General features: G+C 44.8%; 58 protein-coding genes, 1 tRNA gene, 1 pseudogene and 1 riboswitch (1 of these 61 cut by a window edge). Of the genes and pseudogenes, 29 read left to right on the top strand and 31 right to left on the bottom strand.

Annotation, left to right across the window (positions count from 1 at the left end):
• From rpsH to rpsL, 19 genes and pseudogenes are all read right to left on the bottom strand, one after another.
• Positions 1–99: the start of a 30S ribosomal protein S8 gene (gene rpsH / locus G8O23_RS06445; RefSeq protein WP_166362953.1), read on the bottom strand. The gene continues 300 nt to the left of window position 1, outside the view; only the first 99 of its 399 coding nucleotides appear in the window; its start codon is at positions 97–99; its stop codon lies beyond the left edge, outside the window.
• A 21-nt stretch (positions 100–120) separates the two neighbouring features.
• A complete protein-coding gene (gene rpsN / locus G8O23_RS06440; RefSeq protein WP_166362951.1) occupies positions 121–390 on the bottom strand; it encodes a 30S ribosomal protein S14 in 270 nt (89 codons plus the stop codon).
• A gap of 3 nt (positions 391–393) precedes the next feature.
• Positions 394–951, bottom strand: coding sequence for a 50S ribosomal protein L5 (rplE, locus tag G8O23_RS06435; RefSeq protein ID WP_166362949.1), 558 nt, complete (start codon positions 949–951; stop codon positions 394–396).
• Positions 951–1,274, bottom strand: a complete 324-nt coding sequence (gene rplX / locus G8O23_RS06430) for a 50S ribosomal protein L24 (RefSeq protein ID WP_166362947.1) — start codon at positions 1,272–1,274, stop codon at positions 951–953. Before rplX ends, rplE begins: the two co-directional genes overlap by 1 nt.
• Positions 1,275–1,295: 21 nt before the next feature.
• Positions 1,296–1,661 (bottom strand): 50S ribosomal protein L14, encoded by a 366-nt coding sequence (gene rplN, locus G8O23_RS06425; protein ID WP_166362945.1) that lies wholly within the window; start codon positions 1,659–1,661, stop codon positions 1,296–1,298.
• A gap of 2 nt (positions 1,662–1,663) precedes the next feature.
• Positions 1,664–1,924, bottom strand: a complete 261-nt coding sequence (rpsQ, locus tag G8O23_RS06420) for a 30S ribosomal protein S17 (protein WP_166362943.1) — start codon at positions 1,922–1,924, stop codon at positions 1,664–1,666.
• Positions 1,925–1,939: 15 nt separating this feature from the next.
• Positions 1,940–2,137 carry a 50S ribosomal protein L29 gene (gene rpmC / locus G8O23_RS06415; RefSeq protein ID WP_166362941.1) on the bottom strand — a complete coding sequence of 66 codons (198 nt, stop codon included), beginning with the start codon at positions 2,135–2,137 and terminating at the stop codon, positions 1,940–1,942.
• Between the two features lie 7 nt (positions 2,138–2,144).
• On the bottom strand, positions 2,145–2,573 hold the full coding sequence (gene rplP / locus G8O23_RS06410; protein WP_166362939.1) for a 50S ribosomal protein L16: 429 nt from the start codon (positions 2,571–2,573) through the stop codon (positions 2,145–2,147).
• Between the two features lie 101 nt (positions 2,574–2,674).
• Positions 2,675–3,326, bottom strand: a pseudogene (gene rpsC, locus G8O23_RS06405) (30S ribosomal protein S3); the annotation flags it as partial.
• On the bottom strand, positions 3,327–3,749 hold the full coding sequence (gene rplV, locus G8O23_RS06400; RefSeq protein ID WP_166362935.1) for a 50S ribosomal protein L22: 423 nt from the start codon (positions 3,747–3,749) through the stop codon (positions 3,327–3,329). It lies immediately after the preceding pseudogene.
• A gap of 25 nt (positions 3,750–3,774) precedes the next feature.
• The gene (rpsS, locus tag G8O23_RS06395; RefSeq protein ID WP_166362933.1) at positions 3,775–4,044 is read right to left on the bottom strand and encodes a 30S ribosomal protein S19; all 270 of its coding nucleotides are present in this window, start codon (positions 4,042–4,044) and stop codon (positions 3,775–3,777) included.
• A gap of 18 nt (positions 4,045–4,062) precedes the next feature.
• Positions 4,063–4,887 carry a 50S ribosomal protein L2 gene (rplB, locus tag G8O23_RS06390; protein WP_166362931.1) on the bottom strand — a complete coding sequence of 275 codons (825 nt, stop codon included), beginning with the start codon at positions 4,885–4,887 and terminating at the stop codon, positions 4,063–4,065.
• A 5-nt stretch (positions 4,888–4,892) separates the two neighbouring features.
• Entirely contained in the window at positions 4,893–5,183 is a 291-nt protein-coding gene (gene rplW, locus G8O23_RS06385; RefSeq protein ID WP_166362929.1) for a 50S ribosomal protein L23, read from the bottom strand.
• Between the two features lie 11 nt (positions 5,184–5,194).
• The gene (gene rplD / locus G8O23_RS06380) at positions 5,195–5,827 is read right to left on the bottom strand and encodes a 50S ribosomal protein L4 (protein ID WP_166362927.1); all 633 of its coding nucleotides are present in this window, start codon (positions 5,825–5,827) and stop codon (positions 5,195–5,197) included.
• Complete coding sequence (rplC, locus tag G8O23_RS06375) at positions 5,827–6,444, bottom strand: 50S ribosomal protein L3 (RefSeq protein ID WP_166362926.1); 618 nt, start codon at positions 6,442–6,444, stop codon at positions 5,827–5,829. The genes rplD and rplC overlap by 1 nt, the downstream gene beginning before the upstream one ends.
• A gap of 26 nt (positions 6,445–6,470) precedes the next feature.
• Complete coding sequence (gene rpsJ, locus G8O23_RS06370; protein ID WP_166362925.1) at positions 6,471–6,776, bottom strand: 30S ribosomal protein S10; 306 nt, start codon at positions 6,774–6,776, stop codon at positions 6,471–6,473.
• A 21-nt stretch (positions 6,777–6,797) separates the two neighbouring features.
• Positions 6,798–8,915, bottom strand: a complete 2,118-nt coding sequence (gene fusA, locus G8O23_RS06365) for an elongation factor G (protein ID WP_166362924.1) — start codon at positions 8,913–8,915, stop codon at positions 6,798–6,800.
• Between the two features lie 39 nt (positions 8,916–8,954).
• Positions 8,955–9,431 (bottom strand): 30S ribosomal protein S7, encoded by a 477-nt coding sequence (gene rpsG, locus G8O23_RS06360; protein ID WP_166362923.1) that lies wholly within the window; start codon positions 9,429–9,431, stop codon positions 8,955–8,957.
• 27 nt (positions 9,432–9,458) lie between these two features.
• Positions 9,459–9,839, bottom strand: a complete 381-nt coding sequence (gene rpsL, locus G8O23_RS06355) for a 30S ribosomal protein S12 (protein WP_166362922.1) — start codon at positions 9,837–9,839, stop codon at positions 9,459–9,461.
• Between the two features lie 517 nt (positions 9,840–10,356).
• Between rpsL and G8O23_RS06350 the strand changes: the two genes are divergently transcribed.
• The 3 genes from G8O23_RS06350 to G8O23_RS06340 all read left to right on the top strand — a co-directional run bounded on the left by G8O23_RS06350 (position 10,357) and on the right by G8O23_RS06340 (position 13,908).
• Positions 10,357–12,513 (top strand): elongation factor G, encoded by a 2,157-nt coding sequence (locus G8O23_RS06350; RefSeq protein ID WP_166362921.1) that lies wholly within the window; start codon positions 10,357–10,359, stop codon positions 12,511–12,513.
• A gap of 164 nt (positions 12,514–12,677) precedes the next feature.
• Positions 12,678–13,364 carry a cytidylate kinase-like family protein gene (locus tag G8O23_RS06345; RefSeq protein WP_166362920.1) on the top strand — a complete coding sequence of 229 codons (687 nt, stop codon included), beginning with the start codon at positions 12,678–12,680 and terminating at the stop codon, positions 13,362–13,364.
• Between the two features lie 85 nt (positions 13,365–13,449).
• On the top strand, positions 13,450–13,908 hold the full coding sequence (locus G8O23_RS06340) for a peptidylprolyl isomerase (protein ID WP_166362919.1): 459 nt from the start codon (positions 13,450–13,452) through the stop codon (positions 13,906–13,908).
• Positions 13,909–13,987: 79 nt separating this feature from the next.
• On the opposite strand, the gene G8O23_RS06335 is transcribed toward G8O23_RS06340, so the two are convergent.
• The gene (locus G8O23_RS06335; RefSeq protein WP_166362918.1) at positions 13,988–15,634 is read right to left on the bottom strand and encodes an AMP-binding protein; all 1,647 of its coding nucleotides are present in this window, start codon (positions 15,632–15,634) and stop codon (positions 13,988–13,990) included.
• 146 nt (positions 15,635–15,780) lie between these two features.
• Positions 15,781–17,187, bottom strand: coding sequence for a T9SS type B sorting domain-containing protein (locus G8O23_RS06330; RefSeq protein WP_166362917.1), 1,407 nt, complete (start codon positions 17,185–17,187; stop codon positions 15,781–15,783).
• 337 nt (positions 17,188–17,524) lie between these two features.
• Between G8O23_RS06330 and G8O23_RS06325 the strand changes: the two genes are divergently transcribed.
• From G8O23_RS06325 to G8O23_RS06300, 6 genes are all read left to right on the top strand, one after another.
• The gene (locus G8O23_RS06325; RefSeq protein ID WP_235942257.1) at positions 17,525–18,058 is read left to right on the top strand and encodes a peroxiredoxin family protein; all 534 of its coding nucleotides are present in this window, start codon (positions 17,525–17,527) and stop codon (positions 18,056–18,058) included.
• Positions 18,059–18,109: 51 nt separating this feature from the next.
• Entirely contained in the window at positions 18,110–21,271 is a 3,162-nt protein-coding gene (locus G8O23_RS06320; protein WP_166362914.1) for an AsmA family protein, read from the top strand.
• Positions 21,255–21,905: a DsbA family protein gene (locus G8O23_RS06315; RefSeq protein ID WP_166362913.1), complete on the top strand. Its 651-nt coding sequence runs from the start codon at positions 21,255–21,257 to the stop codon at positions 21,903–21,905. Before G8O23_RS06320 ends, G8O23_RS06315 begins: the two co-directional genes overlap by 17 nt.
• A 26-nt stretch (positions 21,906–21,931) precedes the next feature.
• Positions 21,932–22,321 (top strand): hypothetical protein, encoded by a 390-nt coding sequence (locus G8O23_RS06310; RefSeq protein WP_166362912.1) that lies wholly within the window; start codon positions 21,932–21,934, stop codon positions 22,319–22,321.
• Between the two features lie 157 nt (positions 22,322–22,478).
• Positions 22,479–24,815 (top strand): ATP-dependent helicase, encoded by a 2,337-nt coding sequence (locus G8O23_RS06305; RefSeq protein WP_166362911.1) that lies wholly within the window; start codon positions 22,479–22,481, stop codon positions 24,813–24,815.
• Positions 24,816–24,923: 108 nt separating this feature from the next.
• Complete coding sequence (locus tag G8O23_RS06300; RefSeq protein WP_166362910.1) at positions 24,924–26,090, top strand: sigma-54-dependent transcriptional regulator; 1,167 nt, start codon at positions 24,924–24,926, stop codon at positions 26,088–26,090.
• A 10-nt stretch (positions 26,091–26,100) separates the two neighbouring features.
• Here the strand turns inward: G8O23_RS06300 and G8O23_RS06295 are convergent, their stop codons facing one another.
• Together G8O23_RS06295 and G8O23_RS06290 are read right to left on the bottom strand one after the other, a co-directional pair.
• Positions 26,101–26,334 carry a hypothetical protein gene (locus G8O23_RS06295; protein WP_166362909.1) on the bottom strand — a complete coding sequence of 78 codons (234 nt, stop codon included), beginning with the start codon at positions 26,332–26,334 and terminating at the stop codon, positions 26,101–26,103.
• A 275-nt stretch (positions 26,335–26,609) separates the two neighbouring features.
• Positions 26,610–26,685: transfer RNA gene (locus tag G8O23_RS06290), tRNA-His, on the bottom strand.
• A gap of 175 nt (positions 26,686–26,860) precedes the next feature.
• Here G8O23_RS06290 and G8O23_RS06285 point away from each other — a divergent pair.
• Positions 26,861–27,523, top strand: a complete 663-nt coding sequence (locus tag G8O23_RS06285; protein WP_166362908.1) for a DNA alkylation repair protein — start codon at positions 26,861–26,863, stop codon at positions 27,521–27,523.
• A 3-nt stretch (positions 27,524–27,526) separates the two neighbouring features.
• Here the strand turns inward: G8O23_RS06285 and G8O23_RS06280 are convergent, their stop codons facing one another.
• A complete protein-coding gene (locus G8O23_RS06280) occupies positions 27,527–27,925 on the bottom strand; it encodes a hypothetical protein (protein WP_166362907.1) in 399 nt (132 codons plus the stop codon).
• Between the two features lie 118 nt (positions 27,926–28,043).
• On the opposite strand from G8O23_RS06280, the gene G8O23_RS06275 reads away from it, so the two are divergent.
• From G8O23_RS06275 to G8O23_RS06250, 6 genes are all read left to right on the top strand, one after another.
• Positions 28,044–28,787, top strand: coding sequence for a Bax inhibitor-1/YccA family protein (locus tag G8O23_RS06275; protein WP_166362906.1), 744 nt, complete (start codon positions 28,044–28,046; stop codon positions 28,785–28,787).
• Positions 28,788–28,929: 142 nt separating this feature from the next.
• Positions 28,930–29,193, top strand: coding sequence for a type B 50S ribosomal protein L31 (locus G8O23_RS06270; protein ID WP_166362905.1), 264 nt, complete (start codon positions 28,930–28,932; stop codon positions 29,191–29,193).
• 138 nt (positions 29,194–29,331) lie between these two features.
• Positions 29,332–30,525 carry a GlmU family protein gene (locus G8O23_RS06265; RefSeq protein WP_166362904.1) on the top strand — a complete coding sequence of 398 codons (1,194 nt, stop codon included), beginning with the start codon at positions 29,332–29,334 and terminating at the stop codon, positions 30,523–30,525.
• Positions 30,526–30,705: 180 nt separating this feature from the next.
• The gene (gene lon, locus G8O23_RS06260) at positions 30,706–33,177 is read left to right on the top strand and encodes an endopeptidase La (RefSeq protein WP_166362903.1); all 2,472 of its coding nucleotides are present in this window, start codon (positions 30,706–30,708) and stop codon (positions 33,175–33,177) included.
• Positions 33,178–33,257: 80 nt separating this feature from the next.
• Entirely contained in the window at positions 33,258–33,734 is a 477-nt protein-coding gene (coaD, locus tag G8O23_RS06255) for a pantetheine-phosphate adenylyltransferase (RefSeq protein ID WP_166362901.1), read from the top strand.
• A 26-nt stretch (positions 33,735–33,760) separates the two neighbouring features.
• Positions 33,761–35,176 (top strand): TlpA family protein disulfide reductase, encoded by a 1,416-nt coding sequence (locus G8O23_RS06250; protein ID WP_166362899.1) that lies wholly within the window; start codon positions 33,761–33,763, stop codon positions 35,174–35,176.
• Between the two features lie 2 nt (positions 35,177–35,178).
• On the opposite strand, the gene G8O23_RS06245 is transcribed toward G8O23_RS06250, so the two are convergent.
• The gene (locus G8O23_RS06245) at positions 35,179–35,745 is read right to left on the bottom strand and encodes an NUDIX hydrolase (protein WP_166362897.1); all 567 of its coding nucleotides are present in this window, start codon (positions 35,743–35,745) and stop codon (positions 35,179–35,181) included.
• 46 nt (positions 35,746–35,791) lie between these two features.
• On the opposite strand from G8O23_RS06245, the gene pyrE reads away from it, so the two are divergent.
• Positions 35,792–36,415, top strand: a complete 624-nt coding sequence (gene pyrE, locus G8O23_RS06240) for an orotate phosphoribosyltransferase (protein WP_166362895.1) — start codon at positions 35,792–35,794, stop codon at positions 36,413–36,415.
• A gap of 59 nt (positions 36,416–36,474) precedes the next feature.
• Positions 36,475–36,888 carry a polyketide cyclase gene (locus G8O23_RS06235; protein WP_166362893.1) on the top strand — a complete coding sequence of 138 codons (414 nt, stop codon included), beginning with the start codon at positions 36,475–36,477 and terminating at the stop codon, positions 36,886–36,888.
• On the opposite strand, the gene G8O23_RS06230 is transcribed toward G8O23_RS06235, so the two are convergent.
• The gene (locus G8O23_RS06230; RefSeq protein WP_166362891.1) at positions 36,889–37,635 is read right to left on the bottom strand and encodes a biotin--[acetyl-CoA-carboxylase] ligase; all 747 of its coding nucleotides are present in this window, start codon (positions 37,633–37,635) and stop codon (positions 36,889–36,891) included.
• Between the two features lie 221 nt (positions 37,636–37,856).
• Here G8O23_RS06230 and rsfS point away from each other — a divergent pair, with 221 nt between their 5' ends.
• The 5 genes from rsfS to G8O23_RS06205 all read left to right on the top strand — a co-directional run bounded on the left by rsfS (position 37,857) and on the right by G8O23_RS06205 (position 42,153).
• Positions 37,857–38,222: a ribosome silencing factor gene (gene rsfS / locus G8O23_RS06225; RefSeq protein ID WP_166362889.1), complete on the top strand. Its 366-nt coding sequence runs from the start codon at positions 37,857–37,859 to the stop codon at positions 38,220–38,222.
• An 85-nt stretch (positions 38,223–38,307) separates the two neighbouring features.
• Positions 38,308–40,383, top strand: a complete 2,076-nt coding sequence (gene ftsH / locus G8O23_RS06220; RefSeq protein WP_166362887.1) for an ATP-dependent zinc metalloprotease FtsH — start codon at positions 38,308–38,310, stop codon at positions 40,381–40,383.
• 26 nt (positions 40,384–40,409) lie between these two features.
• Complete coding sequence (locus G8O23_RS06215; RefSeq protein WP_166362885.1) at positions 40,410–40,619, top strand: putative signal transducing protein; 210 nt, start codon at positions 40,410–40,412, stop codon at positions 40,617–40,619.
• The gene (locus G8O23_RS06210; RefSeq protein WP_166362883.1) at positions 40,616–41,443 is read left to right on the top strand and encodes a phosphatidate cytidylyltransferase; all 828 of its coding nucleotides are present in this window, start codon (positions 40,616–40,618) and stop codon (positions 41,441–41,443) included. The genes G8O23_RS06215 and G8O23_RS06210 overlap by 4 nt, the downstream gene beginning before the upstream one ends.
• A 56-nt stretch (positions 41,444–41,499) precedes the next feature.
• Positions 41,500–42,153: a phosphatidylserine decarboxylase family protein gene (locus G8O23_RS06205; protein ID WP_166362881.1), complete on the top strand. Its 654-nt coding sequence runs from the start codon at positions 41,500–41,502 to the stop codon at positions 42,151–42,153.
• Between the two features lie 3 nt (positions 42,154–42,156).
• Here the strand turns inward: G8O23_RS06205 and G8O23_RS06200 are convergent, their stop codons facing one another.
• A complete protein-coding gene (locus tag G8O23_RS06200; protein ID WP_166362879.1) occupies positions 42,157–42,663 on the bottom strand; it encodes a hypothetical protein in 507 nt (168 codons plus the stop codon).
• 136 nt (positions 42,664–42,799) lie between these two features.
• On the opposite strand from G8O23_RS06200, the gene G8O23_RS06195 reads away from it, so the two are divergent.
• From G8O23_RS06195 to G8O23_RS06180, 4 genes are all read left to right on the top strand, one after another.
• Entirely contained in the window at positions 42,800–44,320 is a 1,521-nt protein-coding gene (locus G8O23_RS06195; RefSeq protein ID WP_166362877.1) for a hypothetical protein, read from the top strand.
• Positions 44,321–44,422: 102 nt separating this feature from the next.
• Positions 44,423–46,792, top strand: a complete 2,370-nt coding sequence (locus tag G8O23_RS06190; RefSeq protein WP_166362875.1) for a DMSO/selenate family reductase complex A subunit — start codon at positions 44,423–44,425, stop codon at positions 46,790–46,792.
• A 45-nt stretch (positions 46,793–46,837) separates the two neighbouring features.
• Entirely contained in the window at positions 46,838–47,461 is a 624-nt protein-coding gene (locus tag G8O23_RS06185) for a DMSO/selenate family reductase complex B subunit (protein ID WP_166362872.1), read from the top strand.
• Positions 47,454–48,305 carry a dimethyl sulfoxide reductase anchor subunit family protein gene (locus G8O23_RS06180; RefSeq protein ID WP_166362870.1) on the top strand — a complete coding sequence of 284 codons (852 nt, stop codon included), beginning with the start codon at positions 47,454–47,456 and terminating at the stop codon, positions 48,303–48,305. Before G8O23_RS06185 ends, G8O23_RS06180 begins: the two co-directional genes overlap by 8 nt.
• A gap of 672 nt (positions 48,306–48,977) precedes the next feature.
• Here the strand turns inward: G8O23_RS06180 and G8O23_RS06175 are convergent.
• From G8O23_RS06175 to G8O23_RS06160, 4 genes are all read right to left on the bottom strand, one after another.
• Positions 48,978–49,469: a DUF4625 domain-containing protein gene (locus G8O23_RS06175; RefSeq protein WP_166362868.1), complete on the bottom strand. Its 492-nt coding sequence runs from the start codon at positions 49,467–49,469 to the stop codon at positions 48,978–48,980.
• A 63-nt stretch (positions 49,470–49,532) separates the two neighbouring features.
• A complete protein-coding gene (locus G8O23_RS06170) occupies positions 49,533–50,381 on the bottom strand; it encodes a DUF4625 domain-containing protein (protein ID WP_166362866.1) in 849 nt (282 codons plus the stop codon).
• A gap of 26 nt (positions 50,382–50,407) precedes the next feature.
• On the bottom strand, positions 50,408–52,804 hold the full coding sequence (locus G8O23_RS06165) for a TonB-dependent receptor (RefSeq protein WP_166362865.1): 2,397 nt from the start codon (positions 52,802–52,804) through the stop codon (positions 50,408–50,410).
• A gap of 416 nt (positions 52,805–53,220) precedes the next feature.
• Positions 53,221–53,631, bottom strand: a complete 411-nt coding sequence (locus G8O23_RS06160) for a Fur family transcriptional regulator (RefSeq protein ID WP_166362863.1) — start codon at positions 53,629–53,631, stop codon at positions 53,221–53,223.
• A gap of 160 nt (positions 53,632–53,791) precedes the next feature.
• Positions 53,792–53,992: riboswitch (cobalamin riboswitch) on the top strand.
• Between the two features lie 99 nt (positions 53,993–54,091).
• Here G8O23_RS06160 and G8O23_RS06155 point away from each other — a divergent pair.
• Together G8O23_RS06155 and G8O23_RS06150 are read left to right on the top strand one after the other, a co-directional pair.
• On the top strand, positions 54,092–56,272 hold the full coding sequence (locus tag G8O23_RS06155; protein ID WP_166362861.1) for a ribonucleoside triphosphate reductase: 2,181 nt from the start codon (positions 54,092–54,094) through the stop codon (positions 56,270–56,272).
• A gap of 2 nt (positions 56,273–56,274) precedes the next feature.
• Positions 56,275–56,922 (top strand): anaerobic ribonucleoside-triphosphate reductase activating protein, encoded by a 648-nt coding sequence (locus G8O23_RS06150; RefSeq protein ID WP_166362859.1) that lies wholly within the window; start codon positions 56,275–56,277, stop codon positions 56,920–56,922.
• Positions 56,923–57,358: the final 436 nt, after the last annotated feature.

Raw genomic sequence — 57,358 nt, 5'->3', positions numbered from 1 at the left:
CAACTTAACCTTAGAGGCAGGTATTTCAACGATCCGATGATTTGCCATGGCGGCATTTCTAATTCGGGTCAAATAATCTGCAATGGGATCAGTAACCATTTCTGTGTTGTGTTTATGTAATTACCAACTAGCTTTCTTTACACCGGGGATTAGCCCTTTCGAAGCCAACTCTCTAAAGGTAATACGGCTAATGCCGAATTGACGCATATAGCCACGGGGGCGACCAGTAACCGAGCAGCGGTTACGCTGACGGATTGGATTTGCATTGCGGGGCAATTTCTGCAGCGCTTCCCAGTCGCCATCGGCTTTGAGCTTTGCACGCTTCTCAGCGTACTTAGCGGCCATTCTAGCACGCTTTACCTCTCTGGCTTTCATTGATTCTTTTGCCATACCCTAGTTCTTTTTAGCGTTTTTAAACGGAATACCGAACTCACGAAGTAGCGCGTAGGCCTCCTCATCGGTATTCGATGAAGTAACAAAGGTTATCTCTAACCCGAGGATCTTGTTGATCTTGTCAATATCGATCTCAGGGAAGATGATATGCTCCTGGATTCCAAGGCTATAGTTTCCACGGCCATCGAACTTATCGTTAACTCCTTTGAAGTCGCGGATACGAGGCAGTGAAACAGAGATTAGCCTTTCGAGAAATTCATACATCCTTTCACGGCGAAGGGTAACCTTGGTTCCGATGGGCATCATCTTACGTAGTTTAAAGTTACTGATGTCCTTGCGCGAAACGGTTTGCATTGCCTTCTGACCAGCTATTATGGTAAGCTCTTCTTGAGCTTGCTCGATAAGCTTTTTGTCGGCCACAGCCTGTCCTACACCCTGGTTGATTACAATCTTCTGCAGCTTTGGAACCTGCATTACGGTTTTGTAACCAAACTCTTTGGTTAGGTTAGGGATGATCTCCTCGTGGTATTTTTTCTTGAGGTTTGGTACGTATTCCATTACTTAATCTCCTCCCCTGATTTTTTAGAGTAACGAACTAGTTTACCACTCTCGTTCTCGCGGCGTCCTATCCTTGTGGGCTTGCCTGAGGCAGGATCAACCAGCATTAGGTTTGAGATGTGGACGGGAGCTTCCTTCTTAATGATTCCTCCCTGAGGATGCTTGGCGTTGGGTTTGGTGTGGCGAGAGATGATATTCACCCCCTCAACGATGGCACGCTCTTGCTTTACGAGCACCTCTAACACCTTACCTTGCTTGCCTTTGTATTCGCCAGCATTAACGAATACCATATCCCCTTTCTTTACGTGTAATTTCCTATTCATCGTGATAACGATTTAATCAGATTACAATACTTCGGGTGCCAAGGATACGATCTTCATGTACTTGTCACGAAGTTCTCTTGCCACGGGGCCAAATATACGGGTTCCGCGAATCTCACCCTGATTGTTCAAGAGTACGCAGGCGTTATCGTCGAAACGAATGTAACTTCCGTCGGCACGTCTAATCTCCTTCTTGGTTCTAACAATAACGGCTTTGGTTACGGTACCCTTCTTAACTTCTCCGCTAGGCAGCGCGCTTTTCACGGTAACAACAATCTTGTCGCCAATGCGAGCGTAGCGCTTGCCGGTTCCGCCGAGCACGCGGATGCAAAGAACCTCTTTGGCACCGCTATTATCGGCTACTAGTAGTCTACTTTCTTGCTGTATCATGGCTATTTAGCTCTTTCAATGATTTCTACTAACCTCCAGCACTTGGTTTTGCTCAAGGGCCGGGTCTCCATTATCCGAACGGTATCGCCAACGTTGCAAGTGTTTTGCTCATCGTGGGCATAGAACTTGGTGGTTCTATTCACAAACTTGCCATAGATTGGGTGCTTAACCTTGCGCTTTACGGCTACAACAATTGATTTCTCCATCTTGTTGCTAACCACTAGCCCAATCCTTTCTTTTCTTAAGTTTCGATTATTTTCCATTGTTGAAAGATGGCTTTACTGTTTCTGACTAGTACGCTCGGTGAGAATGGTTTTCATTCTAGCGATAGTTTTACGCATCTCGTTAATCTTCATAGGATTATCGAGGGGTGAAACCGCATGGTTCATTCTCAACTTCTGTAGTTGAGCTTCGAAGGTCTCAATGCGCTCTTCTATCTCCTTAACTGTAAGTTCTCTTATCTCAGTTGCTTTCATTTCTCAACTAGTTTTCAGTTTCGGTAAAATCACGGCGTACAATAAACTTGGTAGTAACAGGCAGTTTCTGCGCTGCAAGGCGTAGAGCCTCCTTGGCTACCTCGTAAGGAACTCCCTCGGCTTCAATGATGATGCGGCCGGGAGTTACAGGAGCTACAAATCCCTCTGGAGCACCTTTACCTTTACCCATACGCACTTCGGCGGGTTTTTTGGTAATGGGCTTATCGGGGAAAATGCGTATCCAAATCTGGCCTTCACGTTTCATGTAACGTGTCACGGCCTGACGGGCAGCTTCAATTTGCCTTCCAGTGATCCACATGGTTTCAAGTGACTTGATTCCAAAGGAACCGAATGCAAGCTGATTTCCGCGCTGAGCATTGCCCTTCATGCGGCCTTTCTGCTGCCTTCTAAATTTAGTTTTCTTTGGCTGTAACATTTTCTACAATCTATTAAATGCTATTAACTACTTCTTTTTCTTGCGAGTGTTGGCACCATGGGGTGGTCTGTTGCCACGGGGAGGTGCACTAGGTGCGCTTTTCCCTACGTTTGGCGACAGATCAGGCTTCCCGTAAACCTCACCATTGCAAATCCAAACCTTAATGCCAATCAAACCTACCTTGGTTAATGCCTCGCCTAGTGCATAGTCAATGTCAGCACGGAACGTGTGTAGAGGGATTCTGCCCTCCTTATAGGTCTCGGAGCGTGCCATTTCAGCGCCGCCCAAACGGCCGGAGATTTGCACTTTAATGCCCTCTGCTCCCATACGAATGGTAGACGCAATTGCCATCTTAATAGCTCGGCGATACGAGATGCGTCCTTCAACCTGGCGGGCAATGTTGCCAGCCACGATGTTAGCATCAAGCTCTGGGCGCTTAATCTCAAAGATATTGATCTGTATCTCCTTATTGGTGATATTCTTAAGCTCTTCCTTAAGCTTGTCTACCTCTTGTCCGCCTTTTCCGATAATAATACCGGGACGAGCTGTATGTACGGTAACGGTAATCAGCTTGAGCGTACGCTCAATTACGATCTTAGATACACTTGCCTTGGCTAAACGAGCATTAAGGTACTCGCGTATCTTGCTGTCCTCCATTAGCTTTTGAGCATAATGGTTTCCGCCGTACCAGTTAGAATCCCATCCCTTGATGATTCCTAACCTGTTGCCTATTGGATTAACTTTCTGTCCCATTTAGCTCTGTGTGTTTTGAGTATCGTTAGTAACTGCGCTGTCTAGTACAACGGTAACATGGTTTGAACGCTTCCTGATTCTGTGGGCACGCCCTTGGGGAGCGGTTCTGATTCGCTTCAGCATCTTACCTTCGTCAACAAAAATTTCCTTAACGAATAGGTTGGCGTCTTCGATACGAACGCCCTCGTTCTTTGCCTGCCAGTTAGCCACAGCCGAGAGGATTAACTTCTCAACTTTGTGTGCAGACTCCTTGGGGGTAAACCGAAGGATATCGAGAGCATTGTTAACCTGCTTTCCCCTAACCAAATCAACAACTAAGCGCATCTTGCGAGGAGATGTAGGGTTGTTACGCAGGATGGCGTAAGCTTTATTCCTTTTCTCCTCCTTGATTTTTTCTGCTCTTATACGTTTTCTTGCACCCATTATTTCTTGGTTTAAGATCTAATTACTATTTCTTCTTATTGCCGGCATGGCCACGGAATGTGCGGGTGGGGGCAAACTCACCTAGCTTGTGCCCAACCATATTCTCGGTAACATATACAGGGATAAACTTATTCCCGTTGTGTACGGCTACTGTGTGGCCTACAAAGTCCGGCGATATCATAGATGCTCTAGACCAGGTTTTAACAACCTGCTTCTTGCTGGATGCGTTCAAATCTGTGATACGCTTTTCCAACTTGTACTCTATGTATGGACCTTTTTTTAATGAACGACTCATAGTTTAACGCTTTTCAAGTTACTTTTTCCTACGTTCAACGATAAACTTGCTCGACTGATTTTTCTTGGAGCGAGTTTTATAACCCTTCGCTGGGATACCTTTGCGTGAGCGTGGATGTCCTCCTGATGAACGTCCTTCACCACCACCCATTGGGTGATCGACAGGGTTCATAACAACACCACGAACGCGAGGACGACGGCCTAACCAGCGCGAACGACCAGCTTTACCCGAGCGGGTAAGGGCATGATCCGAGTTGGATACCGTACCTACAGTCGCCTTGCAAGAGGTTAGCACCATTCTAATTTCACTGCTGGGCAGCTTTAGAACGGCATACTTACCTTCGCGTGCTAGGAGCTGAGCATAGGAGCCTGCACTACGAGCCATAATACCTCCTTGCCCTGGCTTTAGTTCAATGTTATGAACTAGGGTACCAAGGGGTATATCCGACAAGTACAATGTGTTGCCTAATTCAGGGGCAACGTCTTTACCCGACATAATGGTCTGGCCTACCTGGAGGCCAGCGGGTGCAATGATGTAGCGTTTTTCGCCATCGGCATATACAACCAATGCAATGCGAGCAGAACGATTGGGATCGTACTCAATGGTCTTCACAACAGCAGCCACACCGTCGCGATCGCGCGCAAAGTCAATTATCCTGTAACGACGCTTGTGCCCACCTCCCATATAACGCATTGTCATACGGCCGGAGTTGTTCCGTCCGCCTGACTTTTTAAGGGGGGCCAACAAGGATTTCTCAGGTGTAGAGGTTGTAATGTCGTCAAATACACCTATAATTTTATGTCTCTGACCTGGGGTAACAGGTTTTAGTTTTCTTACAGCCATTTTAATTAAATGTTGCTAAAAAAGTCAATCTGTTCACCTTCATTCAACGTTACAATAGCTTTCTTGAAGCTAGCGGTTTTCCCGGCAATTACACCAGTACGTGTGTAGCGCGACTTGCGCTTGCCGCCGTAACGCATTGTATTCACATCCTTTACAGTTACTCCATAAAGTTCTTCAACAGCCTTCTTCACCTCCAAGCGGTTGGCGGTCTTCTCTACGATAAAACCGTAGCGATTTAGCTTCTCACCAAGCCGCTCCATCTTTTCGGTTACCACAGGCCTTATAATAATATTCATGGCTACAGGGATTATGCTATTTTAAACATCTTGTTCAAAACATCAATTGAACTCTCAACCAGAACCAAAGTGCCTGCATTCATTATTTCGTATGTATTTATACTTGAGGCAGATACCACTTTTTGTTTCTGTAAATTTCTGGACGACAAATATATATTATTATTTGATTCGCCCATCACAAATACAGACTTTTTGTCGGTTAAGTTGAGATTCTTGCAGATGTTTATAAATTCCTTGGTCTTGGGTTGTTCGAAATTGAAATCTTCCAACACCATAATAGAGTTCTGTTGCATCTTGTAAGATAGTGCGCTCTTACGTGCTAGCTGCTTAAGCTTCTTGTTTAGCTTAAAGCTGTAATCGCGTGGGGTTGGCCCAAATACACGACCTCCTCCACGGAAAAGGGGCGACTTAATGGATCCTGCTCTAGCAGTTCCTGTGCCCTTTTGGCGCTTAATCTTCTTAGTGCTACCAGCCACCTCATTACGTTCCTTCGACTTGTGCGTACCTTGCCTTTGGTTTGCTAAGTACTGCTTTACATCGAGGTAGATGGCGTGATCGTTAGGCTGGATACCAAAAATTTGATCATTGAGTTCAACTTTTCGTCCGGTATCCTGTCCTGTTGTGTTAAGTACGTTGATTTCCATTACTTCTCAATGATTAAATATGAACCTTTGGGGCCGGGGATTGAGCCTTTTACTATTAGCAGGTTGTTCTCAGGAATAACCTTTAGCACCACTAGGTTTATTACCTTAACGGTCTCGCCTCCAGTTCTTCCAGCCATCCTAAGGCCTTTAAATACTCGGCTTGGGTAAGAACTGGCACCAAGCGATCCGGGGGCGCGTAAACGGTTGTGCTGACCGTGAGTCTGGTCGCCAACTCCTCTGAATCCGTGGCGCTTAACAACGCCTTGGAATCCTTTACCCTTAGATATACCTGTTACGTCTACCCATTTCTCCTCAAGGAAAATCTCTGAGGTAATCACATCGCCTAGCTGGTACTCTTTATCCCATTCCTGAAGTTCTGCCACCTTGCGCTTAGGCGCGGTTTTAGCCTTCTGGAAGTGACCAAGCATAGGCTTGCTGGTATGCTTCTCCTTTTTATCGTCAAAGGCGATCTGTAGCGCTGAATATCCATCTTGCTCTACAGTTTTCACCTGTGTAACAACGCAGGGACCAGCTTCAATAACAGTGCATGGTATGTTTTTACCCTCGGCACTGAATACGGAAGTCATTCCGATTTTTCTTCCAATTAATCCTGACATTGTAATAACTGGTTAATTAATCACACTCATACTTTAATTTCTACTTCGACTCCACTAGGCAACTCGAGCTTCATTAGGGCATCGATTGTTTTTGGCGTGGAGCTGTAGATGTCGAGTAGTCTCTTGAAAGAGCTGAGTTGAAACTGCTCTCTCGATTTCTTATTCACAAACGTGGAACGGTTCACAGTGAAGATACGCTTATGAGTAGGAAGGGGTATTGGCCCATTCACTACGGCACCGGTTGATTTTACGGTTTTAACGATCTTCTCGGCCGATTTATCCACTAGATTGTGGTCATAAGATTTCAGCTTAATTCTGATCTTCTGGCTCATTTTACAACAAATGGTAAATGATTAATCGACTTCTTTACTTATTTTACCACTGGACTTTTCAATCACTTCCTTCGCAATGTTAGCAGGAACCTCAGCATAGTGAGAAAACTCCATTGATGAGGTAGCTCTTCCGGAAGAGAGTGTCCGTAGTACGGTAACATATCCGAATTGTTCGGACAATGGAACCTTGGCTTTAATTACACGGGCTCCGCCTTTTGTGTCCATGCTTATTACTTGCCCCCTGCGCTTATTAAAATCGCCAATTACATCACCCATATACTCCTCGGGGGTTACTACCTCCACAGTCATAATGGGCTCAAGCAATACGGGCTTGGCTTTGGGTGCAGCATGGCGAAACGCTTGGCGTGCCGCAATTTCAAATGAGAGCGAATCGGAGTCAACTGCGTGGAACGATCCATCTTTTAGGGTTACCTTAAGGTTAGGTAAGGCAAAACCTGCTAGAACACCGTTCTTCATAGCTAACTCGAAGCCCTTCTGTACAGATGGGATGTATTCCTTGGGAATATTTCCGCCCTTAACCTCATCTTTGAACTGCAGACCTGTAACGCCTTCGTCGGCTGGTCCAATCTCAACGATGATATCGGCGAATTTACCCCGACCACCTGACTGCTTTTTGAACACTTCGCGGTGCTCAGCAAGCTGGGTGATAGCCTCTCTGTAGGCTACCTGAGGAGCTCCCTGGTTGATGTCAACCTTAAACTCTCTCTTCAATCTATCTACAATAATTTCAAGGTGTAGCTCGCCCATACCGCTAATCACGGTTTGGCCACTCTCCTCGTCACTACGAACCTGGAACGTTGGATCCTCCTCAGCAAGCTTGCCTAGCGCAACCCCAAGCTTGTCAAGGTCTGCCTGAGTTTTGGGTTCAACTGCTAGCCCAATCACAGGTTCGGGGAAGGTCATTGATTCAAGGGCAATCTGGTGCTTCTCGTCACAAACAGTGTCGCCGGTTCTAAGATCTTTAAACCCAACTGCTGCGCAGATATCTCCTGCATCACAAAGATCGATAGGATTTTGCTTGTTGGAGTGCATTTGGTAAAGGCGGCTGATACGCTCCTTTTTACCGCTACGGGTGTTAAAAATATAGCTTCCGCTGTTTAGCTGTCCGGAGTAAACCCTGATGAACGCCAACCTACCCACGTAGGGATCGGTGGCAATCTTGAAGGCCAATCCGCAGAAAGGCTCTTTCGAGTCGGGGTTACGTACTAGCTCCTTGCCTGAATCGGGGTGTGTGCCGTGCACAGCCCCAATATCGAGGGGGCTGGGCATAAAGCCCACTACGGCATCCAACAAGCGCTGAATACCTTTGTTTTTGAATGATGCGCCACAAAGCACGGGTACAATCGACAAATCGATGGTGGCTTTGCGGATAGTTTCAAGGATTTCCTCCTTGGTTATGGAGTCGGGATCATCGAAAAAGCGTTCGAGTAGATCATCGTTGTACTCAGCCACAGCCTCGATGAGCTTTTCACGCCATTCGTTAACCTCTTCAACCATATCCGCGGGTACATCCTCAAGGCGGTACTCGGTTGATTTCGTTTTGGGATCGTCATACCAAACGATCGCCCTATTTTCAATTAGATCAACTACACCCGTGAAGTTTTCTTCGGCTCCAATGGGTAGCTGCATAGGAATTGCTTTTGCACCGAGCATCTCCTTAATCTGGGTAACCACAGAAAGGAAATCGGCACCAGTCCTATCCATTTTGTTAACGAAAGCCAAGCGGGGAACACGGTACTTATCGGCCTGACGCCACACTGTTTCGCTTTGGGGCTCAACACCACCAACGGCACAGAATACGGCTACGGCACCATCGAGTACGCGAAGCGAACGCTCCACCTCAACGGTAAAGTCAACGTGACCCGGAGTATCAATGATATTGATTTGATACTGCTTCTCGTTGTAGTTCCAAAAGGTTGTTGTTGCTGCAGAGGTGATTGTAATCCCCCTCTCTTGCTCCTGAACCATCCAGTCCATGGTAGAAGCACCGTCATGTGTCTCGCCTATCTTATGGGTTTTACCCGTATAGTACAAGATACGCTCGGTAGTTGTTGTTTTACCGGCGTCGATATGGGCCATAATCCCAATGTTACGGGTAAAATTTAAATCTCTGCTCATCTAATTCTCTGCCTCTATATTATTAAGGTATACTATAAATTAAAACCTGAAATGTGCAAAGGCCTTGTTTGCTTCTGCCATGCGGTGCATATCCTCCTTACGCTTGTAAGCTGCACCTTCCTCGTTGAAAGCCGCCATGATTTCAGCAGCTAGTTTTTCGCTCATTCCCTTTCCAGAACGCTTACGCGAGAAAAGAATCATATTCTTCATGGAAATGGAAACTTTACGATCGGGGCGAACCTCCATAGGAACTTGGAAAGTTGCTCCACCTACGCGACGACTTTTTACCTCAACCTGAGGGGTGATGTTCTCAAGGGCCTTCTTCCATATCTCTAGAGGGCTCTTCTCTGCATCCTTCATCTTCTTCTCAACGATATCTAGCGCATCGTAAAAGATGTTGAACGCGATACTCTTCTTCCCGCTGTACATCATATTGTTTACAAAACGTGTTACTTCAACGTCTTGAAACTTAGGATCGGGTAAAAGTATCCTCTTCTTTGGTTTTGATTTTCTCATTTCTTAAACAACCTGTTTAATTGTTAATTAACTTTTTTTCTTAGGCCTCTTGGTTCCATACTTGGAGCGGCGCTGATTGCGACCTTCAACTCCAGATGCATCAAGGGTGCCCCTGATTAGGTGATAACGAACACCGGGTAGGTCTTTTACCCTACCGCCTCGGATAAGCACGATTGAGTGCTCCTGAAGGTTGTGCCCTTCGCCAGGAATGTAAGCGTTTACCTCCTTACCGTTGGTAAGCCTTACCCTGGCAACCTTTCTCATCGCTGAGTTAGGCTTCTTGGGAGTAGTGGTGTACACGCGTACACATACCCCACGACGCTGAGGACATGCATCGAGCGCTGGAGACTTGCTCTTCTCTACGATGGTTGTCCTTCCTTTTCTTACTAGTTGCTGAATAGTAGGCATATATACATCTTGATTAAATTAAAAAGTTCTCTGTAAAAATGGGTTGCAAAGGTATTCTTTTTTATTGAAAACCAAAACTTTTTGACCCAATTTATTTACTCCGAGAGCTTTCACTCTCCTGAAATTGCGGGCGCAAAGGTAGAAGCTTATTTCCAAAACACCAAGGCTTTAAACCAATTATTTACAAATTAATTATTATGAAAACCTTTTGATTCAAAGATAGTTTACACTGCCCTAACTACATTGCACAACTTTCAACAAACACAACCAACTGAAATTCGAGAGGTACGCTTAAATGCTGATTATCAAAAAGGAGTTTCTAGGAAATGTTTCAGCATTCACACCTTCAACTTCTGCTTGTCTTATCAAAACTTAACGATATAGGGGTTATATATTTGTTTATACCAAATTTTTACTATTTTTGGGAGCTTTAATTTATTTAAGGCGCCTTAAAGTCTTTAAACTTTCAGGAAAAGTTAATTCACCATATTGTCAAACAGCAGAAAAGCAAGTTTACATGAAAACCTATCAATCAGAACACATTAGAAACATCGCCCTCTTGGGTAACACTGGCGTAGGTAAAACGATCCTAGCTGAGAGCATGATGTTTGAAGGGAAAGTAATTGATCGCAGAGGAACAATTGAGGGAAAGAGCACCGTATCGGACTACTCCGAAATTGAACAACAGAATCAGCGCTCAATTTTCTCAACGGTTTTATACACCGAGTTTAAAGACCACAAGCTTAATATTATTGACACCCCAGGCTCCGACGATTTTGTTGGTGCCGTAATATCATCGTTGCGACCAGCCGATGTTGGCGTAATGGTTATTAACTCGCAGTACGGCGTTGAGGTGGGGACCGAAATTTTTGGTCGTCATACCGAAAGGCTTGAAAAACCAATGCTTTTTGCTGTTAATCAGCTAGACCATGACAAGGCTAACTTCGAACAAACCATAGAGTCGCTTAGGGTGAGCTTTGGAAGCAAAATTGCCATTGTACAGTACCCTGTGAATGCAGGTAGCGATTTCGACTCATTTATAGATGTGCTCATGATGAAGATGTACCGTTTTAAGGGCGATACAGGTGAGCGTGAGGAGTTAGACATTCCCGCTGAGGAAATGGACAAGGCCTCTGAGTTACAAAACGCGCTAATTGAGGCTGCAGCGGAGAACGACGAGAGCCTTATGGAGAAATTTTTCGACCAAGGTACTCTTTCGGAAGATGAGATGCGTGCTGGAATTCGTGCCGGACTTTTATCCCGCGGATTGTTCCCAGTATTCTGTGTTTCGGGTAAACGAAACATTGGTGTTAAGCGCTTAATGGAATTCGTCATAAATGTTTGCCCAAGTCCAGCCCATTTACCTGGCTCAAAAACTAAGGATGGCAAAGAGGTGAAATGCCAAGCTACTGACCCCACTTCGGTTTTTGTATTCAAAACAGCTGTTGAATCGCATATTGGAGAGATTAACTACTTCAAGGTGATGTCGGGGAAGATTACCGAAGGGATGGATCTAGTAAACAGCACCAACGATGGCAAGGAAAGGCTATCGCAACTATTTGCTGTAGCTGGAAAGAAAAGGGAGAAGGTTACAGAGCTCGTGGCAGGCGACATAGGTGCAGCCGTTAAGCTTAAGAACACCAAAACGAACCACACGCTTTGTGCCCCTGGTAAGAATATCGAGTTTGAACCACTCACATTCCCAAATTCAAAGTTTAGAACAGCTATTAAAGCCAAGAACGAATCGGATACTGAGAAGATGGGCGAATACCTTACTCGCGCTCATCAGGAAGATCCAACAATAGTAATTGAGTACTCGAAGGAGCTAAAACAAATCATTCTTTACGGACAGGGTGAGCACCACCTGAACATCTTAAAATGGCAGCTGCTTAACCTCTATAAGATTGATGTTGATTTCCTACCCACTCGAATCCCATACCGCGAAACCATAACTAAGATTGCTCAGGCCGATTATCGCCACAAGAAGCAAAGCGGTGGAGCAGGACAATTTGGCGAGGTACACATGGTTATAGAGCCCCACGTAGAAGGGGCGCCAGATCCCGTGAAGTACAAGGTGAACGGCAAGGAGATTAACGTTAGCGTTCGTGGCAAGGAAGAAGTGAAACTTGATTGGGGCGGAAAATTGGTGTTCTACAACTGTATTGTTGGTGGTGCTATCGATGCACGCTTCCTACCCGCCATTCTTAAAGGAATTATGGAAAAGATGGAGGAAGGCCCACTTACCGGTTCATACGCCCGAGATATTCGCGTTGCCGTTTACGACGGAAAGATGCACCCCGTTGATTCAAACGAAATTTCGTTTAAACTCGCTGGAAGAAACGCCTTTAGGACTGCCTTTAAAAATGCTGGGCCAAAAATTATGGAGCCAATTTACGAGGTGGAGGTACTTGTACCTAGTGATAAAATGGGCGATGTGATGAGTGACCTTCAGAACCGCCGTGCAATAATACTTGGTATGGACAGCGTTAAAGGATTCGAAAAGCTAAACGCCCGAGTACCCCTTGCGGAGCTAGGAAAATACTCAACTGCACTATCATCGCTAACCAGCGGACGTGCCACCTACGACATGAAGTTCTCGAACTACGAGCAGGTGCCAGCTGATGTTCAGGATAAACTTCTGAAAGCTTACGAAGAGGAGTCGGAAGAGGAATAGATTAACAACCATAATACACTAAAAAGGACCTGCAACTTTTTTTGCGGGTCTTTTTTTAGCCTCATATCCAACCACCTAAGGGTATGTCTCCGGGGAAAATCAACAAAAAAATGGTCACAAAGAACCAACACCAATGATTTTTGTTGTAAATTTAAAAGAAAAATATGGAGAATCTATTCCTACACTACATGCATGAACGGGTTCGAAGAGAAGAGGAGCACTCGCAACCTGAACCTGGACCAGTTATCACCATATCGAGAGAATACGGATGCTATGGTAGCGAAATAGGTGAAAAACTTGCTGAGAGAATTAATGCAGGTCATACGCCAAATGACGAATGGGTATTTGTCAGCCATCAGGTGCTGCATGATGCCTCCGAAGCGCTAGAGACAAAGCCTAACGAAATATCACACATTTTTGGAGCAGAGCAAAAAACTATGCTGGGCGACCTAGTATCGCTTTTCTCCAAGGATAAGTACATTAGCGATATACAAATCAAAAGAACCATTGCCCAAATTGTGCGCTCATACTCGGAGCAAGGTAACGCCATTATTGTTGGACGGGCAGGATGCGTCATCGCCAGGCACATTAAAAAATCGATTCATATTCGCCTAATAGCCCCTCATAGCTGGAGAGTTAACGTAATAAAAAAGCGGTTTAATCTAACTACCACTGAGGCAACTTCACTTGTTAACGAAACCGATAAGCGTCGTGATACGTTCATGGAGTTTTTCCGCGGGAACAAACCCGACAACGAGCTGTTTGATCTGATGCTTAATCGATCACGATTATCTACCGAAGAGATTGTTGAGCAAATTTACAGCCTAGCCAAAGAGCGTTCGCTTTTTTAGCGCCAATTTTGCTACCTTCGCATGGTCTTAGAGTTGGAGCCTAGCGGCTCTGGCTGTGAAATTATAATCATTAAAATTAAAAAGCATGAAAAAGGCAGAGATACACACCCCCAAAGGTGTGATGAAAGTAGACTTTTACACAGAGGATGCCCCCAACACCGTTGCAAACTTCATAAAGCTTGCCGAGTCGGGCTATTACGATGGATTAGCCTTCCACCGGGTTATCCCAAACTTTGTAATTCAGGGTGGTTGCCCATTTTCAAAGGATATGAGCGACAGGCGAGTAGGGACAGGTGGCCCAGGCTACTCCATTGACTGCGAGCTAAAAGGCAACAACCAATACCACGACAAAGGTGTACTATCGATGGCACATGCTGGCAGGAACACTGGTGGCTCTCAGTTTTTCATTTGCCATAGCCGCGACAACACCAGCCATTTAGATGGAAACCACACCTGCTTTGGTAAGGTATACGAGGGCGTTGAGGTTATTGACAATATAAGGCAAGGTGATAAAATTGAAAAGATTGTGGTGATTGAGGAGTAAATCCATAACCTTATAGTATCCAAACTAAAAAGAGCCCCGAAATTCGAGGCTCTTTTGGGTTTGGACGTTATCCTATCACCTAACTGTACAAAAACCTTTTTATGCTACGCTTAGGCGTTTTGGCAAACTCTTCAGACTGAATTATAACCTGCGATACATTCATGTACCCAGGGAGCTGCTCGTTGATCTCCTTCTTATACTCATCGAAAAGCAATTTTAGGTTCTCTTCGGTTATCTTCTCCTTCTGTACATACTCCTGATCGGGGTAAATTAGTGCAACCAGCTTGTCGTTACGCTGAACAACTACTGTTTCGCCAACGCCAAACTTATTATTAAACAACGATTCAATTTCTTCTGGATATATGTTCTTACCACTAGCTCCAAGAAGCATGCTTTTTATTCGCCCCTTGATAAAGATGTTACCCTTCTTGTCAACTAGCCCAAGATCGCCAGTATGTAACCATCCATCGTCATCAAGAACCTCATCGGTAGCCTGCTTATTCTTGTAGTAACCATACATCACATTCTCACCTTTCACCATTATCTCACCAGCTACCTTTATGGGATCGGGCGAATCGATTTTCAGCTCCAGGGTATCCACAATCTGACCTGAGGCTCCCTTGGGATTCTCGCGCCAGTTAATATAGCTTATTAGAGGGCCACATTCGGTCATCCCATATCCAACCGTAAATGGGAACTTCATCTTTTTAAAGAAATTCTCAGTTTCCTGATTAAAGGGTGCTCCGCCCAAAACCAACTCCCTGAAATTCCCACCAAAGGCAGCCTCGAGTTTTACCCTAATTTTCTTAAGAATCAGTTTGTTGATTCCGGGGATTCGAAGAATAACCTTCATGGCTGGTTTAGATATAGCTGGCAACACCTGCTTTTTGTATATCTTCTCAATAACCAGCGGTACAGAGAGTATGAGCGATGGCTTAACCTCGCCAAATGCCTGAAGAATAATTTGAGGTGATGGGGTTTTAGTTAGAATGGTGATATGGCAACCCAGGGTAAATGGGAATAAAAACTCGAAAGCACAGCCAAACGTATGAGCCAGCGGTAGGAAAGAAACGATTCTATCGCCTGGGTTTAGGGGCATATTGCGCTGGGCATATCGAATATTGGCAGCCAAGCTGTTGTGGGGAATCATTACACCTTTTGCAAACCCTGTTGTTCCTGAAGTGTAACTAATAACAGCGAGCTTATCGTTCTCTATTTTGGGTAGGCTAAAACTGTCGGATTTTGAGCAATCTTGTCCAATGGCCCTATCAATCTCGGAGTTTTCCCACGCTTTTAATAACTTTTCCGACCGTTGTGCCTGAATGGTAAAGCCCGTTATACGGAGCGAACCCAACAGGTTAGGCATCTTATCAAAATCCAATGTATCAAACAGACTCTGCTCTGTAAACAGGAGAATGGAGTCGGAATGGTTTACAATTTCATGTATATCGCCAGGCTTGAAATCGGGAAGAATGGGAACTATAACCGCTCCATACGATACAACCGACAGGTAAATGACACCCCAACGAGCCGAGTTTTTCCCAACTAGGGCTATCTTATCGCCAGGTTGTATCCCTAGCGCATCGAAAAACTTATGAAGCCTCTGCATTGTGCATGCAACATCTTTAAATGCAAAGCTATCACCTTTATAATCGGAAAGTGCTTGGTTGTCCCAATTGCTCTTGATACTATCTTCAAGATACTGACTTACTGTTTCTTTTAGCATAATTGTATGATTTAGTCCCATTCAAATTTATGAAACTTTTACATATAACATCATCTGATCGATGTTGTTTCTCGATTATTAGAGGGTATTCGCCTGTTTATCTTAATGTTACGAGGCAGTGTATTTCTATAATGATTTTGCAAGAATCATCGGTAAAGGTGCAGAAACCCCTTGTACTGCCCGTTACGATACCTAACACCATCCCAACCAACAGCATCAATCACATAGTAGTACACCCCGGTGGGTGCATCTCCTTTGGTACCATCAATTTTACCATTCCATCCCTCCCACTCCTTTGGGTCGCCAACATAGCGATACACCTGCCTCCCGCTACGGCTTAGGATAACAATTTTAAAGGACTTTAGCGAACGTAAATCGTCTTCGGAAATTTTAAAATGAGAGTACATACCGCCTGGAGTGAACACGTTGGGAATGTTCTGGATGAAGGATGTGTCTACCTCAACGGTTTTAGTCAACGTATCTCTACAAATTAAGTTACTAGTTTTTTTAACCGAGGTGTGCTCAATATTGTAAAACCCTGGAATTAACCTTTTCTTTTCGGGGTACGACTCAACCCTTTGGTCGAACAGGGAGCTATCGCGCCAAATGAGGCTGTCGCCACCCTTTGCTATTCGTAGCTTATCGTTATGAATTCGCCAGTACAACGAATCGGAGTTAAGCGAAAGGCTCTTGAGCTCCATCTCAAGCAATGCCTCACCCGAAGGTACGTCACCACTTTCTGCACCACCAAAGCTCTGCGTGTCGTTATCCCAAAACCTAATTTCAAAATCTGCCTTGGTCGATACCGCTTCAACGTCATCGGTTGCCACTTCTACTGCTCCTCTACCAAAAGGGTTTTGCAGTGTAAAGCGATATGCCGAAGAGAAAAGCGGACCATGAAACCTCCCGCTTATTTGGTTCTCATACTCAATGTATATAAATGGGAGAGAATAAATCTTGTCGTTTACAGCCACATCGGAAGAGGTAGACTCGAATTGATGATTAGCAAAGTATCCTTGGGTGCCCAACGCATTACGCTCCTGGTGGGTTTCCAGAGATAGATCGTTGTAAGCAAACAGGGAGTTAACATCAAAAAAATTGGGCATCGTGTTAAGGACTAACTCTAAACCTGTGCACGTATTACGCACAACGTTTAAGCCCAATACCTCCACATCATCTATCATTACCCAGGCGGTATACACTTCTGTACTATCGTCCTCAATACGAACAACCTCTACCCTATACCCACCTCTACCTAAATTGGTGGTAACAGAATCGGAAAGGCCTTCCATTAACCTAAATCTATCTTGATATGAGTACTGCTGATCGTACTTATACCAAGTGTAAGTTGCTGCAGAAGAATCGGAAAATTGAGCCCTTAAAGCAGGGCTATTCTGGCTAAAGAATACAAAAATGGAATCCTGATCAACAGGCCCAACATAGTTAGTTGCTGAAGCCCAATCTCTATCAGGAGCAAACATTTGTGCATTAACATCAACAACTGTAACAACAAGGAATAGTGTTAAAAATATGGAGGATAAATTCCTAGGCATGGGCTATAAGTTAGGTAAATATATCGACTACAATATTAGTATTTTTTGAGGAAACCATATTTCACTCATCATAAAAAGAAACGAAAACCCCTCCATGCTATTGCCTAGCTAACTAGTTTAGCCATACAAGCATCTAGGAGTTTTGTATTAATCATCAGCTAAGTACATCGGAATAAAAAAATTGTTTTCAAAAAACTATATCAACAGCAACAATACTTATTGAAAATGGCCAAGTTTTTGATTGAACACGGTGGAGATTATCATTTTTTTGTCTATGTTTAACATCCCTAATACGTTGGGAGATAAAAGCCAACAAAAACAAAGCAACTATTTAGTTATGAAAACCATACGACACGCACTTCCTTTTGCAATTCTTTTAGTTGCCAGTGTAACGATGGCTCAAAACTTTACAATTGGTGAGGTTGCTAAGGACATTGTACTAAGCACCCCCGAAGGCAAAGAGGTTAAACTATCTGACCTAAGAGGGCAAATGGTTCTTGTCGATTTTTGGGCATCATGGTGTGCTCCCTGCCGTAGGGAAAATCCTCATATTGTAGCCGCTTACCATGAATACAAGGATACAGAGTTTGAAAACGGGAATGGGTTCACTGTGCTGAGCGTTTCACTCGACACCAATCGCGATTCATGGCTTAAAGCCATTGCCGACGATAAACTTGAGTGGCCAACCAACGTGAGCGACTTAAAAGGGTGGCGCAGCACACCCGCCAAAGACTATGGTGTGCGGATGATTCCGGCCAGCTTCCTTGTTGACGGAGACGGCGTAATTATTGAAGTTAACCTCCGAGGCGATAAGCTTGATGCTACGCTTAAAAAATTAAAATCGAGCTGGTTCAGGAGTTTATGGAGATAAACTGGCATCGATAAGTAAGATTAAAATAGAAACGCTAACATCTTTTACCCAATGAAGATCTCAAAAGTTTTGAAGAAAACAGGGAAAGTACTACTTATCTCAATCATCTCAATACTACTACTGGTTATTACACTAGTGGTTATTGCCCTACACTCCGAGAACACCATTACTCGGCTGGCGCTTAAAGAGGTTAGCAAGATGATTGACGCTCCTGTAAAGGTAGACAACGTATCGTTACTACTCTTCCGAAAGTTCCCTTATGCTACCGTTGAGTTTGATGGGTTCAGGCTGGGAACACACCGTGCATCCCCTGCCGACACAACCAACCTAGAGTTTGGCGACACGTTGGTAAGCCTGAACAAGCTATTTGTTTCGCTAAAAACCAAACCCTTGCTAAAGAGCAAGGTGGAAATTGAGAGCATTGAAATTGAAGGATTTTCATTCAAATATTTTGTCGATTCTACAGGGGTTTCCAATATCGATTTTTTGATGGCAACCGAATCGGACACCACAATTGTTGAAGAGCCAATCAGCGATACCACAGCAACAGCGCTCGATGTATTGCTTAGCAATCTCACCATTCGCAATGTCAACATACAGTACACCGATTTGCAGATGAAAGCAGCGGCAACAATTCAAATTCCAGATCTTGAAATCTCGGGCCGCATACTTAACGATCACTACGCAGGTAAGGTTAAGGGGATGGTTTACGTAACCGACACCAAGTTCGACGGTTATAACCTGCACCTGATGGAGAAAACTTCGCTGGGATTCAACCTCGATTACGACGACGGCCGCCTAAACCTCGAATCGCTTTCGCTGATAACCGATGGTGCCCGCTTTAATGCTAGCGGACTGGCCACCCTTGGCGATTCAATTTTTGTTGATATGACCCTTGCGCTCAACGATGTTAACCTTAAGGAGCTGAGCAAGTACGCCACAGCAGAGATGCTTCAGGAATTTGGGGTTGTTGAAGTAGATGGACAAATACAACTCGATGCCAAGCTGAATGGATACGTTTACGACACGTTACTCCTCCCCCAGGTTATAGCCAACATGTCGATGAAGAGAGGATTTGTAAAAACCACTGACTACCCCGAAATTAAACATATCTCGTTCGACGGGTCGGTAACAGCTATCGATCCTAACGATTTTTCAACCATAAGCGCACAGTTTAAAGATATGCGTGTAGCCACTCAAAGCAGCTATATCGACATGGCGTTTAGTGCATCGAACCTCGACAAACCTAGCTACAACGTAAAAACTAGCGGTCACGTTAATTTCGATGAGTTTAGTAGCTTTATCCCCGATAGCACTGTTGAGTACCTAACAGGAACACTGGCTTTCAATTTTGCCACCAGAGGTGTACTACCTGACGATCTTGGGATGGAGAGCGCCGACTACTTCCTGGAGCGCACCAGCCTAGACATTAAGGTGAAAAACCTTTCCACAGCCCTCGATTCCATTGATGAGGTGAAGAATCTTAATGTTAGCTTTGCCTACAGGCCCAACAAGCACATCAGCATTAAAGACCTTTCGCTTGAAGCGCCAGGCTACGGAGTTGCTTTGCAAAACTCATCGCTTTCGGGAACAATACTAGGGTATGTGCGCGATATGGATAATATGGGGATGGATCTTGACGCCTACTATATTCAAATGGGTAACAATATTATCGAAGGGAAGACTTACGTTAAGGGGCTCGAGAACGTAACCTTTAAAACCGATACCCGCGCTAGTATCGATTTAGATGAGCTACGCCCGTTTATCCCCGACTCGTTAGTTGAAGATATATCGGGTAAAATCAAAATGAGCCTTATATCGTATGGCACGGTCCATCTCGACTCAATAGAGGAGCAAATAATGCCCATTGCCTTTGAGCAGAGCAAGCTATCGGCACAGGTGCGCGATTTCAACTTCGAGATGTTCGACGACACCCTGGTTCGTATCAATAATTTTATGCTCGACTTTGCCATGGCCGACGACACCATTCGGGTTGACAATCTTTACGGCGAAGCCCATGGCATAGAGTTCTGGATGGACTCTACCGAGGTTTGGAATGCCTACAAAGCCTTCCTGCTTGAGCAAAAAGACCAAACCCTAATTGTGCAAACACACATAAAGCTGGGCGATTTGGATTACGCTCCGTTTGCCTACCTTGTTGAAACCGACTCCACTCAAACTGAGGTTCCCGAGGCATCGGCGCAGCAAAGCATAGGTAATGCTCAGGTGGCAAGGGCCGATGGAGAAAGAGTAAGACGAGAAGAAAACGCGGAACCTACTACCGAAGAGGAGCCAATGTTTATTCCACCATACATAGTTAGAGGAAGCATTGCGGTTAATAGCGTGAAGTACGAGAATATTGAGATGAAAAACCTGTCTACCCTATTTAGGGTTGATGAGTACCTCTACGTAATCGACAAGTTTAAGTTCGACGCCTTTGGGGGCAGCATGGTAACCTCGGCAGTTTACGATACCCGAATCGATAGCCTAACCAGCATCTTCTTTAAGAACGAAATATTTGGTATGGATATCCACCAGCTGCTGGTTGATGGCGAAAACTTTGGACAGGAAGATTTTACCCACGAGAACATCAGCGGTAAGCTAACCAGCTCGGTGGATGGCCGCATACAGATGCAGGATACCACCATACTTTACGACAAGATTAACCTGAGGGGTAACTTTAAACTTGAGGATGGTGGCATATATAACTTTGAGCCCGCCATGGAGCTAGCCAAATTCACCAACCTACGCGAGCTCGACAACATAGTTTTCCGAACCCTCGAAAGCAGCATCTTTATCTACAACAACAATGTGTACTTTCCAAAAACAGACATTGTTAGCACTGCTGTAGATATCTCTGCAATGGGAATGCAAAGCTTTGGAGAGGACTACCAGTATCACCTCACCCTGTTCTTAAGCGATGTGCTCCTAGGTAAATCGGACAGGCTGCTTAAGCAGCAGGGAATGGAGCAGGATGGCTTTAGTAGCGAAGATGACTCAAACCGTAGAGGGCTTCACCTGGTTTCGCTCAAGCGCGATGGCAACACTAAACACGGATTCGACAACAAGAGGCTGCAGCGAACCATGAGTACAACCATTAGGGTTAACGAAAGAGGTTTGAGCCTAATATTTAACCCAAGGTTGGTAAGCTACAATACCAATATTGATAGAGGTGAAAGAAACAGGGAAAGTGCAGATGAGCAGGACAAGTAGCAAATGGAATTACATAATTGCCATTAGCATTTCGGCTATATTACTGGTTCTTATTGGACATAGAATTTACAGCTATCGTTCTTACAAAGAAATGGTTTCAATAGGAAGTAGCGTTCTCGAAAGCCGACCTTTGGATATCGTTTTTGGCGATCACAACGCAAACCTTGCAATTTATATGTACTCAAGCTACAGCTGCACCTACTGTACCCTATTCTTCACCGAAGTATTTCCCCTCATAAAAAAGAAATATATTGATGGTGGGAAAGTGAAACTTATAATGCGATTAACAGTAAAATCTAGCAACACTGATGTTCAAGATGCTATGAAGACAGCCGTTTGTGTTAACAGATATGGAAACTACGAATATCTTCACCAGCTTTTACTCGCCGACAGCAAGGTAGTTGCAACGCACGAGTTCAGAGATATGGTAAACGAGTTCATCGATCGAGATATATTTGTAGCCGAATGCATACTTGGCGGAGAGGCCGAGGAATACCTTAACCAGAATTTGACTGACTATAGCGCTTTAAACCTAAAGGGAACACCAACATTCATAGTTGGAAACAGAATATACACTGGTTTTCAGGATTTCGAAAAATTCGATAAGATTATCGCAACAAATCTAAATAAGTAATATTCACCTAACTAAACTTTTACATTATGAAAAAGAAAATCTTCTTTCTACCGTTAATCCTGGCCGGAATTTTTGGCATCGTTCTTTGGAGCTGTGACCCAATCGGCGAGGAAGAGGATCTCTGTCTGGCCTTCGAACTACCCGACGAGTTCCTTACTTGCGAAGAACCTACCATCTGCTGCCCAATGGATGATGGCGACTGCTACATCATTAATCCCGACGGCGACAATTACTACTGTGACAAAGACCTAGCAACTGATAACGACAAGGATGGTTGTAGTGATGCTGAGGATCGCTACATAAACGAAAAGTGCACAACCAAGATGTCGCCAGAGCAAACTAAGGAGATGAAAAAGCTCCTTGGCTCCTACATTAAAGAAGTAATGGCCAAAGCTAGAATTAATTCCGTTTGCTAAGCAACCCTAAGAATCATCAATGCCCTACCGAAGCCATCCACAAGGATGGCTTCGCTGCTTACAAAAAGTTATCCACAATCACCCTATCCCCTTTCCTAATTAACCATATGAGAGTAACTTTGCATCCAAATATCACCAAAAAAGAGATTTACAAGCTGTGCAATACTTAAACGAACTTAGCGAAGTACAACGCGAAGCCGTGACCACATACAACGGCCCTGCGCTCATAATTGCTGGGGCAGGATCGGGAAAAACCCGCGTGCTAACCTACCGAATTGCTCACCTGCTAAAGCAGGGAGTTGCTCCATGGAGCATTTTGGCTCTTACATTTACCAACAAGGCTGCCCGCGAGATGAAGGATAGGATTGCCCATGTTGTTGGCGAGAGCACCGCCAAGCAGCTGTGGATGGGCACTTTCCACTCCATGTTTATGCGTATCCTCAGGGCCGAGGCCGACAAGCTGGGGTATGCAAAATCATTCACCATATACGACACGGCCGACTCCAAAAGCCTAATATCATCAATAATAAAGGAGTTGAAACTCGACACCCAAACATATAAGGTGAATGAGGTCCTCGGGCGCATATCTTCGGCAAAAAATAACCTAATCACCCCACAAGCCTACGCTGCCAATACGCAGCTGGTTGCTTACGACAGGCAAGCCCGAAAGCCCGAAATAGCAAAGATTTATGCTATTTACGCCCAGCGATGCTTCAAGGCTTCGGCTATGGACTTCGACGATCTTCTGCTGAACACCAATGTGCTTTTCCGCGATTTCCCTGATATACTGGCAAAGTATCAAGGAAAGTTCAAGTACATTCTGGTTGATGAGTACCAAGACACCAACTACAGCCAGTATCTGATTGTGAAAAAGTTAGCCGCAAGCCACAAGAATGTTTGCGTGGTGGGCGACGACGCCCAGAGCATTTACTCGTTCCGGGGAGCAAAAATTGAGAACATCCTCAACTTCCGTAACGATTACCCCGAGTATAAGCTTTTTAAGCTGGAGCAGAACTACCGCTCAACCCAAACCATAGTAAACGCTGCCAACAGCGTTATCGCAAAGAACAAGCGACAGCTCCAAAAGGCCTCGTTCTCGGCCAACGATGAGGGCGATAAGATTAAAATCATAAAAGCTTATACCGATCAGGAGGAGAGCTTCATGGTTGCCTCTTCCATATCGGAGCTAATCCAACGCGATCATATCGATTTCAAAGATATTGCCATTCTATACAGAACCAATGCCCAGTCGAGGCTTTTTGAGGAGTCGCTTCGAAAAAGGAATATTCCATACAGGGTGTATGGCAGCTTATCGTTTTACCAACGTAAGGAGATAAAGGACACCATTGCTTACTTTAGGCTAACAGTAAACCCCAACGATGACGAAGCGCTGAAGCGTGTTATAAACTTTCCCACACGGGGCATTGGAGCAACCACAATGGAGCGCCTTGAGGGTGCTGCCAACGAGAACAACCAGAGCATTTGGGTAACCATCGAGAAGCTAAACGAGCACAATCCTGGGCTTAAGCCTGCCGCGGCAAGTAAGGTTATGCAATTCTACAACCTAATTAAGCAAATGGGAACCATTGCCTACACCGCCGAAGCCTACGAGGCCGCTCAAACCATTGTGATGAATGCTGGGCTTATGAAGGAGTTTAAGGCCGATGGTTCCATCGAAGGCATTACCCGCCTTCAAAACATAGAGGAGCTGCTCAACAGTATCAAAGAGTTTAGCGATGCTCAAAAGGAAGAGGGTGTAGCAGAGGTAACCACCCTGGCCGATTACCTCGAAAACGTTTCGCTTCTAACCGATGCCGACACCGATAAGCCTGAAGACAGGAACAGGGTCTCAATAATGACCATTCACTCAGCCAAAGGATTGGAATTCGATTACGTATTCCTGGCAGGAATTGAGGAAGAGCTATTCCCTTCGAAGATGTCAACCGGTTCGATGGAGGAGCTGGAGGAAGAGCGTAGGCTATTCTACGTAGCACTCACACGGGCAGCTAAGCTGGCAACCATATCGCATGCTCAGGTACGCTACAAGTGGGGCAACCTAACCTCGAGCATTCCAAGTCGGTTTATTGCCGAGATCGATCCTAATTTTGTTGACTCGCCCGACGACACTAATGAGCAGGGGTTCAAGGATTCAACGTTTGGGTACGGGAATAATTCCAGCCCAACCATCCGGAATAACCCATCAACATTCTCAAGGGGAACCCACGGGCAGGCTGCACAATCCCCAAAGCGGAGATTAACAAGCATAAACGAGTCAACCTCAAAACCAGCCTCAGCCACGTCTAGTAACGGTAGCACGCCCTACATTAACCCTGATGATATTGAAATTGGCATGGGCGTACTGCATGACAGGTTTGGGCCAGGCAAGGTGACTAACATTGAGGGCGAGGGACAAAATCGCAAGGCAACCGTTGAATTTAGAGCTGCCGGAGTTAAGAACCTACTGCTTAAATTTGCAAAGCTAAGAAAGCCCTAAGGCTAGCTCTGGCTTAATACCAAAAGTTTGATGACAGCCAAACTTTACAATACAATGCAGATTGCTATATTTGCAGTCTATAAATAAGAAAATTAAGAACAGAATAATATGTCGAAAATTTTGGTTATTGATGATGAGCGTGCCATACGCAACTCGCTGAAAGAAATTCTGGAGTTCGAAAAACACGAAGTAGAAGTTGCCGAAGATGGCGAAACCGGCCTAGAAATATTCCAAAAGGGAGGTTTCGACGTGGTGCTTTGCGATATCAAAATGCCACAGATGGACGGCATAGAAGTACTTGACAAGATGCAGGAACTTGCAACCGAAACACCAGTGATAATGATTTCGGGGCACGGAAATATCGACACTGCTGTTGAGGCCATAAAAAAGGGAGCTTTCGATTTTATAGAGAAACCACTTGACCTCAACCGCATACTAATAACCATTAGAAACGCCACCGATAAAACCACTCTGATAAAAGAGACCAAGGTACTAAAGAAGAAAGTATCAAAAACATACGATATAGTTGGCAATTCGGCTTCAATTGAAAAGGTAAAAGAGATTATTGACCGCGTTGCACCCACCGATGCTCGCGTTCTAATCACTGGCTCCAACGGGACAGGGAAAGAGCTTGTAGCCCGATGGCTTCATGAAAAGAGCAGCAGAGCCGACATGCCCTTTGTTGAGGTTAACTGCGCAGCTATTCCTAGCGAGCTAATTGAGAGCGAGCTATTTGGCCATGAGAAAGGTGCCTTCACATCGGCAATTAAACAACGGAAAGGAAAATTTGAGCAGGCCGATGGTGGCACGCTGTTCCTAGATGAGATTGGAGACATGAGCCTTAGCGCCCAGGCAAAGGTGCTACGGGCACTCCAGGAGAACAAAATAACCCGCGTGGGTAGCGATAAGGATATTAACGTAAACGTTAGAATAATTGCCGCTACCAACAAAAACTTACAGAAAGAGATTGATGCAGGAAACTTTCGCGAAGACCTTTTCCATAGGCTTAGCGTAATCATTATTCAAGTCCCTTCTCTTAGCGAGCGACTGGATGATATCCCGATGCTGGCAGAGCACTTCATCGACCTTATATGCGAGGAGTATGGAATGCCACCTAAGAAGATAACCAAGGATGCGGTTTCGACACTCCAAAACTTCACATGGACCGGGAATGTGCGTGAGTTCAGGAATGTTATTGAGCGGCTAATAATACTGTGCGAAAAGGAGATCACTGCTAACGATGTTGAATCGTTCGCACAACCGATCATCAAATAGAAGCAAGGGGTTAGTTCTTAAAAAAGAAGCATGCCTTTGATTTCACAGGCTTTTCATTCGATTGCTCCTCAACTAGCTTTATGTCTATCTGATCAACAAATATATCGGACAGACTAAGGAACGGCGAAACCCGCTGAGCATATATCCTACCAGAGAAGTACACCACCTGCTTATAAAAGTAGTTTGGATGATCAGTCATATACTTATCACCAATAAAGCTTAGTATGGTTTTGGCATCTCTCATTTTCAGATGAACTTCACTCCTAAATTAACCACAAGATAGTTAAAAAAACACTTTTTTCAACATCCAAGGCAACTTTTTTTCTTATTAATCTATCCGAAACCGACCATCACCCTATACTGCTGCGCCATACAGTCAAGCATCAGCCTATGCACATCAAGCTATTAAAGCGATGGCGATTAAAAGGAATTCATCTATGTGCAGTGGTTAACTATCGACGCCTAGGGATGGTGGCGAAGCAAAAAAGGGAACATCAATTTTACATGATGTTCCCTTTTGGGTGGAAGACCGGGCTCGAACCGGCGACCTTCGGAACCACAATCCGACGCTCTAACCTACTGAGCTACATCCACCGTTTTGCGGATGCAAATTTAGAAATAAAAAGTTTACACAACAATACCCACGGTAAAGTTTTTTCAAGTAAATTGTTTCAACAAAAAATACTATCAACTTTTAGCCTTATATCCACATAAAATAATGAGTAAACCCACTAACTTTGCATTATCAATAACCAACTCAACCTTTACCTATGGAACTACAAGGACAAGTGTGGGAAATTATATCCAAAGTTAAGGTGTATGCCAATGGCCCTAGCTCAACCAGCCTTGGGGCATGGGGAATTGACTACAAGGTGAACTACGGAGTCTCGATTGCTGAACTCAAAGAAATATCCGAAGACTACAAGGGCAAACATGAGCTGGCACTTAAGCTATACGAGCAGGATGTAAGGGAATGTATGATTATAGCCTCACTAATTGACGACCCTACTCAGGTAAACGGGGAACAAATTGATGCTTGGGCCCAAAAATTCACCAACGCCGAAATTGTTGAGCAGGTATGTTCGAACCTTCTTTGGAAAACCGACTGCGCCCTATCGCGAAGCATAGAGTGGTGCTTGAGCAACGATGAGCTGCTGCAAAAGGCTGGGCTAATAATTGCTGCACGAAGCGCCAGTAATACTCACATAAAGGATGTTGTATTTGAACCCTACCTTGATATAATTGATGGCCTAGACGACAGGTCTATTGCAAACAACAAGAGCAATATCGAATTTGCATTACGCCAAATAGCCCTGAGAAACGACAACTTCAAGAACAGGGTTGTTGAATATGCCAAGGAGTTGGCAAGCGCCGATGATGAGCATAGAGCGTGGATAGGCAATCAGCTATTATTCGACTTTGACGAAGCATAGCGACTACAACATCGTCTCCATCTGTGAAATTCTTGACAAGCGCTCAAAGGAATAGGTATTGCTATGCTCGTTGATAAAGTTTAGCAGGGTGAGTACCTTTTTGGCCAAACGAGCCTTCCCCTGATCATTATCCAAACTTACAACCCTATGGTATAGCAACTCCGATAGCATTGTGGCTCGGGCTTGCAATTCGCGCGGGGACCCCTGCCCCAGCGCAGTCAAAATATCGTGATCTTCAATATTGCTGTAAAACTCGATACTATTACCTAGGAATTTTTCGCACAAACCACTCAACTCCAACTCAAAAACTTCATCCTTTGATGTATCGATGTTGTTGATCAACTTTTGAAGCATATCGAAGAACTGCTTCAAAATCCGCATTATGTAATCCCGTTCAATCATACACGTTTTTTTAATCGGCTCAATTTAACCATATTTAACCCCGCAAACTGTCATACACAATAGCAATGGTATAGGAATTGATAATTTTGGAACGAATTTAACAAATAATCTTCTAGAAATGATAAGATCATCAAACCCCGCTCTTAGCGAGCAAATATTTGCAAAAGAAAGAGCCTCCACCACATCGGAGGTAATGACATTTGAAGGAACCAAGTACAAAACCCTAGCCATGCTTGCGCTTGTTGTGCTTGGAGCCGTTTACACCTGGCGATTAGCAGCCATAGGCTCAACCTCTGTTATGACATGGATGATGGTTGGTGGGATTGGAGGCTTTATTACGGCAATTGTTACCGCGTTCTCGCCTCGTAGTGCTCACATTACCGCCCCCATCTATTCTGTTTTGCAGGGATTGCTACTGGGTGGACTGTCTGCGTTCATGGCTGCCCAGTACGGATTAGGAATTATTACACAAGCCGTTGGGCTAACCTTCGCCACGTTCTTCCTAATGCTATTGCTTTACCGTAGCGGGACCATTGAGGTTACAGCCAAGTTCAGGATGGGTGTATTTGCAGCAACCGGTGCAGTTGCCCTGATGTACTTCATCTCATTCATTATGGGTATGTTTGGAGTAAGCATGGGGTATATTCATGATGGTGGAACCTTTAGCATTATCATTAGCCTTGTGGTAATTGGAATTGCTGCGCTAAACCTAACCCTCGACTTCGATTTTATAGACAAGGGAGTTGCTCAAGGAGCCCCGAAGCATATGGAGTGGTATGGTGCCTTTGGACTAATGGTAACCCTAATATGGCTTTACGTTGAGTTCCTCCGATTGCTATCAAAATTTGCACGCAGGAATTAGTAAACACAAAGGTTTTGCTTGGCACTAAAAATTCTTTTCAAAAAACACGATGGTTATTTTGTTATTATCGTTTGAGTTAATAACTTTGCAGGCCTAAATTTTAGCTGGTAAAGAGTTTTTTAAAAGATAAATCTACTTTAAAATGAAAAAGGACATTCATCCAAAGAATTATCGACTGGTGGCGTTCAAGGACATGTCGAACGAGCATGTTTTCATCACCAAATCGACTGTGAACACAAGAGAGACCATCGAGGTGGATGGCGTAGAGTACCCACTAGTAAAGGTTGAGATCTCGAACACTTCTCACCCATTCTACACCGGTAAGATGAAGCTGGTTGACACCGCTGGTCGCGTTGACAAGTTCATGACTAAGTACAAGAAGCATCTTGACAAGAAAAGCAACTAGCTATTGTACTTCAGCTAAGTAGTTACAACATTATTAAGTGCCAATAGAAGGAGCAACCAAAGGTTGTTCCTTTTTTATTTGTATTTTTGGAGTACAATCAAGCCATCTCGCTTGACATAATCTACAAATTGAACTACAATGAACAAACCAGTTATCCTTTTTGATGATGATCGCAGGGAGAATCTGCTACCCCTTACATTTACCAGGCCTGTTGCAATGCTCAGGGTGGGTATACTAACCATTGCCGAGAAATGGGAAAAGCTGCTTGGTGCTCAATGCCACTTCCACACCCCCGAGTATCTAAGTAAAAAATTTCCACTACCCCAATCAAATGGTGAGTATCTTTTCATCAACGGAGGCATTTTGCCAACCAAATCATTGTTAAGCGAGATATTGTCCCTAAAATCGGGCGAAGCAATTTTTGACAAAACCAGCTTAATTGCTGCCATTTTGCCAGCATCGCCCCAAGGCAAATCATATCTGGATAAAAAAAACTATTCGACTATAAAAAATACAGATTGCACTTACCTTGAGGTGAGAAATCCTTGGGATATCTTTAGGCTTAACGGAGAGGCAATTGAGGCCGACTACGAATTGATAACGGCTGGGCGCAAATCCTTACCAATCTCTAACAGTAACAAGGCAATAAATCCAGAGAGGATATTTATTGAAGAGGGTGCAGTTGTGGAGTGCAGCGTGTTAAACGCCAGCAGCGGCCCTATTTACATTGGCAAAGGAGCCGAGGTTATGGAGGGCTCATTGGTTAGAGGCCCCTTTGCTCTTTGCGAGCACTCCGCATTAAAACTTGGTGCGAAAATTTACGGGCCAACCACCATTGGACCACACTCAAAGGTGGGAGGCGAGGTTAACAACTGCGTTATCTTCGGATTCTCAAACAAAGCTCACGACGGGTTTATCGGGAACTCGGTGATAGGCGAATGGTGCAACCTGGGAGCCGACACCAACACATCGAACCTAAAGAACAACTACGCCAGCGTAAAGCTTTGGAACTATCCTAAGGGGGGGTTTGTAGACACAGGGCTTCAGTTCTGCGGTCTAATTATGGGCGATCACAGCAAGTGTGGAATCAACACCATGTTCAACACGGGCACGGTGGTTGGCGTTAGCGCCAATATTTTTGGCGACGGGTTCCCTCGCAACTTCATCCCCAGCTACTCATGGGGTGGAGCCCAAGGATTCTCAACTTACAAAACAACGAAGGCGTTCGAGACTGCCAGGATTGTCATGGGCAGAAGAGGGCTAGAGCTATCGCAGGTTGATGCGGATATACTTACGCATATATTCGAGGAAACAGCTCGTTACAGGCACTAGCCAAACTTAACCAGCATTTGTATCATCAGCAACGATTTGGCAAGTGGCTTCAACCACAAGCGACAATAGAAGTCGACCATAAAAATGGCACACCGATTGCGTACCTATAATCCCACATGATGGGCAGGGAGTATTGCGCCATTATGTCACGTAAACTGAATCAATATCATAACAAATAGTATGAGCAAAAATTTTGAAATTAAAATAGGAACGCCCCTACTTTCCGACTCCTTTGATCAAGACTCTGAGTTCATTCCATTATTCACGGAGGACAATGGTGATTTTGATGTGAAAGATATGCCCAAAACCCTTCCTGTACTTGCGCTACGCAACACAGTGCTTTTCCCGGGAGTGGTTCTGCCCATTACCGTTGGCAGAGAGAAATCGGTGAAGCTGGTTAAAAATCTAACTCAGAAAACAAAGTTTTTGGGAGCCGTGTCGCAAATGGATGCCAAGATTGAGGATCCCGAGGTGAAGGATCTTTTTGATATGGGAACCATTGCGCGTGTTCTTAAAGTGCTTGAAATGCCCGATGGTAGCACCTCCGTTATCTTGCAGGGACTACATCGCTTTCAGGTGTTGGAGTATATCTCTACCGATCCGTACTTCATTGCTTCAATACAAACGCTAACCGACGAGCCAACCAACGAGAAGGATAAGGAGTTTGAAGCGCTAATAAGCTCCATCAAAGATTTTGCAATTAAGATAATAAACCTGTCGCCCAACATGCCACAGGAGGCATCCTTTGCCATTAAGAATATCGACAACTACTACTTTCTTATCAACTTCATCTGCTCTAACATTGAGCTGCCAGCTCCCGATAAGCAGAAATTGCTAGAGCAAAACGACTTAAAAAGCCGCAGCACCCTGCTGCTTGAGCTAATGGGCAGGGAACTTCAACTGCTTGAGATAAAGAACGATATACAATCGAAGGTTAAGCTCGACATGAGCCAGCAGCAGCGCGAGTATTTTCTTCATCAGCAGATGAAAACCATACAGGATGAGCTGGGAGGAAGCCCCAACGAGAAGGAAATTGAAGCCATGCAAAAGCAGGCCGAAACCAAGAAGTGGAGCAAAGAGGTGGCCGAGGTATTCACACGTGAGCTAAGCAAGCTAAGCAACATGAACCCCATGGCGCCCGACTACTCGATGCAGCTTAACTACGTTCAACTCATGCTCGATTTGCCTTGGAACGAATACACAGTGGATAACTTCGACCTAAAAAGGGCAAAGAAGGTGCTGGATGAGGATCACTTCGGATTGGAGCAGGTAAAGGAACGAATTCTTGAGCACCTTGCCGTGCTTAAGCTCAAAGGCGATATGAAGGCACCTATTATATGCCTTTATGGCCCTCCGGGCGTTGGTAAAACCTCCCTGGGTAAGTCGGTTGCCCGCGCACTCGACCGTAAGTACGCACGCATATCGCTTGGTGGATTGCACGATGAGGCAGAGATTAGAGGCCACCGGAAAACCTATATCGGAGCCATGCCGGGCCGGATAATCCACAACCTGAAAAAGGTAAAATCATCAAATCCCGTATTTATCCTCGATGAGATTGATAAGATTGGGAAGGATTTCCATGGCGATCCAGCATCGGCACTACTTGAGGTGCTCGACCCAGAGCAAAACAACGCATTCCACGACAACTACCTAGATGTTGACTTTGACCTTTCGAAGGTGCTCTTTATAACCACGGCCAACAACATTGGCAGCATAAACCCTGCCCTACGTGACCGTATGGAGATGATTGAAATGAGCGGCTACATCATGGAGGAGAAGGTTGAGATTGCCAAACAACATCTTATACCCGATCAGCTAGAGAACCATGGAATTACCAAGAAGCAGCTCACCATACCCAGCAAAACACTGCAAGAGGTTATTCAGGGGTATACCCGCGAAAGCGGGGTGCGTTCGCTTAACCAGCGCATAGCCAAAATTGTACGTAACGCAGCCAAAAGCATTGCGTTTGGAGAGGAGTACAGCAAATCTGTTACCCTAGCTGACCTGAAGAAAGTTCTTGGGGCACCAAAGTATTTAAAAGATTTGTATCAAGGTAACGACCTAGCCGGTGTAGCCACAGGGTTAGCATGGACAAGCGTTGGAGGTGAAATCCTGTTTATTGAGACCAGCCTTAGCAAGGGCAAAGGCAAGCTAACCATAACGGGGAACCTAGGCGACGTGATGAAGGAATCGGCGGTAATTGCGCTGCAGTACATCAAATCAAACTCGCAACGTTTTGGTCTAACCCCTGATGTTTTCGACAGCTGGGATGTGCACCTGCACGTACCAGAGGGAGCCATTCCAAAGGACGGCCCTTCGGCAGGTATTACCATGATCACCTCCTTGGCATCGGCATTTACCCAGCGGAAAATTCGGAAAAGCATTGCCATGACCGGCGAGATAACCCTTCGGGGCAAGCTGCTACCCGTGGGAGGAATTAAAGAAAAGATACTGGCCGCCAAAAGGGCAAGCATTACCGAGATAATCCTCTCGAAGGAGAACGAGAAGGACGTTGCTGAGATTAAAGACATCTACATTAAAGGGCTTAGTTTTAAATATTTCGACAACATTGGCGATGTGCTGGAATACGTTTTACTGCAGCAAAAGGTGAAGAACGCACTGCAAATAATACCAGAAAAGCAAAATACTTAGCTGACGGCCAAAGCTCCTCAAACCAACAATTGCAAAAAGATACTACCTTTGCCTTTACTCAACATTTAAATTTTAATGCTATGGATAAAGTAGCTGTATTTCCTGGCACGTTCGATCCATTTACAGTAGGCCATGAGGCGCTGGTTAAAAGAGCCTTGAAACTATTCGACAGGGTGGTAATTGCCGTTGGCAAAAACCTGTCGAAAAAAACTTTGTTTGATATCGACCAGCGATTGGCTATGGTGAATGACGTTTTTGCTGGCGAGCCAAGGGTTGAGATTGTTAGCTACGAGGGCCTTACCGTTGACTTCTGCCATAGCATTGGTGCACACTATTTGCTTAGAGGCCTTAGAACCGCGGCTGACTTTGAGTACGAGAGAGCCATTGGACAAGTAAACAAGGCCATGCGACCCGACATTGAAACCATTTTCTTGCTCACCGCCCCAGAGCATACACCAGTAAACTCAACCATAGTTAGAGATATTTTGGTGAACAAGGGTGATGCCTCAAAATTTTTACCTAGTGCCATTAACATAAACAAGTACCTTTCTCGTTAACCATATGTAACAATAATTGAATACGCATGGTGTTTCTCAAAAAGACCCTTCAGCTTATCACAATCTTCTTGCTGGCTCCATTAGCCCTAGCAGCCCAGGTAACCCTCTCGGGCAACGCACCTAGCTACGCTGGTGAAGAGCTTGTATTCTTTAAGTATGCCGATTACGTTACACAAACCGAAGAGGTTGTTGCTCGCTGCAATGTTGATGAGAAGGGAAACTTTAAATGCGACCTAAAGGTTGATGAGATTACATACGTATTCAATCATCTTGGGATTTATCGAATTTACCTGTTTGTAGAACCGCAAAAAAACTACCAACTCGTACTGCCAGAGCATGAACCCAAAACCGAACAGCAAAGGTTAAACCCCTACTTTAGAGAGGTTGATTTGCACGTTGGAATAGCCAACATGAAGCCAAACGACCTGAATTATCTTATTAGCACCTTCGACCTTCAATTCAACCAGCATTTCGATGACATTGTAAAGGATGCATACTCAGGCAATCCAACCATGCCTATCGATTCGCTTACAGCTAAGATGGAGGGGTTGTTTAGCCCGTTCAACAATCCGTTTTTCGACAGCTACCGAAATTACCGGTACGGCTTGCTGAGCCAAATTGCGCTAATGCAGCAATCGCGCAGCATATCGAGCAACTACTTCGAAAACAAGCCCATACTTTACAACAACCCGGCCTACATGGAGCTGTTCAACCTACTATTCGATAAGTACTTTCTGTTTTTTGCACACTCGGATTCCGGCACCTCGGATATAGATAGAGCTACCAACAGGCGCAGCTATTCCCAGCTCAAGAGAACCCTGGCGCAGGACGATGTGCTGGCCAACGATACCCTTCTGGAACTTGTTATCCTTAAAGGTTTGCATGATGGCTTTTTCGATGATAGGTTCTCGCGCGGAGCCCTACTTGCCATTCTCGATTCGCTCTACAGCCAGTCCCTTATTCCCGAACATTTGCTAATTGCCGAGAATATCAGATCGAAGGTTACTCGATTACTGCCAGGCTTTGTTCCCGCCCCGTTTGAACTGTACACCATTGACGAAAAACTAGTAAAGCTGAACGACTTTGAGGGCAAGTATGTTTACCTCAACTTTTGCTCAACCACCAGCTACACCTGCTTACAGGAGTTCCCTCTGCTTGAAACAATTTACGAGAAGTACAAGAAGCACCTGGAGATAGTGACCATAGCTGTGGACCAGGAGATAGGCGACCTAGAACTCTTCTTAGGTCAAACCAACTACGAGTGGACATTCCTGCACTATGGTAACAAGCCCGATATTGTTAGAGATTTTGACATAAGAGCCTTCCCTACCTACTTCTTAATTGGCCCCGACAGGCGACTTATAACCTCCCCCGCACCATCGCCCAAGGAAAATTTTGAGCAGCAGTTTTTCAACATGCTACGCTCCAGGGGAAAGTTGTAAGCCTAAAGTATCTTCTCGAACACCTCTTTTATTGAGCCATAGGTGTTCATAAGGTACTCGCTAGCCATCGATGGTTTTATCCACACAACCTCGGTAATGCCTTCTTCCTGCTGAGGAATAGTTTCGCCATCTGCGTTGTACTCCATTTCGTACCAGTAGGTATGCTTCAAAATATCTTTACCCTCTATTCTGTAGGTATGATAAGTGATGGTAATGAGGCTCCCCAGCTGTAAGGGAGAAATGCCGCACTCCTCCTCCACCTCGCGGAGTGCTGTTTGCTCGGGTTGCTCCCCTGGATCGATTTTTCCTTTTGGCAGATCCCAAACACCATTTCGCTTGATCATAAGGATGGAGCCATCGGGTTTCTGAACAACGCCACCAGCAGCCCCAATAGGAAAAAAAGACTTGGAGAGAGTGTCAAAGGTTGCATCTGCATCATCGGTTATGATGTATAGCTCGCTTAGCCTTGAGGTTTGGAAAAAAACGAGTATTTTTGCCACATCATCGGAGCTGGAGCACTTAATAAAAAGCCCATTGTGACTCACAAAGTGGCTGCGAAAGTCCGACATGATAACAATCTTACGAAAATCAAAATAAACTGAATAATCTTTGGCCATGGACAACAGAGTAATTTCAAAACTAGTCGAAATTAACGCAATAAAATTGAATCCAGCAAACCCATTTACATGGGCATCGGGATGGCTATCGCCAATCTACTGCGACAACCGAAAGGTTCTTTCGTATCCCGAGGCACGGAAGGTTGTTTGCCAAAAATTTGCTGAAATCATAAGGGAAAACTTTAAGGATGTTGAGGTAATAGCTGGAGTGGCCACGGGGGCCATTGCCCACGGTATTCTGGTTGCCGAGGCACTTGACCTACCCTTTGTTTACGTTCGCTCGGCTCCCAAAAAGCATGGGCTCGAGAATCTGATTGAAGGCGATTTGAAACCCAACCAGAAGGTTGTGGTGGTTGAGGATTTGGTGTCAACAGGGCTAAGCAGCCTTAAGGCTGTTGATGCGCTTCGCGAGGCGAAAGCCAATGTCCTGGGGATGACCGCCATATTCACCTACGGTTTTGATACGGCCAAGCAGAACTTTGAACGGTACAACCTACCACTTTTTACGCTTGCAAACTACCATGAACTTATGGACTATGCGCTAAGCATCAGCATGGTGGAGCAATCGCAACTTGAGGTACTTAGGAGCTGGCGCGAGAACCCCAGTGAGTGGGGAAAGTAATAAATAACATAGTAAGCTGAATTCGCCGTACAATTATCAACAATAATTAGCAGCAAACAATGACCACTGTTGAAAGCAAAATAGTAAGCATTAAAAGAATTGACGAGGATATCTACAAAATACTTTCAAACTTTCAAAACTTCTCTCCCATGGCGCAACAAGCACAGCTGGAAAACTGGCAAGCCGGTGAGGACTGGTGCGAGTTTGATGCACAGGGAATAAAGGGTGCAGGGTTAAGGATTATCGACAAGGAGCCCTACAAAACCATTAAGATTACGGGTAACGATAAGATCCCCTTCGAGTTCTTTATTTGGATTCAGCTAAAAATGGTGGCACCATACGATACCCGCTTGAAGATAACCGTTAAGGCCAAGCTGAACATGATGCTTAAGATGATGGTGGGGAAAAAGTTGCAATCGGGGATGGATGCTCTAGCCGATCAAATGGCTGCTGCTTTCAACGGTCAGATGTAACTATATAACGAAGGATACCTCTTTAAATGCAAACTCCTTACGCTCTCCCGATTCGGTTTCGAGGACCAGCTCACCAGTATCTCGCACACCAATAATCCTGGCCCGAAAGGTTTGCCCACTTGCATTGTAGTTGCTGTAGCCATCGCTTCTGAATAGCTTATCGAAGTAGCTATGCGAAATCTCACCAACAGAATCGAGCTGTAATGCATCATAGTGCTTCTGGAAAATTTGGCAAAACTCCTGAAGCAACGATTGCAGTTGATACTTCTTACCACTTTCGACAGCTAAGGAGGTTGGATTTGGCAGGTCGTCGGAGAATTCTGTTTGGTTTATATTGATTCCAATCCCCACGATGGTCGTATCGAGATACTCGGAGTGGAAACTATTCTCAATAAGCACCCCCGATATCTTACTACTATTCACATAGATGTCGTTGGGCCATTTTATTGACAACCCGTTGGTGTAGTTCGATAAGAATTCGACAATGGCCAATGCGGTAATTTTAGATATTAAAAACTGCTTGTGCACAAGCAGAAACGAGGGCTTAAGCACAATGCTAAATAGTAAGTTTTCTCCCGCCTTACTCTCCCACTGATTGCCACGCTGCCCCCTGCCCTGGGTTTGGTTAGTAGTGGCCACAACAACACCGTGCGCACAGTCATCGCTAACATACTTCTCGGCATACAGGTTGGTGGAATCAACCTTATGGAGCCAAACTATCTCATTGCCTATTCGCTGAACACTCATATCCAATTAAATTATAAGTTGTAAAAGTAAGGCTTTAGGACAAAATTGCCATACATTCACCCATGCTCTTTTATTAATTAAACAAAAGGAGTCACCATATCTGATTAAAAACCAGTAACCATCGGATTTATAAATTAAGTTAACACCGAAGAGACACCTTTGCTTTTACCCCAAAATATTTTACCTTTGCCGTTTAACAATTAAACACTTATACACATTAAATGGCCAAGAGAAACAAACAGAATACCGACAAGCTACACAGCTGCATTATTGATGCAATAAACGAGAAGAAAGGAAACGAGCTAATTAGCCTTGAACTTGGCAGCTTACCCAATGCCATATGCCAGCACTTCATCATTTGCCATGCCGACTCCACCACGCAGGTTGCTGCCATTGCAGAAAACATTGAGGAGAGGGTGCAAAAGGAATTGAATGAAAAAGCATGGCAAAAAGGCGGATACGACAACAGCATTTGGGTGGTACTCGATTATGTAGATATTGTTGTTCACATTTTCCAAACCGAATGGCGCCAGTTCTACAAGCTCGAAGACTTATGGGCCGATGCCAAAAGAACAAACTTTGACTAATTATTGGCAAGTACCAGTATAATGCTAAACATTTAGGCATAACAACCGTTTACCTCCTTTGGTATACTTAGCGTATTAAAACAATATGGAAGAGAATAAAAAGAACCCTCAACAAGAGGAGAAAAAACAAGAGAATAAAGATCCAAAGAAACCAAATACCCCCAAGGGAGGAGGAGGTCAGATTAACCTTGGAGGAAAAAAGTTTAATGTTTACTGGATATACATCCTCATTATTTTAGGAATACTGGGGCTTCAATTCTTTTACGGCAGCAAAAACCCCGTAGAAACAACTTGGAACGAAGTTCAGTTCAAGATGCTTAATGAGGGTGATATCAACAAGTTGGTGGTAATTCGAAACCAAGGCAAAGTTGAGGTATACCTACACTCACGTAGTTTAAGCAAATACCCTGGCAAATTGGGCGAGAATGCCCAGAACGTGAACCCAACTGGGCCACACTTCTTCTTCACTATTGGATCCATCGACACATTTGAACGGCAGCTCGAAGAAGCGCAGGAAGGGGTTGCAAACTCCGAACGCATTTCGCCAACCTACGAGGATAGACATAACTACTTTGGCGAGGCAATTACTTGGCTGCTTCCCATCATCATTCTGGTGGGTGTTTGGCTATTCATTTTCCGCAGGATGAGCCAAGGCGGAGGCCCTGGTGGAGGGGCTGGGAATATATTCAGCGTGGGTAAATCGAAGGCACAGCTATTCGACAAGGAGTCGAACATAAAAATTGACTTTAAGGATGTGGCGGGACTTGAGGAAGCCAAGGTTGAAATAATGGAGATTGTAGACTTTTTGAAGAGCCCAGCAAAATACACTAACCTAGGGGGTAAGATCCCAAAAGGCGTGCTACTTGTAGGCCCTCCCGGCACAGGCAAAACCTTACTGGCCAAAGCCGTTGCTGGCGAAGCCAATGTGCCATTCTTCAGCATGTCGGGTTCCGACTTTGTTGAGATGTTTGTTGGCGTGGGTGCTTCGAGGGTACGCGACCTATTTAAGCAGGCCAAAGATAAAGCCCCGTGTATCGTATTTATCGATGAGATTGATGCCATAGGTAGGGCAAGGGGTAAGAACGCCAACTTCTCATCGAACGATGAGCGCGAGAACACCCTTAACCAGCTGCTTACCGAGATGGATGGTTTTGGCTCTAACCAAGGGGTTATTATCCTTGCGGCCACCAACCGGGCCGATATTCTGGATCGCGCCCTAATGCGCGCTGGTCGTTTCGACAGGCAGATTCACGTTGAGCTACCCGATTACAAGGAGCGCCAAGAGATTTTTAAGGTGCACACGAAACCTTTGAAGTTGGAAGAAAAGTTCAACATCGACTTCCTAGCCAAGCAAACACCTGGGTTTTCGGGTGCCGATATTGCCAACGTATGTAACGAGGCGGCGCTTATTGCTGCACGTATGAACAAGAAGGCTGTTGAGAAGCAAGATTTCCTTGATGCTATCGATAGGATTATTGGTGGACTTGAGAAAAAGAACAAGATAATATCGATGGAAGAGAAGCGCACCATTGCGTTCCATGAATCGGGCCACGCTACGGTTAGCTGGCTGCTCGAGCATGCCAACCCGCTGCTTAAGGTTACCATTATCCCAAGGGGCAAAGCCCTTGGTGCTGCGTGGTACCTGCCTGAAGAGCGCCAGCTCACCACCACGGAGCAGCTTCTCGACGAAATGAGCTCAGCTCTGGGAGGCAGGGCTGCCGAGGAACTAATCTTTGGAAAAATATCAACAGGGGCTCTAAACGACTTGGAGAAGGTTACCAAGCAGGCATACGCCATGGTAGCCTACTTTGGGATGAGCAAGGGAATCAAAAATATCAGTTTTTACGACTCGTCGGGACAGAACGAGTTCTCATTTGGCAAACCATACAGCGAAAAGACTGCCGAACTAATCGACAAGGAGGTAAATGAAATTATAGAACAGGCATACCTTAGAGCCAAAGACACCCTTGAGAAGAACAAGGATGGGCTTACAAAACTAGCCGAGTTGCTTCTTGAGCGTGAAGTAATCTTTAGCGAGGATCTGGAGAACATTTTTGGCCCCCGCAAATCGCACACCCGCTCCGAGGAGCTTGTAAAAGATATTGAGGAGGAGGAAAAGAAGAAGGAGGACAATGTAGATAAAGCAGAGAACAAAGCATAAGCTAAAGCTTAACTAAACCCAAACCTATGGACGACAAGAACTGGGTATCAGTACATAGAAGCGGCTCTCCAATAGAGGCAGAGATAGTAAAACAAATGCTTGAGACCAATGGTATTGAAGCCGTTTTACTAAACCAGCATGACTCATCGTACCAAACCTTTGGCTCGGCTGAGGTTTACGTACCAAAGGAGAGCGAACAAATTGCCCTTAAACTAATTGAAGACGTTGAACTTTGAGCTCATTCCTAAAAAGAACCATTAGCGGAGCCCTATTCATCGTCCTTATAATTGGAGGGATAATACTAGGGCGCTTTAGCTTTTTCATTGTTTTCTTTGTGCTGATGGAACTCACGTTGCTTGAGTTCTTCCGCATAACCTTTAAGGCACGGGTTAAGCCTCAGTACCTCTACGGAATGGTGCTTGGGGGCTTAATATTTATTATGAATCACCTGTTTGCCATAGGAATGCTTGGGCATTACATCTTTCTTGGGATTATTCCGCTAATACTAAGCATTTTCCTAATTGAACTATACAGAAATCACCAAAAGCCAATACACAACATTGCCTTTACACTGCTAGGCATTATTTACGTGGCAATACCATTCTCGCTGCTCAACTACTTTGCCCTTAGCTACTCATCATATCATATTGGGTATAAAACTCATATCCTGCTGGGATACTTCATTATGCTTTGGGCCAACGATTCGGGAGCTTATGTTGTGGGGCTCAGCATTGGAAAGAACAGGCTGTTTCCACGCATATCGCCAAAAAAATCGTGGGAAGGGCTGGTAGGTGGACTATTCTTTACCGTACTGGCTTCATGGATTCTATCGCTAGTTTTCATTGAGTTATCGTTCTTTCATTGGGCAGTTATTGGTCTAATAACTGCAACAACAGGCATTTTTGGCGATTTGGTGGAGTCGATGTTTAAACGTAGCGTAGGGGTAAAAGACTCTGGTAAAATTATGCCAGGGCATGGAGGGCTGCTCGACAGGTTCGACTGTGTACTGATTTCGGCACCCATTGTATTTGTTTACCTTGAGATAATGATGCTTATTTAGCATAACCTAATATATTTAAATAGTTCAACCATTTTTTCAATTAACAGTATAATTCGATGCGCATTCACAGGGAAGGGATTACAATTTTAGCTGTTGCTTTTACAATACTAGTAGGTATTTGCGCCCTCGTATGGCTTCTCGCAGGAACCATTGGTTTGTACATAGCCACGGGCATATCGCTGGCATTTCTCATTTTTATCCTAAGGTTTTTTCGAGTTCCCAAGCGGGTCGTAATTACCGATCCAAAAAAGGTTTTCTCGCCATGCGATGGCAAGGTGGTAGTAATTGAAGAGGTTGAAGAAACCGAGTTCCTTAACACACGTTGCCTCCAGATATCCATATTCATGTCGGTATGGAACGTGCATATAAACTGGTACCCCATTGCAGGAAGGGTTCTTTACCAAAAGTACCATCCAGGGAAATTCCTGTTGGCCTGGGAGCCAAAGTCGTCAACACTTAACGAACGCACTACCATTGCCATTGAACGTACCGATGGAGCCAAAGTACTTTTCAGGCAAATTGCTGGATTTTTGGCTCGTAGAATCGTGTGCTACACCAAAACAAACGATACGGCGATCCAAAACCAGGAGATGGGGTTCATAAAGTTTGGCTCCAGGGTCGATGTTTTTATCCCAATCGACTCTGCAGTTAAGGTAAAGCTAAATCAAAAGGTGGTGGGGACTCAAACCGTGCTTGCGGTTATTCCATAGTGGTTACTTACTGCCAGTAAAGGTAAACTTATCCAATCGGCCCTTCTTATCGAAGTAAAAGTTAAAAGTACGGTCTATCTGCTGGTACTTGAGCACAACTGAATCCTGTGGGGTTTTGCTTAAATCGGTGAACGATCGGTAAAAATCATCGCGAAGCATTCCTGTTCTTATCCCATTGGCCAGCTCAATCTCTGAGTCGCGCACAATACCCCCTAGCATAAACTCCTGATTGAATCGAGTTTTGTATATGCTGATTTTTGAGTTTTTATAGGTGAAATTGTAGATGGTGTCGGGCGCTTGGTGCTCTCGAGGGCTTCGTTTAATTAGCTTCTGTACCTTGGTGCGCTCAGGCATATTGGCTTTAAACTGCCCAATGGCCTCGCCGTGAACAAATGGCTTCGCCATGAAGCTATTCACATCCATAGGCTTAACATCCACAGCAACCGGGGTTTTAAGAACCGCACAAGCGCCAAAACCCAAACAAATTAGTATCAGGGTATACTTCTTCATCTCGCATCAGATTTAAAAGCAATGTTACAAAAAATATTTCACCGCCAATGCTTTGAGTGCGATAATTATCGAACCGCTCACTATGGCTAAAGAGTAGAATAATGGCTATATTTGAAGCATTCGAAAACTTTTGCCCATGTATAAGAAATGGATTTTTGGATTAAAAAAGAGCCATGCCCTATGCGCACTAATTCTATTCCTCATATATCTGTTTCTGCCAAGCAGGCAAAGCACCATCGATGGATACGGATATGCCAACTACATTCGGGATGCCGAATCGCTATTCCTCTCTCACCACCTACTATACAACCTTATCGGCTACCTATGGGTTAGCCTTCTGAAGCTTATTGGGATTAGCAATACGCTGGGAGCACTAAAAGCAATGAACGCCTTATTCGCAGCGCTATCCCTTTTAATTCTGGGGAAGATTTTTAAAGGGTTAGGATATGGCGATAGCAAAGCTACAGTATGGGTGCTTTTTGCTGGCAGCTCTTGGGGTGTTATGCGGTTTGCCACCGAGAACGAAACCTATATTATCCCAATCATCTTTTCGCTTATTGCTAGCCATTTCTTTCTGTTGTATTGCAAACAAAAAAACTCAACATCAATTCTTTGGGCAGGTTTTTTTGCTGCCTTCGCATGCCTTGTTCATCAAATTCACTTCTTCTGGTGGCTGGCAATCTCTTTGGCACTTTTTATTAGGCGTGACTACCTAGGTGCATTGAAATACGCAATACCCGCCTTGCTGGTTCCCCTTACATATGTTCTTGTATTAGCACTCTACTATAATGTTAGTATCTCGTTTGAGTCACTTCTACAGTTTGCGCTCAGAGATTTTTACTCTGGCTCAGCAACCATTGGTTTAGGATTTAAGCACGTCGCCCTATCGGGCATAAGTTTTATTAGAACATTCCTTCAAGCTCATGGCTACCTTGGCAACCTTATGGATATCTCTCGGTGGTATATTTTGGGTGTCTTTGGATTTATGCTGTTAACATCCATTGGTTTATACAATTTTAAAGGGTTATCGGCCTCAGTCAGAGAGATTCTATCGCCATTTACATCAGCTATAATCTTAGCCTTTGGACTTCAACTAATTTTCGCCATTCTATCGCACGGTAATGCTGAGTTCATGGTTATGCTCCCATTTCTAGGAGCGATTATACTCTCAAGAGTTCTTTCCAACGAGATACGATTTATTGGTTTCCTAGCCATTGCTATGCTTGTATGGAACATTTCATTTGGATTAATCCCGCTGAGCAGGCACAGTATCGATGGTAGTGGAATGGTTGCAAACGCTGTTGGGGATTCGGATGCAGCTCAAACCCTTTTTGTAGTATTCAGTAAACCAAGCATCGACAATCAGGTACGCTATTACAAGGGGAACTACCCTACCAATACAATATCGGCTACTCAAACTAAGGAGATGGAGGATGTGGTTGAAGCCATTTATATAGCGCTAAACAATGGACAATCCGTTTACACCGATTGCATCGACAGACCCAAAACAATTTCGAGAGAGAGCCTAACAATTAGTGGCAATTCAGAAATTTTCGACGGCTTTCATCAGCAAAAAGTCGATTCTGTAAAAACGCTTACAGGAAAACACTTTTTAATTAAACTAAACCCTATCGTAAACATTCAAACAATGTATTGAAACTCTCGAGATAATTTAGTAACACAAACATTATTTATTCCCATGGGCAAACAGAAGAAAAAAGTATCTAAGCCGAATAAACCTGATGAAGTTTCAACGGGAATGGATAGGCGCGATTTCATTAAGCTAAGCATTCTGCTGGGAGGTGGCGTTTTTCTGTCGGGAGGGCTACTGGGCTGCGTGGGAAACCTATCCGATGGTTCCGCCGAGATTATTGAGACCAAAGGCGATACCATGATAATAAGGGCAGGATGCCCTGGGCACAACTGCGGTGGCCGATGCATACTAAAATTCCACGTTAAGGATGGTACTGTGACCCGCATTGAAACCGACGATCGCCCCGGCGATACGCTTGAGGATCCGCAGCTAAGAGCCTGTATTCGTGGTCGCTCATACCGGCGTAGGCAGTATCATCCCGACCGATTAAAGTACCCACTAAAAAGGGTTGGCGAGCGTGGTTCGGGTGAATTCGAGAAAATATCATGGGATGAAGCACTTGACTTGCTGGCATCGGAGATTAAGCGGGTTAAGGAAAAATACGGCAACTCCGCAATACTTGTCCCATACGGAACAGGCAGCTACAATCAGATAAACGGCAGGCAAACCGCAGCCCGCCTCATCAACCTACTAGGTGGATCGTTAGGCTTTTACAACAGCTACAGCTGGGCTTGCATATCGAAGGCCACGCCATATGTGTATGGCACATCGGTAACTGGTAACCAGCGACAAGATTGGGTTAATAGCAAGTTCATAATTATGTGGGGATGGAACCCCGCCGAGATGCGCGATGGCACCAACAGCGAGTTCTTCATCAAAAAGGCGCGCGAAAGGGGTGCTAGGGTTGTGTGTATCGACCCGCGCATGAGCATGAGCGCCGTGGCGCTGGCCGATGAGTGGATTCCCATTCGCCCCGGCACCGATGTGGCCATGATGAGTGCCATGGCCTATACCATTATCACCGAAAATCTTCACGATAAAGATTTCATAAAACGCTGCTGCGTAGGTTTCGACAAAACCCAGATGCCCAAGGGTTGCGAAGACGAGGAGAGCTACTCCGATTACATCCTAGGAACACACGATGGAATTCCCAAAACGCCCGAGTGGGCCGAAAAGATTTGTAGCGTTTCCGCCCAAACAATAAGGCGCATTGCCCGCGAGTACGCCACCAGCAAACCCTCGGTGCTTTACCAAGGATATGGTATCCAGCGCAGGGCATACGGCGAGCAGGTGGTTATTGCGGGTTGCTGCCTTCCTGCCATAACTGGCAATGTGGGTATTCCCGGCGGCTGGGCAGGCGGCATAGCCCTGCAGGCCGATGACGGTGGCCCATTCTGGAACGTTTTTCCAACGGGCAGAAATCCGGTAAAGGCAACCATACCCGTTTTCCTTTGGACTGAGGCCATTCTGCGTGGCAAGGAGATGGATTCGGAGGATGGTGTTCGTGGTGTTGAGAAGCTGGATAATAACCTAAAGCTTATCTGGTGCGTTGCCTCAAATATCCTTATAAATCAGCATGCCGACACCAACCGCTCGGCCAAAATCTTGAAAGATGAAAGCCTAGTGGAGTTCATTGCGGTGCAGGATCAGTTCATGACCCCCTCGGCCAAATATGCCGATTTGGTGCTGCCCGTTTGCACGCAAATGGAAACCTGGGGTTTACAAGATGGTTGGAAGTACGGCGATGAGGTAATTATAATGCCCCAGCTGGCCAAACCGCCCCACGAGACCAAAAGCGATTACCAAATATGCGCCGAACTGGCAGAACGCTTTGGGGTAAGGGAAGAGTTTACCCAGAACCGCAGCGAGCGGGAATGGATTGAGTGGGCCGTGGAGCGATACAGAAACACCCGTTTCCCAGATATCCCCAGTCTGGATAAAATGGAAAAGGACAACTGGGGTGGATACACCAAGGCGGTGGATAAGCCAGCCATAGCATTCAGGGAGTTTAGGGCAAATCCAGAGAAGAATCCGTTGCGAACGCCAAGTGGAAAAATCGAACTCTTCTCAAAAACTCTTTTCGATATGGGCAAGCCCAACACGATACCTGCCGTACCCAAGTACATACAGGAGTGGGAAAGCCCATTTGGCGAGGAGGCCAAAAGGTTCCCGCTGCAAGCCGTGGGGCATCACTATATGGCACGTGTGCACTCTACCCACGATGGGGTTGACTGGCTTGAGGAGGCTTTCCCTCAGCGAGTATTTATCAACCCAATTGATGCAAAAAAACGTAGCATAAACGATGGCGATGAGATATTGATTTATAACGACAGGGGCAAAATAGCCATGCCGTGCCGCATCACCCCCAAGATTATGCCCGGAGTAATTGATATTCCGCAGGGGGCGTGGTGGAAACCCGATAAGAACGGGATTGACCGAAGAGGGAACGTGAACGTGCTAACCTCGCACCGCTGGACACCCCTTGCCTACGGCAATGCGCAGCACACCATTATGGTGGAGGTTGAGAAGATTTAGAAGGGGGGATTTTTTATAAAACAATAGTTACTACAACAAAATACCATGGCAAAACAGTGGGCTTTCTATTTCGACTCGTCGCAGTGCTCGGGCTGCAAAACCTGCCAAATAGCCTGTAAGGATAAGCAGGATCATGCTGTTGGATTGCGCTGGCGCAATGTTTACGAGGTGGCTGGTGGACATTGGGAAGCAAAGGGTGATAGCAACTGGGAGTCGGGCATCGAATCGTACAACATATCCATGTCGTGCAACCATTGCGAGGATCCAATCTGCATGAAGAATTGCCCCAACGGGGCGATATATAAGAATGAGGAAGGCATTGTGCTTATTGATGCCGACCGATGTATGGGCTGTAAGTATTGCCAGTGGGCTTGCCCATACGGAGCACTCCATCTGAATAAGCAAACTGGCAAGATGACCAAATGCGACCTATGTATCGACTACCTAGCCGAAGGCAAACAGCCTTCATGCGTTGCTGCGTGCCCTATGCGGGTGCTAAAAGTTGGCGAGCTAAGTGAATTAAGAAGCGAGTTTGACGATTGGGAAAATATATACCCGCTCCCAAGCGCACATATTACCAAGCCATCGCTGGTGATAAAAGCAAAAGAAGCCGCAAAAAAAGAGATGAACTGGAAAATCATAAATAAGGAGGAGGTACGAGATGCATAGCTCAGAATGGTCGCTACTATTTTTTACGCTAATTGGGCAATTCTCGGCGGGGCTAACAACAGCTTTGCTGATATACACAATTATTACACCTAAGCGTGATGATAATGCACAAGCATCCTTTTTAAAAGTTGGACTACTTGTCGCCACTGGAGCCATAGGCATTGCGCTAATCATCTCGTTCCTGCATCTATCGGCGCCATTATCATCGGTATTTGCGCTTACCAACCTGAAATCGTCATGGCTTAGCCGCGAGATATTGATGGTTTCGGCCTACGCCGCATCGGTTTTTGCAACCACATTGTACTGGCTATTCTGCAAAGGAAAAAGGAGTTTTCTTATCCCTCTCCTAGCCATTTCAAGTTTGTTGGGCTTAACTATGGTGCTCACCATGGCCAAGCTATACATGATTGAGACCATACCAGTTTGGAACACCCCAGGTACACTGATAGCCTTTTACGTCAACACTATACTACTAGGCTCTTCGTTTGCATCGGTCTTGTTCTATAATAGCCACAAGGATAATTTAGATAAGAATGTAGAAAGAGTTTTCGTGTTTGTTATAATAACTATCCTTGCAGTAAAATTTATTTCTGGACTGGTTGGCTGGGACACAACAACCAACGAAAACATAGCTTTTGCAGGAAGGATGTATCATCCCATTTGGAATGCCCTATCATGGGCTTGGCTGCTTGGACTAGGTATGCTTATCCGACGGGTTTTCCCGAATCCACGCGATTCCGATACCGGCATTCGCCTTTACCTGCTTGCGTTTGTATTTTTTGTGATAGCAGAATTTGCGGCACGGATTATCTTTTACTCATCGTACTTTAGGATAGGTTTGTAGAACAACAGCTCCATTCCCTAACAAACTCCTGAACAGCAATATTAAATAGAATCGCGCTAAAATCAAATCCTCGGTTACTATTCATTTAGACACTTTATAACGAATATCCTTTACACAAACAATATTTGTGACCCTTTAGCATCCGAAGTGCCTCTCATCAGGTTTTGACAGAGACACGAACAGCTATTAGCGCAAAATCAAAGGTTGATCCCAAATTTAGCTAACGCTGAGCTACGCTTCGCTCCGGTTGTCATTAGCGATTCTTTTTCTAATGACCGCCATTAGAAAAAGACACTGTTTATGCATTGATTATATGGGTGTTAATATGACAAATCGATAAAGAAAAACTAAAAAATTTGCAATCATAAATGCTTACAAATTTAGTTTTTCTAAATCTGGGTTAATTTTGGGGACTGAAACAGATTGATGTGCAAGATTTTCGCAATAATAACCATGCTCGCCTATTTCTAAGCTATATAAACAATCCTGAACCATCTAGCATCCAAATCATTTCACAATTGAAAACAATGAAGTATGTGATCCTGCACACGATGGATTCAAAATAATTATTTGATTTGTATAAGTATGGTGCTAGTAAAACAACAACTAACAATCTGGCATACTCTGGGATATCGCTTACGATCGTTAATGAATATTACATTGCGCAGACATCTACTCCCTTATTATTTTAATGCTCAACCCCTTCTGTGTCGACCAGCCTGATTTATCGGTTAGACTTATAAAAAAGTGGTAATCGCCCTCATCGTATGGGCCCTTGGCATCACCATCGGGTAGGGTTATTTCAAGGCTTGTCTCATACTCCTGTAATCCATCAGGAATTGAGTAGTCGTTAATAAAAACGAATGGGTTAATGGGTGCTTTCACAGGGTCGAGTTGGCACTCGGAAACCTCTGTACTATGCGAGTGGTGATCGAAATTATGGTGAATATCGATGCTATAAGAACCCAACTCAATATTGTCGGTGAATAGCATTTTAAACGTAAATGTTTCCCCAAAGTAAAGCGTGTCGCAGTTTATGGGGAATGCGCCCAAAATGGTTAGATCAATCTGAGGTTTCTCCTTGTCTACCTCCTCTCTGTTACAGGAAATAGAGACTGCCATTAAGGATATTGCCGTAAGTATTAAAATGGTTTTTCGCATCATTTTTTAAAATTTTATGTAGTGGCTGCCCAACCCACAAGCCGGAGATCAGACAGCCACAATACGTTACTCTAAACTAATAGTAATAGGATAGTGTTGCGAGAAGGTCCAGTTTCCTCCAAAGGCGTCCTTACACTTCACAACAATATAGTAGTCTGCCGTTTGCCAGGCAATATCACCCGTAATGGGCTTGGGGGTATTGTTGTTATCCTGTGCAGCACCAACCACAATGCTAGCATTGAAGCTATACGATGTGGGGTTGTCAAAATCGTGTGTATGAAGCAGGGTGATTGTATTGGTTGCATTCACCTCGGCATCAGTAAGATTTTGGCTAATCCTAGCCAACCCAATGTATATACCGCCCAACGCTTTATCGTCGGCCACAGATCCCGCAATGGATATTGTTTCACCATTGGTATAACTTTGGTTTTCTCTAGGTGCACTGTTTATGGTAATGGTTGGGGGGACACTGTCTTCGGGAGCCATTATTTCCAGCTCAGCTTCCTTTTCAGTCTGATTGCCCTCAAGATCAACCACCTTCATATGGAAGTGGTATTCGCCAGCCTCTGCCCAAAGGGGAATATCGATGTGCTCGTGGAAATTTGTATTCTTAAGACCATAGAATTTGGTGTAGGTCGTATCAACCTCCCACTCGTGTTCATCGAGTACAATCGATAAAGTTTTCTTGCCGTGCTCGCCCTCGTGGTGTATTTCAATAATCACTCTGTCAATTTTGCCTTCGGCAATTATTTCTGCCTCAATGTGCAGGTCGCTGCCTAAATAGCCAATGCCGCTATTCTCATAGCCCAGCTCAAAGTTTAGGATTTCGGGTTTCGCCACTTCGTCCTTTTCGCAAGACATAAAGGTGACACCTAATAAAAGCATAATTGCTGTTAAAAAATGCTTGGTTCTCATAATATAAAAAAATTAGGTTTATCAATTTAATTAGTGATATCGATATTGAACGGAACAGATATATTCACAGCAACATTCCTTCCGGGCTCGGGAACATTAATAAGCCTGTAGTAGCTCGAATGGTTAAAATGCTTGCTGTTAAATACGTTGTTAATTTGCAGTGATAATCTCACCCTTCTCACTTCTCCTCCGAGACCAAGGTTTAGCTCCTGATAACCATCGGTAACCTCTTCGGGTGGAACAATTTGGTTTTGAATAGCAGTAATTCTCAGGTCTGCATACAGGTAAGCATTTTGCACAAACCCTAAGTTCAAACTTTGGTATTTAAGGCTTATTAGACCAGATGGTGCAGGGGAGAATGGCAAGGAAAAACCCTTCTTTGAACCCGATAGCTGCTCGGAGTAAATGTACTCGCCTATTATACCAAGTTTTAACTTTTTGGCAAGGTATAGATGAGCGTGCATTTCGCCTCCAAACCTAAACACTTCGGCTTCGGTGTAGATGAAAATTTGATTCCCATTGCCATACAGCCTATCGTGTAGGTGCGTAGGGTTTAGGTAGATATAGTTTGCAAAGTAGTTTACAAAGGGATTAACGCTGATGGCAAACCTGTTAGTGTTAAGCTCTGCGCCCATATCGAGCTGATAGGATACTTCGGGCGATAGATTAACATCACCCACCTCGTAGCTAAACTGGTGGTAGTTTACCCCGTTAGCAGCCAGTTCCTTGGCAATGGGCATACGAAAACTCTTGCCGATATTCGCCTTCAAAAGAAAAATTTCTCGGTTAAAGTTGTACCCAACCGACCACGAAAGAGCAGAAAAAGACCGATCTAACCTGGTGGCTCGTTGCACATAGAGCCATTCTGTTTCATCATCGTTAGGACTTTGAAACCAATCGGAATATGGTTGAGTTTTAATTTGCCCAAAATCGTACCTGATGCCCAGGTTTACAATGCTACTCGCCGAAATATTTTGCTTCGCAAAGATGTATCCACCCAATACAGCCTGCGTAAATGCAGGGATTATAAAACCACGTCCATCAATCCTATTGTCTTGATATTCCGAGTTTAATCCAAGTGATAAATCCCTTCTCTCGCCTTGCGAATGGGTAGCTTTAAGGTTTACCGAGTAGATGTATTTTTCGAACCCTCGCTCCAAATCGGCAGGGAAAGTTTGGTTATCGGGAAAGTTGGGTGGCATATAGCCGTGATTTACATACTGGCTCCATTCCTCCCTGTAATTTCGCTGAACTCCCAAATCCATATCAAGCATGAGGGTTTCACCTTGCCATTGACTTTTGCTAATTGCCTTAATGTGATTAACTTTTTGGCGAGGGTAAAGAATATCCCTGTTCGATTTATCGTGCAAAACGGTATCCACATTCCGAGGCTCCAAGCCGTGCGCATTGGCAAAGAAACCGCTTTGGGAACTCAGGTTGCTAAGGTAAAGTCGGCTTGTAAAATGCGAACGAATTAATCCTATATTAAGGTGAAAATTCTTCTCCTTGCCCGCCGTATTTCTCAGTCGGTTTTTATAAAGCGGTGCTCTGTAGGAGTAAATATCGATGCTATCGGTTGGCACCTTGTAATCGGCATAATCCATTACCGTTGCACGGAAACCACCCCAAAAGCCATTCTTCCTGCCCAACACATTAACCGACGTTCCCCAAAGATTGTTGTTGGTTTTGCCCAATAGGTCAACCGTTCCGGCGAGGGAATTCTTCTGAGGTAAACCATTCGATTTTAAAACGATAGCCCCACCAATTGCGTCCGATCCATACATAAGCGATGCAGGGCCCTTTACCACCTCAACGCTGCTCACAGCGTACTGGTCGATTTCCAAACCATGGTCGGCACCCCATTGCTGCCCCTCGTGCTTTATCCCATTGTCAACTACAACTACTCGGTTAAAACTTAATCCACGAATAATAGGTTTCGACTGGCCTGCGCCAATATCAATTGTGCTAACACCAGGTATACGCTCCAGCGTTTTCATTAAACTACCCGATTGGTACTGCTTAATAAACTGGCTATTAACAATATCAACATTAAGAGATTCCTCCCTTTTTACCCTTTCTGCATAATGATCAACCACAATAACCTCCTGCAATGTTATTGGCATTGCTTTTAGCCTGGCGTTGTATACTAAATTTGAGGTAATTGATACAGAATCGATAATCGGGTAATATCCCATAAACGAAATCTCTAGGGCATAATTTCCGCCCTTGACACTGGCGATGGTAAAATATCCCTTGGAATCTGTTGTAGTACCTTTCTTAATGGGATACAAAACAACAGATGACCCTGGCAATGGCTTGTTTTGATCGTCGACTACCCTACCTGTAAGCGAATACTCTCCTTGAGAAAACGCTAGAAAGTAAGGTGCGATCAAAAAAGCAAGCAATAAAAGCAACTTGCTCATTTGAGTGTAGAATGAAATTTATGATGTTTAAAAGAATTGAAGAGAAAAATGCTTACGTTATGAAGGGAGGTGCTCGTGGAGATTCACTTAATATTGGGCACTCACTAATACCAAGATGAAAAGATGCTTGGTAAGAACAAATAATGTGAAGCTTGTTTGAACACTCATATGCATCAACAGCAATTGCTGTTTTGGTAAATTGGTATTCGCAGATAGGGCAATGCTTATCGGAATCGTAATTCGATAAAGTTGTTAAGTAGCGATTTGCCTCATTGCAACTTTTGCCATGGGAGCAGCAATGCGAAATTGAATGCCAATGCGAATGGTGCCGCTGAATATGCACAAATTGAAAGGCTAAGGGGAAAATGAATACCCCAAAAAGAAAAATGGCAATATGTGGGCTAAACTTTTTCAACCTAATTCTGCTTTTTAGTACAAAAGCTGCAAATGCCTTTAATTATTACCTCTGTCTCCGATAATTGATAGCCATCAGGCAGTAAAGGCTGTTTTATGGGAACACTATCTAAACATTGCACGGTATTACATACACTGCAATAGAAGTGCGCATGCTCTCCCTTTTTGGTGATTGAGTTGTTAAGTGCATACTTAACTATAGCATGATCCACAACTATTTTGTGAATTATTTTCTTCTCCTCTAGCGTTTTAAAGGAGCGGTAGAAAGTGGTTCTATCGTAGTGTCCGGCAAGTTGTTCTCTAATCTCCTCCTCAGAAAGGGCTTTTTCGGCATTAATAATGGCATCAATGATACCCTCGCGGCAACTCGTGCGCTTAAGGTTATGACTCGATAGAACTTCTTGTGGCTTCATATATGCAACAACAATTCAAATGCAATAATGTTGCAAATATTGTGTTTTTTTTGGATAATATCAGACTGCTTGTCTTAGTAAAATCTAGCAAATGTTCTTTTGTTGAAAACTTTTTCATAAACATCCCCAACATCAATCACCAACATCACTAAAATAGGATACTTTCGTTACTGCAATTGGCTCCAATCGGATTAAAAGGGAATCCTGTGAGAATCAGGAACTATCCCCGTAGCTGTAATCCCTAAGCCTACACAATAGGCAAATGCACTTGGCATATATACCACTGACCGCCAGCTGGCGGATGGGAAGGTGGCCAAGGGCTGGGGTAAGTCAGAAGACCTGCCAATTCACAAACAATTCGTAGCTTTCGGGCGAAAGGCGAGAAGAATATCTACCCCCATAGGTTTTCTTTTGAATCCCCCGCGAGTTACCATTTATTAACTTCTTAAATCTACACAAAATGAATGGTGAACTTCGTTTCCAAAACATTACCAAACGTAACGGCGAGTTGGTTAGCTTCAACCCACAAAAAATTGAGCATGCTATCTTCAAGGCCATGCGTGCCGTTGGCACACCCAACCGCAAGAGGGCAAGTGAGCTGTGCGAGCTTGTAGTTAAAAAGCTGGCCAACGAAACCTTTAAGGAGAATCCTAATGTGGAGCAAGTGCAAGACATGGTGGAGAAAACCCTCTTTGAAAATGAGAACTTTGAGCTGGTGAAGGCCTACCTACTCTACCGAAAGCAGCGGGAACAATCGCGCAGCGCCAAGGAGATGCTCGGCAATATTGAAACGATGGACGACTACCTCTCAATGAACGACTGGCGGGTAAAAGAGAGCGCCAACTCCGCCTACTCGCTGCAAGGGCTGAACCAGCACATTTCTACTGTTATCACATCGCAGTATTGGCTCAACAAGCTATACCCCGATTCCGTTTCCAATGCCCACAAGAGAGGATACATACATATCCACGACTTGGGCTTTCTGAGCGTTTACTGCGTTGGATGGGATCTGAAAGACTTGCTCCTATCTGGCTTTAAGGGGGTGCTGGGAAAAACCGAGAGCAAGCCCGCTCGGCGATTCCGCACCGCCTTAGGACAGATCGTTAACTTTTTCTACACCATGCAAGGCGAGGCTGCTGGGGCACAAGCCTTCTCCAACTTCGACACATTTCTTGCCCCCTACATCCGCTACGATGGCCTCACGTACGAGCAGGTGAAGCAATGCCTGCAGGAGTTCCTTTTCAACATCAACATCCCCACACGGGTGGGCTTTCAAACGCCATTCACCAACATCACTATGGATTTGATTGTGCCTGAATTCCTGAAAAACGAGCCCATTGTGTGGGCAGGCGAGGTGAAAGAGGCAACCTATGCCGAATTCCAACCCGAGGTGACCATACTAAACCGAGCATTTGCAGAGGTGATGATAAAGGGCGATGCCAATGGGAGTCTCTTTTCGTTCCCCATACCCACCTACAATATCACCCCTGAGTTCGATTGGGAGAACCCCGACTATGAGGGTATTTGGGAGATGACTGCTAAGTATGGCATACCGTACTTCTCCAACTTCGTAAACTCCGACATGAAGCCCGACGATGTGCGCAGCATGTGTTGCCGCCTAAGGCTCGACAAGCGTGAGCTAAACAAGAGAGGAGGTGGACTTTTCGCCTCCAACCCACTAACCGGCTCGGTGGGCGTTGTTACCATAAACCTGCCCAAGCTGGGCTACGAGGCAACCTCAGAGGAAAACCTGCTACAACGGCTAAAAAGCCTGATGATGCTTGCAAAGGACAGCCTTGAGATTAAACGAAAAACCATTGAGCACTACACCGACAATGGGCTATACCCATATTCAAAGTACTACCTGAGGCACGTTTACCAGAGGCATAAGTGCTACTGGAAGAATCACTTCTCCACCATTGGCATAAATGGAATGAACGAGTGCTGCCTGAATCACCTTGGTGTTGATATTGCCCACCCCGATGGGAAGGCCTTTGCCCAGCGTATTATGCTGTTCATGCGCGATGTGCTTACCGACTTCCAAGACGAAACCGGAAACATTTACAACCTTGAGGCCACCCCCGCCGAGAGCACGGCCTACCGATTTGCAAGGATCGACACGATGCAGCATCCGCATATCATTACCGCAAACCATAAGGCATATACGGAGGGAGCGGCACCCTACTACACCAACTCCACACACCTGCCAGTTGGGTTCTCCGATGATATCTTTGAGGTGCTATCCCTACAAGATGACCTGCAAACCCTATATACTGGCGGAACCGTAATGCACCTCTTCACCGGCGATGCCAATATGCCCGCCGAATCGGCCAAGAACCTAGTGCGAAAAATTACCAACAACTTCCGCTTGCCCTACATCACCATTTCGCCCACATTCAGCATTTGCCCAGAGCATGGCTACATCCACGGCGAGCATTACACCTGTCCCAAATGCAAGAGCAGCTGCGAGGTTTACAGCAGAATTGTAGGCTATATGCGCCCAGTGAAGCAATGGAACAACGGCAAACAGCAGGAGTATAAGGACAGGAAACATTTCGACACCGAGAAGGAATATGCTAATATTGAAAATGGCATAGCCACAAATACGCTCCAGCCAAGCGCAGTAAAAGTTGAGGCCTAGCTATGCGCATTGCCTCATTGCAAAAGCAGAGCCTGATTGACTGGCCGAGCAAGATGGTTGCGGTGGTATTCACAAAGGGATGCAACTTCCGATGTGGTTACTGCCACAACCCTTCGCTGGTGTTGCCGGCTCTCTATAACCAAACACCCAACATTGACCCAAGCGAGGTTCTTCGCTACCTAACGGATAGAGCCTCCTGGCTCGATGGCTTGGTTGTAACTGGTGGTGAGCCCACCATTCAAAAAGGGCTAAAACACTTTTTAAATGAAGCGAAAAAATTGGGCTACAGTATAAAGCTGGACACCAATGGCTCCAACCCAAATCTTCTGCATGAACTGATTGAAAGCAAACTGGTTGACACTGTTGCTATGGATATAAAAACGTTGCTTGATGCCAGTATGTACGCCGTAATTACTAACACATCAGAACCTAACCTAATCGCTAGCGTTAAAGAATCGTTGGATATTCTAAGACACAGCAAAATCCACTACCAGCTACGCACAACGGTACTACCTAATCACCATAACCAAAGTGTAATTGCTGAGTTAGAAAAAATGTTTGGAGAGGAGAACTACTGTTTGCAAGAGTTTCGGGATGTGGGTACGCTGGGGGATATTTGCAATTGCTCAAGAGAACCCGACAGATGTTAACATTGAACAGCCCTGCAAATGTGTATTTTAGGTCATGCTGAATAAGGCATAAACATCTGATTCCCTAATAATTGAACAACATATTTGCTCTGTCGAGCGCAAGGAAATTCGAGCGTTTCTGCTAAAACCCTTGCACCTGTATACTGGGGCGTTGCCCAGTCATGTTCGGAAGATTAACAGATTGAAATTGAGAAATATAAGGTCAGGATTGTAGTTGAAATTAAAGAATAGGTGCTTTATTAACAAAAAAGCGATGCAGGTGTTTATAACTATTTGGTAGACAATATTATGAGTCTTTGTTTTAAGGTTACCTTTGTCAAAAAAAAGCGATGTCGTTATATAATCATAAAATAAGCCTCAAAGCTATCCTCAAAGAAATACCCGACATTGAATTAAGCCGGCTCTCTCGTGAAATCAACGTTGATTACTGCACAAA

Origin of the sequence: Perlabentimonas gracilis (genome assembly GCF_011174675.1) — a bacterium.
GTDB lineage: Bacteria > Bacteroidota > Bacteroidia > Bacteroidales > Tenuifilaceae > Perlabentimonas > Perlabentimonas gracilis.
This window is presented reverse-complemented; position numbering and strand designations above follow the sequence as displayed.

What these genes read in the sequence shown, in the direction of transcription:
- G8O23_RS06250 (WP_166362899.1), top strand. Translation starts at nt 33,761, where the DNA reads ATGGTGTTTCTCAAAAAGACCCTTCAGCTTATCACAATCTTCTTGCTG.
- rpmC (WP_166362941.1), bottom strand. Translation starts at nt 2,137, where the DNA reads ATGAAAGCAACTGAGATAAGAGAACTTACAGTTAAGGAGATAGAAGAG.
- rpsS (WP_166362933.1), bottom strand. Translation starts at nt 4,044, where the DNA reads ATGAGTCGTTCATTAAAAAAAGGTCCATACATAGAGTACAAGTTGGAA.
- G8O23_RS06350 (WP_166362921.1), top strand. Translation starts at nt 10,357, where the DNA reads ATGAAAACCTATCAATCAGAACACATTAGAAACATCGCCCTCTTGGGT.
- rplW (WP_166362929.1), bottom strand. Translation starts at nt 5,183, where the DNA reads ATGAATATTATTATAAGGCCTGTGGTAACCGAAAAGATGGAGCGGCTT.
- rpsQ (WP_166362943.1), bottom strand. Translation starts at nt 1,924, where the DNA reads ATGGAAAATAATCGAAACTTAAGAAAAGAAAGGATTGGGCTAGTGGTT.
- G8O23_RS06200 (WP_166362879.1), bottom strand. Translation starts at nt 42,663, where the DNA reads ATGAAGAAGTATACCCTGATACTAATTTGTTTGGGTTTTGGCGCTTGT.
- G8O23_RS06295 (WP_166362909.1), bottom strand. Translation starts at nt 26,334, where the DNA reads ATGAGAGATGCCAAAACCATACTAAGCTTTATTGGTGATAAGTATATG.
- G8O23_RS06340 (WP_166362919.1), top strand. Translation starts at nt 13,450, where the DNA reads ATGAAAAAGGCAGAGATACACACCCCCAAAGGTGTGATGAAAGTAGAC.
- rplB (WP_166362931.1), bottom strand. Translation starts at nt 4,887, where the DNA reads ATGGCTGTAAGAAAACTAAAACCTGTTACCCCAGGTCAGAGACATAAA.
- G8O23_RS06270 (WP_166362905.1), top strand. Translation starts at nt 28,930, where the DNA reads ATGAAAAAGGACATTCATCCAAAGAATTATCGACTGGTGGCGTTCAAG.
- G8O23_RS06215 (WP_166362885.1), top strand. Translation starts at nt 40,410, where the DNA reads ATGGACGACAAGAACTGGGTATCAGTACATAGAAGCGGCTCTCCAATA.
- G8O23_RS06300 (WP_166362910.1), top strand. Translation starts at nt 24,924, where the DNA reads ATGTCGAAAATTTTGGTTATTGATGATGAGCGTGCCATACGCAACTCG.
- G8O23_RS06150 (WP_166362859.1), top strand. Translation starts at nt 56,275, where the DNA reads ATGCGCATTGCCTCATTGCAAAAGCAGAGCCTGATTGACTGGCCGAGC.
- G8O23_RS06320 (WP_166362914.1), top strand. Translation starts at nt 18,110, where the DNA reads ATGAAGATCTCAAAAGTTTTGAAGAAAACAGGGAAAGTACTACTTATC.
- rplN (WP_166362945.1), bottom strand. Translation starts at nt 1,661, where the DNA reads ATGATACAGCAAGAAAGTAGACTACTAGTAGCCGATAATAGCGGTGCC.
- G8O23_RS06310 (WP_166362912.1), top strand. Translation starts at nt 21,932, where the DNA reads ATGAAAAAGAAAATCTTCTTTCTACCGTTAATCCTGGCCGGAATTTTT.
- ftsH (WP_166362887.1), top strand. Translation starts at nt 38,308, where the DNA reads ATGGAAGAGAATAAAAAGAACCCTCAACAAGAGGAGAAAAAACAAGAG.
- rsfS (WP_166362889.1), top strand. Translation starts at nt 37,857, where the DNA reads ATGGCCAAGAGAAACAAACAGAATACCGACAAGCTACACAGCTGCATT.
- rplV (WP_166362935.1), bottom strand. Translation starts at nt 3,749, where the DNA reads ATGGGTGCAAGAAAACGTATAAGAGCAGAAAAAATCAAGGAGGAGAAA.
- G8O23_RS06280 (WP_166362907.1), bottom strand. Translation starts at nt 27,925, where the DNA reads ATGATTGAACGGGATTACATAATGCGGATTTTGAAGCAGTTCTTCGAT.
- pyrE (WP_166362895.1), top strand. Translation starts at nt 35,792, where the DNA reads ATGGACAACAGAGTAATTTCAAAACTAGTCGAAATTAACGCAATAAAA.
- G8O23_RS06175 (WP_166362868.1), bottom strand. Translation starts at nt 49,469, where the DNA reads ATGATGCGAAAAACCATTTTAATACTTACGGCAATATCCTTAATGGCA.
- G8O23_RS06325 (WP_235942257.1), top strand. Translation starts at nt 17,525, where the DNA reads ATGAAAACCATACGACACGCACTTCCTTTTGCAATTCTTTTAGTTGCC.
- G8O23_RS06165 (WP_166362865.1), bottom strand. Translation starts at nt 52,804, where the DNA reads ATGAGCAAGTTGCTTTTATTGCTTGCTTTTTTGATCGCACCTTACTTT.
- G8O23_RS06335 (WP_166362918.1), bottom strand. Translation starts at nt 15,634, where the DNA reads ATGCTAAAAGAAACAGTAAGTCAGTATCTTGAAGATAGTATCAAGAGC.
- G8O23_RS06275 (WP_166362906.1), top strand. Translation starts at nt 28,044, where the DNA reads ATGATAAGATCATCAAACCCCGCTCTTAGCGAGCAAATATTTGCAAAA.
- rplP (WP_166362939.1), bottom strand. Translation starts at nt 2,573, where the DNA reads ATGTTACAGCCAAAGAAAACTAAATTTAGAAGGCAGCAGAAAGGCCGC.
- G8O23_RS06195 (WP_166362877.1), top strand. Translation starts at nt 42,800, where the DNA reads ATGTATAAGAAATGGATTTTTGGATTAAAAAAGAGCCATGCCCTATGC.
- G8O23_RS06170 (WP_166362866.1), bottom strand. Translation starts at nt 50,381, where the DNA reads ATGAGAACCAAGCATTTTTTAACAGCAATTATGCTTTTATTAGGTGTC.
- G8O23_RS06285 (WP_166362908.1), top strand. Translation starts at nt 26,861, where the DNA reads ATGGAACTACAAGGACAAGTGTGGGAAATTATATCCAAAGTTAAGGTG.
- rplC (WP_166362926.1), bottom strand. Translation starts at nt 6,444, where the DNA reads ATGTCAGGATTAATTGGAAGAAAAATCGGAATGACTTCCGTATTCAGT.
- G8O23_RS06235 (WP_166362893.1), top strand. Translation starts at nt 36,475, where the DNA reads ATGACCACTGTTGAAAGCAAAATAGTAAGCATTAAAAGAATTGACGAG.
- rpsG (WP_166362923.1), bottom strand. Translation starts at nt 9,431, where the DNA reads ATGAGAAAATCAAAACCAAAGAAGAGGATACTTTTACCCGATCCTAAG.
- G8O23_RS06185 (WP_166362872.1), top strand. Translation starts at nt 46,838, where the DNA reads ATGGCAAAACAGTGGGCTTTCTATTTCGACTCGTCGCAGTGCTCGGGC.
- G8O23_RS06155 (WP_166362861.1), top strand. Translation starts at nt 54,092, where the DNA reads ATGAATGGTGAACTTCGTTTCCAAAACATTACCAAACGTAACGGCGAG.
- rpsN (WP_166362951.1), bottom strand. Translation starts at nt 390, where the DNA reads ATGGCAAAAGAATCAATGAAAGCCAGAGAGGTAAAGCGTGCTAGAATG.
- lon (WP_166362903.1), top strand. Translation starts at nt 30,706, where the DNA reads ATGAGCAAAAATTTTGAAATTAAAATAGGAACGCCCCTACTTTCCGAC.
- G8O23_RS06190 (WP_166362875.1), top strand. Translation starts at nt 44,423, where the DNA reads ATGGATAGGCGCGATTTCATTAAGCTAAGCATTCTGCTGGGAGGTGGC.
- G8O23_RS06330 (WP_166362917.1), bottom strand. Translation starts at nt 17,187, where the DNA reads ATGCCTAGGAATTTATCCTCCATATTTTTAACACTATTCCTTGTTGTT.
- G8O23_RS06160 (WP_166362863.1), bottom strand. Translation starts at nt 53,631, where the DNA reads ATGAAGCCACAAGAAGTTCTATCGAGTCATAACCTTAAGCGCACGAGT.
- fusA (WP_166362924.1), bottom strand. Translation starts at nt 8,915, where the DNA reads ATGAGCAGAGATTTAAATTTTACCCGTAACATTGGGATTATGGCCCAT.
- G8O23_RS06315 (WP_166362913.1), top strand. Translation starts at nt 21,255, where the DNA reads ATGAGCAGGACAAGTAGCAAATGGAATTACATAATTGCCATTAGCATT.
- G8O23_RS06230 (WP_166362891.1), bottom strand. Translation starts at nt 37,635, where the DNA reads ATGAGTGTTCAGCGAATAGGCAATGAGATAGTTTGGCTCCATAAGGTT.
- rpsJ (WP_166362925.1), bottom strand. Translation starts at nt 6,776, where the DNA reads ATGAGCCAGAAGATCAGAATTAAGCTGAAATCTTATGACCACAATCTA.
- rplX (WP_166362947.1), bottom strand. Translation starts at nt 1,274, where the DNA reads ATGAATAGGAAATTACACGTAAAGAAAGGGGATATGGTATTCGTTAAT.
- G8O23_RS06205 (WP_166362881.1), top strand. Translation starts at nt 41,500, where the DNA reads ATGCGCATTCACAGGGAAGGGATTACAATTTTAGCTGTTGCTTTTACA.
- G8O23_RS06245 (WP_166362897.1), bottom strand. Translation starts at nt 35,745, where the DNA reads ATGTCGGACTTTCGCAGCCACTTTGTGAGTCACAATGGGCTTTTTATT.
- G8O23_RS06345 (WP_166362920.1), top strand. Translation starts at nt 12,678, where the DNA reads ATGGAGAATCTATTCCTACACTACATGCATGAACGGGTTCGAAGAGAA.
- coaD (WP_166362901.1), top strand. Translation starts at nt 33,258, where the DNA reads ATGGATAAAGTAGCTGTATTTCCTGGCACGTTCGATCCATTTACAGTA.
- G8O23_RS06180 (WP_166362870.1), top strand. Translation starts at nt 47,454, where the DNA reads ATGCATAGCTCAGAATGGTCGCTACTATTTTTTACGCTAATTGGGCAA.
- rplE (WP_166362949.1), bottom strand. Translation starts at nt 951, where the DNA reads ATGGAATACGTACCAAACCTCAAGAAAAAATACCACGAGGAGATCATC.
- rplD (WP_166362927.1), bottom strand. Translation starts at nt 5,827, where the DNA reads ATGGAAATCAACGTACTTAACACAACAGGACAGGATACCGGACGAAAA.
- G8O23_RS06265 (WP_166362904.1), top strand. Translation starts at nt 29,332, where the DNA reads ATGAACAAACCAGTTATCCTTTTTGATGATGATCGCAGGGAGAATCTG.
- rpsL (WP_166362922.1), bottom strand. Translation starts at nt 9,839, where the DNA reads ATGCCTACTATTCAGCAACTAGTAAGAAAAGGAAGGACAACCATCGTA.